Raw genomic sequence first — 47,083 nt, forward strand, 5'->3', positions numbered from 1 at the left:
GGTTCAGACCCTAATACGGTTATGGCAGAGTTGTTCGGAAAAGCTACTGGTATCTCTAAAGGTAAAGGTGGTTCGATGCACATTTTTGATAAATCTGTAGGTTTTGTAGGTGGACACGGAATTGTGGGTGCTCAAATTCCATTAGGAGCAGGTTTAGCTTTTGCTGAGAAATATAACAAAACTGGTAACCTTGCTATTTGTTATTTTGGTGACGGTGCTGTTCGTCAAGGAGCTTTACACGAAGCTTTTAACATGGCAATGACTTGGAAACTTCCCGCAATTTTTGTGGTAGAAAACAACGGTTATGCAATGGGTACTTCGGTTTCTCGTACTTCAAACGTAACTGACCTTTATACAATTGGTGAAGCTTATGATATGCCTTCAGAAGCAGTTGATGCAATGAGCGTTGAAGCTGTTCACGAAGCGGTTTCTCGTGCGGCTGACCGTGCTAGAGCTGGTGAAGGGCCAACTTTCTTAGAATTCAAAACGTATCGTTATAGAGGTCACTCAATGTCTGACCCTCAAAAATATCGTACAAAAGAAGAGGTTGAGCAATACAAAATGCGTGACCCAATCGAACAAGTAAAACAAGCGATTTTAGAGAATGAAATTGCTACAGAAGAAGATTTAGCAGCAATTGATGCAGCGATTAAAGTAAGAGTAGAAGCTTCAGTTAAATTTGCTGAAGAATCTCCTTGGCCAGATCCAGCAGAGATTTTTACAGATGTTTATGTGGAAGAATACCCTTTCCCTGTAGAATAAGCAATTGAAATACACAAAAAAGCCGTTCCAATTCTCTTTGGGACGGCTTTTTTAGTTTATCCAGTCGAACAATACTCTATCGTGTTCAGGATGTGCAACTTCTGGAGTTTTTTTGTTATTTACATTTTTTCGATTGACGTTTCGTCTTGTCTGAAAATCTCTCCAATCGTTACGTTGGAAAATGGCTAAGCTTTGCCTCATGTTATTGTTTGTTTGAAATGTTGAAATATTACTATACAAAAGTATAATCAATGTTTAAAATAAATATTAAACGATTGATTATATGATTGTTAACAAATTTGCTGATTGAATGGGTTCAAAGAATAGTACAAAAAAACGCCATTCTTATAAAGAATGGCGTTTAATGCTAAATTCCAAATAATTTAAAGGTTTGGATTCATATTGGTGAATTTTTTAAAAGTCTCGCTATGACAAACAAAAAAACCATTGCTTATAAACAGCTAAATGTTTACAGGTCAATGGATTGATAGATTGTTTCGCCGCAAATGTAAAAGACTTTACTAAGAAAGTAATATTAAATTTTACCTTTCTATAAAACCTGTAAAAAGAAGAAGAGATTAACTTTGAATAAATTCAATCGTTAATCTCTTCTAAAGAATTATAATGGAATAACCTTAGTTATTTGCCACTATTAAGCAGGAAGAACTTCTACAAAAGAACGTCCTTTAAATCCTTTTTTAAAGTGAACAGTACCATCAATTAAAGCAAATAAAGTATGATCTTTACCAAGACCTACATTTTGACCAGGATTGTGGGCTGTACCTCTTTGACGAACAATAATGTTCCCTGAAATTGCAGGCTGACCTCCAAAAATTTTGATTCCAAGACGCTTACTATGCGACTCACGACCGTTTTTCGAACTACCCGCACCTTTTTTGTGTGCCATTGTTTTGTTAGTTTATCGATTTAACGTTTTAATTTTCGTTTTGAAGAAACTCTTAACGAATAAAATTAATCATTAAATACTAAAATGAAATTCCTTCAATTAAAACTTTAGTTAAATTCTGACGGTGACCGTTCTGTTTTTGGTATCCTTTACGACGTTTCTTTTTGAAAACAATTACTTTTTCTCCACGAACGTGAGCTAAAATTTTACCTGTTACAGTAGCACCTGCTACAGTTGGAAGACCAATTTTGATGTCTCCGTCATTATCGACAAGAAGAACCTTATCGAAAACCAGTGCAGCGCCTTCCTCGCCCGCCAAACGGTGGGTGTAGAGGAAAAGGTCTTTCTCAACTTTAAATTGCTGACCAGCGATTTCTACGATTGCGTACATTTTATTATTAGTTATAATTTTATTGGGTCGCAAAGATACGTATTTTGTTTTGAAAAGAGAAAGGATTTTTCTATATTTATTATAAATTATTTAACAAATGAGCAAGGATAATCTATTTCGTAATAATCTAATAGTAAGATAGTTATGGATAAAGCTAAAATGTGGAAGTATTCGTTTTCAACAATAATGCGCTAGAGGTACATAATTTATAAAATTATACGTTAGTTAATTAGCATCAATCTCATTTGTATAAGATAATAAAATGCGAAGTAGAAATTTAGTAATACGAATTGGAATAGTTTTTGTCTGTTTAATTTATAGCTCATGTTTTAAGGCTTATAGCCAAAACAGAAAAGTGGAGATTGTAAAGTTTGAGCATCTCCAAAAAGTACTGAATCAAGTATCAGATACAACTGTTGTTTTGCATTTTTGGGCAACTTGGTGCAAACCTTGTATGGAAGAATTACCTTTTTTTGAGCAACTTAATACAGTATATAATCCGCAAAAAATAAAGTTTATCTTAGTAAGTATGGATTTTGTGAAAGATGCCGAAACAAGCCTGAAAAATGTATTAGAACGAAATAAAATTAAATCTAAAGTAGTGTTATTGGATGAACCAGACTATAATTCTTGGATAGATTTGGTCGATAAAGAATGGTCTGGAACGATTCCTGCAACGTTGGTTCTCAACTCAAATTTGAGGAAAAGAAAATTTTATGAAGGGAAAGTAAATATTTCAACATTTAGTGATGAACTAAAAAAAATGTGTCCTGTTACCATACAAAACTGAATACTATAATAATTAACAAAAATTATATTTAAATATTAAAACGGAGAAAGCGTTAACTTCTAAATGATTAGATACTTAAAATATATCAGGAAATGAAAACACACATAAAGAATATAAAGACGATTTTTTTACTAGGAATCATCTTAACGAGTTTGTTGGGATTTACACAAAGTGGAGAAGAAAACAGACAGAAAGCAGATAAAGGATATGCAATTGGCGATGTTGTTACTGATTTTAAACTAAAAAATACTTCTGGCAGTTATGTTTCAATGGCAGATAATCGTTCAGTGAAAGGTTATATTATTGTTTTTACTTGTAATCACTGCCCTTTTTCTAAAGCTTATGAAAGTAGAATTATGGCTTTAGATAAAAAATTTGCGTCACAGGGTTATCCAGTAATAGCCATTAATCCGAATGACCCAAGTGCTTATGAGGAAGATTCTTTCGAGAATATGCAAGTAGTTGCTAAAGCCAAAGGATATACTTTTCCTTATTTGCAAGACGAAAGTCAGCTTACTTCAAAGGCTTTTGGTGTATCAAGAACACCTTCTGTTTATGTAGTAAAAAAAGAAGGCGATAAATTTATTTTACAATACATTGGTGGAATTGATGATAATACGCAAGATGCTAATGCAGTTACAAAACGTTATGTTGAGGATGCCGTTAATAATCTTTTAGCAGGAAGACCAGTCGTTGGAAATTTCACCAAAACGGTTGGCTGTGCTGTTAAATGGAAAGGAGTTTAACATAAATTTTTCAGAGACGATTTGAGGTTTGTTTATAGACAAAAAGAGGCTGCCAATTGGTAGCCTCTTTTTTGTTTGTACAGGGATTTACTTAATCCGTAATTACTTATTTGCTGTAATATCAGTTAAAGCAAATAATGGTTTTCCTTTCGCTTCTGGATTTTTGAAGACTAAGTAAAGATTATGCGAACCCAATAATGGAGTTTTTAAGGAAATATTAATAGCAGATGGTGAAGATTTACTTACTTCTCCGCTACCTATTAATTGTCCAGTTGGGCTGTCTAAACGAATTTCAATAATACCACCGACAGTACGTTCGTCGCTTGCAAAAGCTGCTAAACTGAATGCTTTAATTCCTGTAAAATCGATATTATTAAAAGAAATATATGAATTGTCTGTTGTGGCAATAACTGCTTCACCGAGTCCATCAATCGTATATTTCATTGTTTCTTTTTGCGTATCAAAAGAATTCGCTTTGAACTTTGCACTTCTCAAGGTTAGACTAGTCGCACCTGTTAAAGAACCTAAGTTATTGCCACCTTTGTCAGTATAACTTGCCGAGAAGATATAAGTACCCGCTTTACCATTGTCTTTTGTGAGGTATTCACCTTTTACGGGCTTGCTTGCTTTTTTGTCATCAGCCAATGAAAGAATGTATTTTACCATTTCTTTCGTGTCATCTTTCGTCAATTGTGGGTGAGCGGCCATTACTTGTTCTCCCCAAACGCCACCACCACCTTTGATGATTTTTTCAACCAATTCACCTAAAGCTCTGCTATTGCCTTTATACTTTTTAGCAACTTCTTTATAGCTTGGTCCGATAGATTTCTTGTCGATTGAATGGCAAGATTTGCAATCAGATAATTCGATTAAACGTTTGCCCGTTGAAACACTTAAATTAGCTTGATGTCCTTGCGCAATAACTGTTTTATCAAATCCTTCTAAGTAATCTATGTTTACTTGTACTTCGTCTTCTTTGATTTTTTTATTTGCTAAAGAGCCATCTTCTTTGTCAGAAACATTTACTTCATAAGCAATTTTTTCATCGTTCCAGTAGAAAGTTTTATTGCCTTTAACGGCCAATACTACTTTCGGAATATCGTTTCCAACTTTTACTTCAAGAGTCGTACTTGTTACATTTCCTGCTGAGTCTGTTACTTTCAAAGTTGGCTTATAAACGCCTGCTTTTGTGAAAGTGAAGCTAGGGTTTGCTAAGTTACTTTTAGCACCTTTAGCGAAAGTCCATTCGTATTTCAGTGCATCATTTTCATAATCCATTGTTCCTGCTGAAGAAAAACTTACTTTTAATGGCAATGCACCCGCTTTTTTATCAGTATTAGCAATTACTACTGGACTACGATTTCCGGCATTGAAAGTAATGTGTGAAAGACGAGCATCATCGTTTTGAGCAAACCAGTTTTGTCCATATTCCAATAAATACAAAGAACCATCTTTCGCAAATTGCATATCCATTGGATGGCTGAATTTGGTGTTTGGCATAAAACGTTCCATCGAAATAAAATCTCCGTTTGGTTTCATACTTACTAAGTTTATCCAATCACGCATCCAGTCATAAGCAAAGAATTTTCCATCTAAATATTTCGGAAACTTCACTTTAGAATTTGCATCAAAATCGTCGAAGTAATATACTGGTCCACCCATCGCATTACGTCCACCTTTGCCAACAATTGCACCAAATTCAGGAGAATCAGCATAAGGATAATAAATAAATGCTTTTTGGGCTGCTGGTAATTCACGTAAACCAGTATTGTGTGGAGAATCGTTGATTGGATGCGCTGCGTCAAACTTTGTCCAAGTACTGTCTTTATTGAAATCTCTTTGATTATAAGCACGGTTATCGGCTACAAAAAGTGGCCAGCCAAAGTAACCAGCTTTACGAGCTTGGTTTACTTCATCATGTCCACGAGGACCATATTTTGTTGAGTTCTCACCAGCATCTGGTCCTACTTCACCCCAATACAAAAATCCAGTTCTTTGGTCAACAGATATTCTGTATGGATTTCTATTGCCCATTACATATATTTCAGGACGAGTTTTATCGGTACCAACTGGAAATAAATTGCCTTCTGGAATGCTGTAAGAGCCATCAGCAGTAGGTTTAATTCTTAAAATTTTACCTCTTAAATCATTTGTATTAGAGGAAGTATAACGAGCATCCCAACCTGAACGACCAACTTTATTATCAATCGGCGCATAACCTTGTGAAGCAAAAGGATTAGTATCATCACCTGTAGAAAGGAATAAATTTCCTTTGCTGTCCCAAGCAATCGAACCGCCCGTGTGGCAACATTCAGTACGTTTTACAGGAACACGCAAAACTACTTTTTCGGTGCTAAGTAATAGAGAATCTTTTACATCATCATACACAAAACGAGATAAACGATTGGCTGTATCAGCGCCAACCATTCCAACTGATGGAGCGTAGAATAAGTAAATCCATTTATTTTTATTGAAATCTGGGTCAATATTTACACCCATTAAACCATATTCAAATTTTGAATAAACGCTTAAATCTGCCACTACTTTGGTAGCATTTTTCTTTGGGTCATAAACTTTTAACAAACCTTTTCTTTCACCAAAAATTACTTTACCATTATCTAAAACAACTAATTCTGTTGGTTCGTCTAATTTTTCATCTAAAACAGTTTTCACAAAACGGTTTTCATCTGGAGGCAAAGCACTTTTTACTTTAGAATAATCTAAAGCTGGTCCGTCAGCAGACCATTGTAAAGCTCCTAAAACGTGTTTCAAAGGAATTTCCTCCGAGAAAGTCTCATCCGTATGTCCCCAGTTGGTATAAAATGCTCTTCCACCATCAAATTCATGGTACCAAGCCATTGGGTGAAAATCGCCCATTTTTCCTTCTTTGAAAGAATTTTCATCAACAGTATATAAAACATGAACGTCTGTATTGAAATTCTTGAAGCTGTAAAATTCGTCTTTACGCTCTAAACTTTCAGGCATAAAATTGGTAGAAATGTGAGTGCGATCTTTGATGATGAATTTACCATTTTGCACATTTGATACATTTTTACCGGGATGACCATTAAAATATCCGCCCACCAATTTACCATACCAAGGCCAGTCGTATTCAGTATCCGAAGCCGCATGAATACCCAAAAAAGCACCACCCGCTTGAATATATCGCTCAAATGCAATTTGTTGAGGTTCTGTTAATACATTGCCAGTTGTACTGTTAAATACAACAACGCTGTATTTTTTTAGATTGGCTTCGTTGAAATTGTCAGCATTTTGAGTGGTATCTACAGAAAAGCCATTATCAACACCCATTTTTTGAATCGCTTTCGTACAGAAAGGAATAGAGGAATGGCGGAAACCTGCTGTTTTGGAGAAAATAAGTACCTTTTTCCCTTTTAGAGAATTGGTATTTTGGGCAAATAAAGCACTTGTACAGAAGCACAAAAACAGTATAAATGCCTGAAATTTAAGTTTCATAAGTAAAATAAATTAGGACTGGATGAATTAAATAAAATTGAGCTTGAATCAGCGTAGAGAATACGCTTATGTATTGATAATAATTGATAAAGATAAGTTTTTGTTGGAATTTTATTATCACACCCTGTAAGGATAAACATAGACAAGTATAGAACAGTTAAGTGAAATAATAAACGATATAGATTACTCTGTAAGAAAATAATCTATATCGTTCTTGGAATCATTGCTTTTTGGAAAGGCTTATGTTTAATGACTGATATTTACTTTTTCTTTTTTGAAAGTGATTGGTATCTTAAAAGCGCTTCTAAATAATAATAATCAGCATAAACCAAAGGCACATCAATTTCTGATTTTAGAGGCTTCGCTCCTACACTATGCTTCAAAATAAAATGATTGTTTTCTCCTAAATTAGCTTTATACTCAGGGCTTGAAAGACTCGTCAACATCGTTTCAGCAGCTTTGAAGTACTCTTTGCCTTTTTTACCTGTATAAGTCGATAATTCTAACAAAGCAGAAGCCGTAACAGCACCAGCCGAAGCATCACGTTCTTCATTTGGAATATTTGGTGCGTTGAAATCCCAATATGGAATTTTATCAGCAGGCAAGTTCGGATTGTTCAAATAGAAATTGGCAATTTTTTCAGCCATATCTAAGTACTTCTTTTGTTTGGTTTCACGATACATTACGGTATAACCATACATTGCCCAAGCTTGTCCTCTTGCCCATGCCGAAGCATCTGAATAACCTTGGTGTGTTATTTTTGCCAAAGGCTGTCCTTTTTCATCGTAACAAATTACATGGAAACTACTGCCATCTGGTCGGAAATGATTTTTTAAAGTACTGTCTGCATGTGAAAGGCATAAATTGTACATCTCTTTATCTCCGGAAGTTTTAGCTGCCCAAAACAAAAATTCAAGGTTCATCATGTTGTCAATAATAACAGGATAGTTATACTGTTTTAATTTATTCCATGATTTAATTAAACCAACATTAGGGTCGAAACGAGTTGCTAAAGACTTCGCTCCTACTAACATGATGTCTTTGTATTCAGCATTTTTAGTAAGACGATAGCCATTTCCAAATGGACAATACAACATAAAACCCAAATCGTGCGTGCCAGTATTGAACTGTTCCTTTTTTACAGCCATCGACCAATTGTGAGCAGCATCTTTCCAAAAAGGACTTTTCGTTTCTTCAAAAATATACCAAAGTGAACCGCCAAAGAAACCACTACACCACCATTCAGTAGGCATATCTCTTGGACTACCATCTTTATTGGTTGATTGTGGCGTTTTGCTGTAATCTGGATGTGCTTTTAGCATGCCTTCATATTGTTTGGCTGCAAAAGCAAATTCTTTTTTGACATCAATTTTTGATTGAGCCGAAGCACCAAATACACAGCAAGAGAGTAATAACAAAAGAGTTTTTTTCATAGTTGAGAGTATTAGTTGAGATAAAATATTATCGTAATTCAGAAATTTGAACAAAATCCATATCAGTAAAATCTAAATTTTCGCCAGCCATTGCCCAAATAAAAGAGTAATTAGAAGTACCAGCACCAGAGTGAATAGACCAAGGTGGCGATAAAATAGCTTGATGATTTGAAACAACTAAATGACGAGTTTCCTGTGGTTGACCCATTAAATGGAATACTCTGTGTTCAGGGTTCAAATCAAAATACAAGTAAGCTTCCATTCTTCTATCATGAACGTGTGCAGGCATTGTATTCCAAACGCTACCATTTTTCAAAACGGTTAGTCCCATTACTACTTGACAACTCTGAATTCCCCCTAAATGAATATACTTATAGATGGTTCTTTCGTTGGCAGTTTCTACTGTACCTAGGGAAACGGGAGAAGCCTCTTCTTTTCCCATTTTTTGAGTAGGAAATTTTTGATGGGCAGGAGCTGATAACAAGAAAAACTGCGCAGGACTATCAGCATCATTACTTTTGAAAATGACCGATTTCACGCCTTTACCGATATAAAGAGCATCTAGTTTTGATAATTCATAGCTTACACCATCTGCTTCAATCGAACCATTTCCGCCCACGTTGATGATACCAATTTCTCGTCTTTCTAAGAAATAATCCGATTTCAAATTATCATAAGTCTGCAAAGTAAGTTCATCCGTAGTTGGCATTGCTCCGCCTAGTACTACTCTGTCGTAATGAGTATATACAAAATGTATCTCATTCGATTTAAAAATACTTTCAATTAAGAAGTTCTCTCTTAATTGCGCTGTGGTAAAGGTCTGAGCCTCTTTTTCACTAATTGCTTGATAGATTTTCATGAAAAAAATAGAATTGATGTAATGTTGAATATTATGTAAACACAAAGAGTCGAACTTTTTCGATTTATACTGTTTAATTAAGATTATATTTTAAAATATTATAAAAATTAAAAACCCCAAGGATAAGTAGTTGATTACCTTATCCTTGGGGTTTTATCTGGAATATTATTTATCTTGATTACCAATCTCTTCCACGGTGATGTCCATGTCCACGTCCAAAAATCGGAACAGTTACCACAATTACTGGACGAGAAGGTCTTCTTACTCCTCTATAAACCACTCTTTCTTGATAGCGGTTACGGATATCATAAGGATTGCGTGGGTCTAAAGGATAATATCTACTTGCCCAAACTCTTCTGCTGTCACAAAAATCAAAAGGGTCAACATTACTGCGGAAATCAATTTCGTTCCAACGACTATGGCGGTATGGGTCATAGACAGGGCGTGGGTCAAACGGATTGCGAGGGTCATAATTAGGGCTACGAGTATCGAATGGATTACGTCTGTCAAAATCATAATTTCCATAACGATTGTTATCACATCTTGCATAAACATCGTAATTATTGTTGTTACGATTATCGTATCTATCATCGTCTCTATTATCTCTGTTATCACGGTCTCGGTCAGGATAATTTTGTTGTTGATTATAATCCCTGTCACGGTTTTGGAAATCTCTATCTCTGTTAGAATAGTTACGATCTTGAGCCATTGCAGTATTTGCCAATCCAACTGTGAAAATTAGCAAGCTAAATAATTTGATAGTCATGTTCTTTACGGTTTTATGTGATTACACCAGCTTAGTTTTAGAAATACTCTTTTTACCATTTTGATGATATATTGATAAAACGCAATTATTCGAATTGCTATTTTAGGGCAACGTGTTAATGATATGTTAATGTTTTTTCGCTCTTAAATACCAAAAAAGCCGTGATACGATATTTGTTCGCATCACGGCTTGAAAGATAAATTTAAATTTAAGATTTAGATATTAAAGAGATTTAAACAGATTTGAGGTTAAACGAAATTAGTTTAATGAAATAAAACGGTCTTGATTAACAGGTTCAGGATTTTTAGTACCAATGTTTACGTTTTTCACAATTTTGCTTTCGCCATCAGTGATTTCAAAGCTATAAGCACCATCTTCCAACTCGCTCAAATCAAATTTACCATGATATTTCTGGCTGTTTTTACCTACTCTTTCTTTGTGTAACACATCCCCTTTTTCATTTTTCAATGAAATATATAAGTTCTTGCTCGTCGTTTTCTCAATCAATACGTTCATTTTCATGGTATTGATAGTTTGGTACATTCCTACAGCAAATGATTTTTTACTGTTTGCTGGCTCGTTTGTGTTAGTAGCGCTTGCTACAAATGACATCACTGATAATACTGCAATTGCGAAAGATTTAATGAAAGTTTTCATTTTTTTAAGTTGTTTAGATTTTAAATTAATTTTTATAAGAAATAAAAGTTTAGAAATTACACACTTTGATTTTTACTGATACTCATAAGATTTTTATGCCATAATTAATAAGTGTTTGTTTTTCAATTAGTTAAAAAGGTTATTAAGATTTAGAGGTGTTCGTTTTTGTTACAGTTGTTGTTCGGTTTAGTACGTTTTCAATTTTTAGAGCATTTTGTTGTTTCCTTGTTTTTGATGTGTCAAAGTTATGGGTAAAAGCCAGTACCTTGCAATACAAAATACCATAATCGGTCGTTTATCTTTGTGAATGGTAAATGCTCCTGATATTCAACAGATTTTTGATTTAAGCGGATGCTTTAAAATTGATGAGTGTTTTAACTCAGAAAAGAACTGTTTTTCTGAATCTCAGACATAAGATGCAGGCAACAATTATAATGTTGCACGTAAGAAAAAAAATTATCATAAATTTTTATATGATTATCAAGCTCCGCAACCACTCTTACTTCTGCATAGACATTCCCAATAAAAGCGTATTAATATTGTAATAGCCTCAAACAAGAAATTTCAGAAACATTTTAATTCAAAATAAATTATTCAAATGGCAGCAGAAGAAAAAAGTATCGGAAGAAAATTATTGAGTTTCTTTATTACTGAAGAAACTGCTCATCCAACAAATACAAGTAACACCGTTCCAGCTCCTCAAATAGTAAAAGAGGATGCTGTTGTAATACCAAAATCCGTTGAAAATGGCGTAATGGATAAAAAATTTATTGACCATTTTGTGCAATTACTTGAAAATTCCAATTTAAAAGGACCAGATTATTTTGAATACATGCAAGCTTTGAAAGGTTTGTCGGGTTTGGGGCTTTCGGAAGAAAAACAATTTCAAGCCGCTTGGGCAAGTTTTAAAGCAATGGGCGGTATTACTGATGTACAAGTACTGACAAATACTGCAAATCAATACATTGGAATATTGGATGCCGACCGACAAGCTTTTTTGAAAGATGTAGAAGCGGCAATCAGCCAAAAAGTTGGCGGTTTGAAAAGTGAACTGAAAAAGACAGAAGACGAAAACGAAAATATCGCCAAACAAATCGTTGAATTACAACGAAAAATGGAAGAAAATCAATCGAAAGTAAAAAAGTTGACTGGAGATATTGAGGAACAAAGTGGAAAAATTACGATTAATAAAAGTAATTATGAAACAACTCATCGTTCTTTCGTTGAACAAATAAAAGGCGATATTGCAAAGATTGTCGCCTATTTGAAATAACACTATTCTAAATCAAATATTTAAAATTTAAACAACCAAAACAATGACAGATTTATCACAAATCGGAGGAAATCAACCGACAAAATCATTTTGGAGTAAGCCCGAAGGCATTACTTCATTATTCTTCTTGGCTGCAATTGGCGCTTTCGGCTTGTATTACTTTAATATCATTCTTGAATTCTTGATAAAAGTAACTTCAAATACACTTTATCTTGGTGGGCTTTTAGCAATATTGGGCTTGTTTATTTTCCTAATTACCAGTAAAGACGTTCGTACTGCGGTTTTCTTTTTGTTTAAAATGTTGATGCGAAATATTACAGGAATCGTCGTTCAGCTTGACCCAATTGCTATTATGAAAATCTACATTTCTGATTTACGTGAAAAGCGTGAACAAATGTCGAAACAAATAGATATTCTGGCTGGTCAATTGGTGAAATTGAACAAGAAAATTGGCGAAAATAACGAAAACATCAAAGCTAAATTCGGCGAAGCCAACAAAGCCAACAGCATGACCGATAAACCTGGCATGAAAGAAGCCGCTGCGTTGGCAAGTATCGAAGCCGTAGGTTTGCAAGAAATGAATGAGAAACTTTTGCCATTACAACGTAACATGAAAACTATTTTAGGTTTCATGGAAAAAGTACAGTCTTCGGCAGATTATATCATCAAGGAAACTGAAATCAAAGTAAAATTGAAAGAAGCTGAATACGAGATTGTAAAAAGTAGCTCGAATGCCTTGAAAACGGCAATCAGTATTTTCAAAGGTAATCCAGATAAGAAATTCTACTTTGATGAATCGATGGAGTACATTCAAGATGATATGAGTAAGAAATTGGGCGAAATGAAACGTGCGATGGATTACTCAATGGATTTTATTAATTCGGTAGATATTCAAAATGGCATATTGACAGATAAAGGTCAATCAATGTTGGATGCTTACAACAAAGGAGAATTCAGTTTGATTACTTTAGATAGTCCTTCAGATACAGGTAAAAAAGAAATAAATCCTTCAAAAGACTCTTCTTATAAAGGTTTATTAGATTAAAAAATCCTTCTCTAAATTGTAACTCAAAGTAAATCTTTGGGTTACAATTTCACATCTCACAAGTGATAAACTTTATTTTCGTACCTTTGTAAATGTTTTCAGGAAAAGCGATGTACCGCAATCCGATGACAAATAACATTTATAAATTATGACTTTCGAAGATTTTCAACTCAATCGCCAATTATATAATGCCATCGAAGAAGCTGGCTATCAAGCACCTACGCCGATTCAAGAGCAAGCCATTCCATTAGTAATGGGCGGGCATGATGTACTGGGAATTGCCCAAACTGGTACAGGAAAAACCGCCGCTTATTTATTACCAATTTTGATGAAAGTAAAGTACGCACAAGGCAAAATGATGCGTGTACTTATCCTTGCTCCTACTCGTGAATTGGTCATGCAAATTGATGAAACCGTAAAACAATTATCAAAATACACAGACCTTCGTCATATCGCTTTATTTGGTGGTTTAGGTCCTAAAACACAAATAGAAGCCTTGCAAGCGGGTGTTGATATTGTGATTGCCACACCGGGAAGATTTTTAGATTTATATTCTAAAGGTGAAATTGGTGTAAAAGAATTAAAAACTTTAGTACTCGACGAAGCAGATAAAATGATGGATATGGGTTTTATGCCTCAAATCCGTAATATTTTAGAAGTAATCCCTTCGAAGAAAAGACAAAACTTATTGTTTTCGGCAACTTTCCCTCCAAGAGTAGAAAACCTTTCGCACGAATTCCTTGAGTTTCCGCATAAAGTAGAAGTAAGTCCGCAAGCCACAACGGCGGATATGGTAAAACAACGTTTGTTTGAAGTACCCAATTTCATGACCAAAATTAATCTTTTGGGAATGTTAATGCGTGACCACGAAACGTTTAACAGAACCATTATTTTCTGTAGAAGTAAAGAAATCGCCGACAATATTTTTAAATACTTAGGAAGAAAAGTTGTTGGAGAAAACAAGATTCGGGTAATTCATGCGAACAAGGGGCAAAATACCAGAATCAATTCGATGGAAGATTTCAAAGAAGGAAATATTCAAGTATTAGTAGCGACAGATGTGGCTGCTCGTGGAATAGATATTCAAATGGTAAGTCACGTAATTAATTTTGATGTGCCTTTGATTTACGAAGATTATGTTCACAGAATTGGTCGTACTGGTCGTGCTAACAACAAAGGCGAAGCCATTACTTTTATGACCGAAGCGGAGGAATATCACATTGGCAAAATTGAAAAAATTATCAAAATGCCAATTCCACGTGAGGCACTTCCTGTAGAATTAGAAGTATTACAAACACCATTTGTTGAAAAACAAATTATGTTACGTGAAATTGATGAACAGAAAAAACGTGAAGACCCAGATTTTAAAGGTGCTTTCCACGAGAAAAAAGACCGAAAAGTAAAAGCTAAAGAAAAAGAAGTAAAGAATAAAAAACAGCACATTACAGCAGGAAAAGACGCTCGTAAAAAAACATTTGGCAAAACAAAACGTGAAGACCCAAGACGAGGAAGAAGATAATAAGAAAGATTTTGGAGTAAAATTCAATGCAATGCTTACACCACAGTCGCAAAGCTTTATAGCACATACTGAATTTGAGGAGAAAGTAAAAAAGATGTTCAAGATTTTTGAACATGATAAAACCTTGTTCTTTACTGTTAGTTATTTAATTCTTACGGCTATCGGAATGATTTTTAGTGGAGCATATTTCCTTGTGTTTGATATTAATATTCTGGATTACTCTCAAATCAGTGACTTTATTCTGATTGCCTTCAAAGACCCTTTTTACTTATTATTTAGTGTATTGACGGTCATTTTAACCATTTTGATTTACTATTTGAATAAATGGTTAATGACTAAATTTCCCAATTATTTCCTCAAACAAGAGAAAAAAAGGTGGAATAAATGGTTTAAACAAACTGGGAATTATTACTTCTGGGGCTATATGATGGTTCTTTTGGTGTATATTCCAGAGTCTGCATATTTTTATGCACGATATAAAAGCAAAGAAATAAAAACAGGAAAAGGACAAGTAGTACAGGTATATTATAATTCGGATAACAAAAGTGTTAAGCCACCTTTTCCTACTTTAGTTGGTACAACAAGCAACTTTATTTTCTTGTATCATCCCGAAACAAAAACGACGGAAATCGTCCCTTTCAATAGTGTTAGTAAAATAGTCATTGTAGATTCAAGTCATGTTAGCAAACCTCAAACAAGCACTCCTAAACCTCGCTAAACCAGAAAGAGCTATACAAACGGCTCGTTTTTTCAAAACAGGCGAAGGTCAATATGGCGAAGGCGATATTTTTATTGGTATTACAAATCCAGAAGTAAGGGCTTTGGTGAAAGAGTTTTGGAAAGTAATAACTCTTGCTGATATTCAGATTTTATTAGACGATAAAATTCATGAATTTAGATTTACAGGCTTGATGATTTTGGTAGAACAATTTCAAAAGGCGGACGAAGAGAAAAGAACAACAATCGTTGAATTTTATCTGAATAATCTTCACCAAATCAATAATTGGGATTTGGTTGATTGTTCATGTTATAAAATTTTAGGAGAATATTTACTCAATAAAGACCGACAGGTGCTTTATGAATTAGCAGGAAGTAAACATTTGTGGTCTGAGAGAATAGCCGTAGTTTCTACAATGGCTTTTATCAGAAAAGGTCAGTTTTTAGATTGTTTTAAGCTTTCTGTACTTTTCCTCACTCATCCACACGACTTGATGCACAAGGCCTGTGGATGGATGTTACGTGAGATTGGAAAAAGAGATGAATTGGCTTTGGAGGAATTTTTAGAAGAAAACCTCACAAAAATGCCAAGAACGATGCTTCGTTATGCGATAGAAAAAATGGATGAAAAGAAACGGTTATCTTATTTGAAACGATAATTATCCAATCGCCATTTTTACTAAATCTGCTGTATTTTTTGCTTTAGTTTTCTTCATCATGTTCGCACGGTGATTATCAACAGTACGAATACTTAGGAATAGTTTATCCGCAATTTCTCGACTATTGTAGCCTTGTACGATATGTTCTAAGATTTGTTTTTCTTTCGGGGTGATTTTTTGGAAAATCGGTCTGCTTGTATCAGGTTGATTTCCGGTTGTTTTTGAAAGAAGTTCGTCGATAATAACTTCTGAAATTTCAGGTGGAAAATACTTTCTTCCTTCCGAAACTACATTAATCGCACGCATGAGTTCTTCTTTACCAGTATCTTTTAACAAGTAACCACTAGCACCATTTTCAACAGAATTGATGATATATTCACGGTTGTTGTGCATTGAAAAAATAAGAATGCGTACTTCAGGATATTCTTCTGAAATAATTTTGGCAGCCTCAATGCCTGTCATTTTAGGCATGGTCAAATCCAAAATAACAACATTGGGTGACAAAGCTTTTACTTTCTCGATGGCATCTAAGCCATCAGAAGCTTCTCCGATTACTTTCACGCTTTCTTCGTCTTCCAAGAGCATCTTCATCCCTTTTCTGACAACGTCGTGATCATCTGCTAATAATACTGTAATTGGGTTCATAATTTTTGTTGATTATATACAGAGAGTAATTATAAAATACTTATGTACCAGAAATTGCTAATGCTTTTAATGTTGAATTTATTAATTTTTTTTAAGATATTCAACTTAAGTACTAGGATACTCTTTCAGTATTTTTTCTCCGCTTAGTAATTAGTTTGTTGTTTGTGGCAATCGGAATGTTAACTAAGATACTAGTCCCCTTTCCTGTTTTTGATTGAATTTTACAAGTACCATTTAATAATTCGGCTCTTGTTTGCATATTTTTCAGACCGCTACCGCCCAAAGATTTTCGGATGGCTGGCAAGTCGAAACCAATTCCATTATCAGAAATAGTTAATCGAATAGAACCCTCATTCTCTGCTATTTCTACTTTTATTTTTTCCGACTTTGAATATTTTACTGCATTATGAATCGCTTCTTGTGTGATTCTATAAAGACATACTTCTACTCCTTCTGGTAATCGTTGAATTTTCTTTTCTTGAAACTCAATACTGATACCCGACATTTTGCCTACTTGTTCTGTCAAGATTCTGATGGCTGGCGTTACGCCAAAATCACTCAGTACAGAAGGCGCTAAATTAAATGCCACAGTTCTGGTAGCTTCGATGGTTTCTTGTATCAGTTTTTGTAATTCATCAAATGATTTATCTTGTTTAGGATTGATGAATGAAAAGCTTTTTACTTTTTCTCCATGCAATCGTAAACCCGTCAACATTTGTCCGATTCCATCGTGTAATTCTCTGGCTAATCTTTTACGTTCCATTTCTTGCCCTTCCATCAAGGAGGCAGAACGTACTTTTTCTTCAGCTAATTGTAGTTTAAACTTCTCTTCTGTAGCTTGTACCAAAGCTTGCTGAGTTTTGAGAAGTGTTTCATTGGTTTGGCGCAATTCACTTTCCGAATCTGTCAATTTTTTGATGACAAGTCGAATATAATTGGCAATCGGACGGAAAATGACAAAACCTTCTAAAATAAGAATACTGAACAAAATGATGAATAAAATCAATTCAATTCGTTTCGTCGTATCAACTCTTGCTCTTGATTCAACATCGTACTGAAAAACGATTTTGTTCATCATTTTCAGAAAAAGTCTTTCGTTTACTAATACTTGATGTAATGCAGCACGCATGGTTTCGTCCTGATTACTCACAGGTTTATTGATGCGCTCGCTGATTAATTTAGCATTTGATAAAATGGTTTGAAAAATAGGATCTACTTCTCGAAACATGCTATCAATTTTAGGGCTATTTCTTACGGTATAAGTTTTACCGTCGGTTTTTAAATCTTTGTTTTTTAGTCCTTCATGGCTTTGTCCCCACAAAGTGATAATTTCTTTAATATCTTCCGAATAATGCTCGGCATCGGCTTGAAAAATATCTGGACGACACAACAAAATGGCTGTTTTAGAAAGCCTTTGGCTCAACATCCTTTGGCGCCCTGCAATATTGACAACATGTGAATCATCAATCAACGAATTCAGAAATACTTGAATAATAATTTGTCCAGACATAGAAAGCAACGCCACCATCGTGAGGGCTATCACATAGAGGCGAGTAAGTCTGTGGAAAATTTGACTATCAAGTGGCTTCATAACTTGAAATATACCAAACTTTCGGAAAAAATCATTTATAGTTTTCAAGTAATTTGCTGATTGTGAGATTGTTGAAAATTTTTCTTTGAAAAATCATGTAATGGGATTTTACAAACTGATAATTCGCAAGTTTTTGTGAATATCAATTTGTAAAATCTTTCTTGCTAGACACCCACAAATACTTGCCCATCTTCTACTTTGACTGGGTAAGTCTTAATAGTGTATTCATCGCCGCTTAAACATTCTCCAGTTTGTAATGAGAAGGTTTTTTTGTGGAAAGGACAAGCTACTTTTGGTTCATTGTCCGCACCAGTCGAGCCAATCATTCCTCTCGATAACGCCATTTGTTGACGGTGTGGGCATTGGTTTTGCGTAGCATACCATTCGCCACGGCGAGTAAAATTATAAATGGCAATTTGTTCGCCTTCAATCAAAGCGCAAGCGCCTCCGTTTTCTGGAATATCTTCAACACTGCATGCTACATGCCAAGTGATTGTTTGTTCTGCTATCATTGTTGTAATTATGATTGAGTGAATTGAGAATGAACTTTTGAAGATTAATTGCCCAAAAGCTCATTCAATTAAACTATTTTACTTCCATTCTGCTGCCTTGATTTGATCACGCATTGGTTCAAATTTGGCATAAGGGTCTTTCATTTTTGGAGCATTCACAAAGTGTGTGAAACGCTTACGAAGTTCTGGATTGGTTACTACTTCTTTCCATTCGCATTTGTAAGCTTCTACCAAAAACTGCATTTCTTTTTCAAATTGTTCGTTCATTCCTAAAGCATCATCAATAATTACTGATTTCAAATAGTTGATGCCGCCTTCCATTTTATCTAACCAAGGGGCAGTACGAGTAAGTGGCTCTGCCGTTTTGATATAGAACATCAAGAAACGGTCGATGTACTTCAAACAAGTGGCTGAGTCAATATCAGTAGCTAATAATTCTGCGTGACGAGGTTTTACACCACCATTTCCACACACATATAAATTCCAACCTTTTTCTGTAGCGATGATACCGAAATCTTTTGATTGTGCTTCGGCACATTCACGAGTACAGCCTGAAACCGCTGATTTTAACTTGTGCGGAGAACGTAAACCACGATAACGCTCTTCAACTTCAATAGAAAACGATACAGAATCTTGTACACCAAAACGACACCAAGTAGAACCTACGCAAGATTTTACGGTTCTTAAAGATTTTCCGTAAGCGTGACCAGACTCGAAACCTGCATTCACTAATTCTTCCCAGATGTCTGGTAAGTCGCTTACGTGTGCACCGAATAAGTCAATTCTTTGTCCGCCCGTGATTTTAGTATATAAATTATATTTCTGAGCAACCTGTCCGATAACGATTAATTTCTCAGGAGTAATTTCTCCACCCGGAATTCTTGGTACTACCGAATAAGTACCATTTTTTTGGATATTGGCTAAGTAGCGGTCGTTAGAATCTTGAACGGTTGCGTTACCTTTTTCCAAAATCATTTCGTTCCATAAACTTGCAATGATTGAAGCCACCGCAGGCTTACAAATTTCGCAACCATCTCCTTTTCCTAAATTATCTAAAGCTTCGTCATAAGTTTTGTAGCCTTTGATTTTTACTAAATCAAATAATTCCTGACGAGTATAGTCGAAGTGTTCGCAAAGGACGTTTCTTACAAAAACACCTTGCGATTTCATCGTTTCGTTAATCAAATCTTTCACCATTGGCACACAACCACCACAACCAGTACCAGCTTTTGTGCATTTTTTGATGCCATCAAGTGTTGTTACTTTATTTTCGATGATTTCGTGACAAATTCCACCTTTGGTTACTGCTTCACAAGAACAAATCAAAGCTTCGTCTGGTAAAGACAATACGCCAGAACTTGCATGTTCACCTCCACCTCTTGAACCCAACATCAAATCTTCTGGGTCGGCAGGTAAAAGCACTTTGTTTTTAGTGTTTTGCAATAACATATTATATTGTTCTGCATCACCAACCAAAATACCACCTAATAAGTACTTGCCATCGTTTGAAATATTGATTCTTTTGTAAATACCTTTTGCAGTATTTTCAAATACGATAGTTTGTGCATTTGGTTCTTGAATGAAAGCATCACCAAAACTTGCTACGTCGATACCAATTAATTTTAATTTGGTTGACATATCAAAAGGTTTAAACTCTTTTTCGCCACCAATGATTGAAGTTGCTACAACGTCGGCCATTTCGTAACCCGGCGCAACTAAACCATAAATCATGTGATGTGCTAATGCGCATTCGCCGATTGCAAAAATATTGGGATCTGATGTTTGAAGTTTATCATTTACGATAATACCCCCACGAGAACCTACTTCTAATCCAGCAATCTTGGCAACTTCGTCACGTGGTTTAATACCAGCAGAAATTACTAACATATCTACATCAAGCTTAGAGCCATCAGCGAAACTCATTCCTTCGATGATGCCATCTCCAACAATTTCCTGAGTATTTTTATTCAGATGAATCTGTAACCCTAACGCTTCTAACTTTGTCTGAAGTGTTTTTGAACCAGCTTCATCAATTTGTCTTGGCATTAGTCTTGGTGCAAATTCAATTACATGTGTTTCTTCTAATCCTAAATCTAATAAAGCTTTTGCTGCTTCTAATCCTAATAAGCCACCACCAATTACTGCACCTTTTTTAGCAGTTTTAGCATGTGACTGCATCAAATCTAAATCCTCAATAGTTCTATATACAAATACGCCATCTTTTTCAACACCAGGAATCGGTGGCACAAATGCCGCAGAACCTGTTGCTAATACCAAGTAATCGTAATTAAGAACGATTCCATGATGAGAGCGTACCGTTTTAGCATCTTTATCAATATCAACAACTGGGTCTGAAAGATAAAGTGTAATACCATTCTCTTTGTACCAGCTGCTTGGTGCCATTGTCAAATCGTCTGCGGTTTTACCAGCAAAGTATTCTGACAAGTGTACACGGTCGTAAGCGGGGCGAGACTCTTCGCCAAAAACGACCAGATCAAAACTTTTAGACACATCTTTTGAAATAAGTTTTTCACAAAACTTATAACCGACCATGCCGTTCCCCACTACGACAATTTTCTTTTTCATAAATGATACAAGATTATGATTGACACTTTTAATGATTAATACTTATACAAAATGACTTGATGTTTTCTAATGACTAAGTATTTATTTGAAAACCTTAAATCAGTATTTGTATTTGTATGAAAATGAGTATTTATAACTATTTTTAGAAAAAATATAAATTTTAATAATTGTACTTTAAATATAAACCACTTTTTCTTAAAAATGCGTAAAAATGCTTATTTAATGTTCAAATTTAAACCTATTTTTTGTGATTTTGCAAATTTTTTGAGAAAATTAATAATTTTTGAATCTTTTATTTTGATTATTAACAATTATGTGCCATGTTTGTATCGAAATCACAACTGAGTATTTATAATCATCATTGTTCAAGTATAAAATACTAAAATATGAATATTCCAAGATTAACTTTAATTGGTGCCGGCCCGGGAGACATAGATCTCATCACTGTAAAAGGGATTCGTGCAATTAAGTCGGCGGATGTAGTATTGTATGATGCGCTTGCAAATGAAGAGTTATTAGAGTTTGCTCATCCAAAGGCACTTCGTATTTATGTCGGAAAACGCTTAGGGAAATATGTTTATACACAAGACGAGATTAATCAAAAGATTGTTAGTTTGGCTTTAGAGTATGGGCACGTTGTGAGATTGAAAGGTGGCGATCCATTTGTATTTGGAAGAGGTTTTGAAGAGATAGAATACGCAAGAAATTTTAATATAGAATGCGAAGTAGTGTCAGGAGTTACTTCGGCGATTGCCGCACCAGCATCTATCGGTATTCCAGTAACAACGAGAGGTTTTTCAGAAAGCTTTTGGGTAATTACAGGAACAACAAAAGCTGGGGAGTTATCAAAAGATATAACATTGGCAGCGCAATCTACAGCAACGGTGGTTATTTTGATGGGAATGAGTAAGTTGACTCAAATCTGTGAATTGTTCGCAATGAATGGAAAAAGTGAAACACCCATCGCAATTATACAAAACGGTACTCGTAATAATGTGAATTTCGCAATCGGTACGGTATCTACTATTATTCCAATTGTTAAAGAACAGCAAATTTCAAATCCTGCTGTGATTGTTATCGGTGAAGTGGTGAGTTTGCATCCTTCATTTATTGAAAAATTTAGTGATGAATTGGCTTTGAGCAACAAGCTATAATTAAGTAAACGAATTTTATTATTAATAATTAAAATTTACACAATCAGTTTTTTTCTTCCCTTCAGCATCCGTTGAAAAAAGTCTATCGTGGGGGCGATAGATTTTAACAAATCGGAGAAATTCACAGAAGATGATTTCTCTGTTTTACAAAAAGGTTATGAAAAATATTAGTACAAACAAGCCGCTTGATTCATTGAATGTATTTTCATTCAAAGGAATTCAAATGCAAACTTTTCACATTACTTGGATTACATTCTTTTTCTGTTTCTTTGGTTGGTTTGGTATTGCGCCATTGATGAAAATCGTAAAAGACGATTTAGGCTTAACAAAAGGACAAATTGGTAACATCATCATCGCATCAGTTTCTGCAACGATTTTTGCCCGTTTAATCATCGGTCGTTTATGCGATACTTTAGGTCCAAGACTTACTTATACTTGGTTGTTGGCAATTGGTTCAATTCCAGTAATGACAATCGGTTTAGCAAATAGTTACGAATCATTTTTACTTTTCAGACTAGCAATTAGTGTAATTGGCGCATCGTTCGTTATCACGCAATATCATACTTCTGCAATGTTTGCTCCAAATATTAAAGGTACAGCCAACGCAGTAGCTGGAGGTTGGGGGAATCTTGGCGGAGGAATCACAAACATGGTAATGCCTTTGGTTTTTGCAGCTTTCGTGGGTGCTGGTTATGTAAATCATGATGCTTGGAGATATGCAATGGTAATTCCAGGTGCTATTTTATTAGTCATGTCATTTGTTTATTACAGATTTACACAAGATACTCCTGCTGGAAATTATGCTAATATTAAAAGAGAAGCCGTACAAAAAGGTTCTTTCTTTTCAGCAGCATCTGATTATCGTACTTGGATATTGTTTTTAGCTTATGGCGCTTGTTTCGGAATTGAAATTACATTTGATAACGTAGCCGCACTATATTTTACAGAAAACTTCTCTTGCGATTTGAAAACAGCAGGACTTTTAGCTGGAGCATTCGGATTCATGAATCTTTTCGCTAGAGCAATCGGAGGAATTGTTGCAGATAAAGTAGGTAAAACCTATGGCATGAAAGGAAAAGGCTGGTTATTAGCTGGTTTATTAGCGATGGAAGGCTTAGGTATCATGTTATTTGCACAAACAGGTTCAATTGGTTTTGCAGTAATGGCGATGTTAGGTTTTGCAATGTTCTTGAAAATGGCAAACGGTGCTACTTATGCTATCGTACCTTTTATAGACTCAAAAAATGTAGGTTCAGTAGCAGGAATTGTAGGTGCAGGCGGAAATTTAGGTGGAGTACTTGCTGGATTTTTATTCAAATCAGAAACGATTACTTATGCTGAGGCATTCATGTATATTGGAATAAGTGTAGCTGTGATTGGGGGATTAACAGCACTCATTAAATTCGACAGAAAAGCATTACCAGTAACAGAACAAACGTTAGAAGTAGCTTAACACCTCTTTAGACCAAACTTTGCAAGCAGAAGTGCTTGCAAAGCCATCTCAAATTTTTGAGGAAACGTTATTTGAAATATTGTGCTATTAACCATTCTAAAATGATTAGAATTTTGAATCGATAGTGGGGGCTATCGACTAAAAAATAAAGAAAAACCCGAACGAGATGGGGGTCTCGGTTCGGGCGAAATTGCGTAAACTCTGTTAAAATTTTTCACAATCAATCACAAAAGTATGAAAAAATCTTACATTTTTAAACTTGCTTTGGTCTTATTTTTGGGTACTTCTACCCAATTCATCGCAAAAGCTCAGTTCACTTTGCAAGGGCAAATGAGAACTCGTACAGAAGTACGAAATGGTTTGGGAAATTTAGTGGCAAACGATGCTAAATCAGCTGCTTTTACTTCTCAAAGAACAAGATTAAACTTTGGTTATAAATGGGACAGAGTAACTTTTGGTGCTGCTGTTCAAGATGTACGTGTTTGGGGACAAGATGCTTCTTCTATTTCAAATGCAGATGGAGCAAAATTGATGCTTCATGAAGGTTGGGCAGAAGTAACTTTAGCTAACAAAGCTGATACTACGATTAAATTCAAATTAGTTGATTTATTGAGTATCAAAATTGGTCGTCAAGAATTGATTTATGATGACGTTCGTTTAATTGGTAACCTTGATTGGTTACAACAAGGTCGCCGTCATGACATGGTTTTACTAAAAGGAGTACATCATGGATGGCAATTTGATGTTGGTTTGGCTTTCAACCAAAATGCTGACGCTTTTGGTATTACTGGCACAGGTTATGTACCAGCTAATTTAAGCCCAACAACAAGAACTTCAACTGGCGTTTTAGTACCAACACCTGCAGGCATTATTCCATTGACTGTAGGCGGAGGAATCGGAGCTAATTCAGTAAAAACAGGTGGTGCTTTGGCATGGATTAACCCTCCATCAACCAATGGCGCTTCTCAAGATTATAAGTCTTTCAAAAGTGTTTATATCAGTAGAAAATTTAACCAAACTAAATTCTCTGGTCTATTTTTCCAAGATGATTTCAGTGCTTATCGTTTAGATTCAGTTGGAAGTGCTTCTACAGGTTACGTTTATGGTAGAAGGTTCGTTGCTTCTGGTGCTACTGATGCTTTCGATTACGGACAGTCACGTAGTCGTACAACGTATGGTTTGATGATTAATCACACGATTGGTAATGCTTCAGGTTTTGGAAAAATCGCTTTACAAGGAGCTTATTACGGACAAACGGGTAAAGACCGTGAAGGAAATGACATGGATGCGTATCACTACACATTGGCTGCTACTTATCAAAAAAGTAGATGGGCATTTACTTTAGGATACGATGTGCTTTCTGGAAACGATGGTACAAGTGCGACGAACAATTACAAAGCTTCGACTGGAAAAAATAATCGCTTCGACCCACTTTACGGAACGCCACACAAACACTGGGGATATATGGATTACTTCTATGTAGGCACAAACTCGCCTGCTGGAGGTTTGAATAACGGATATTTCAAAGCAAAATATACAACAAACACCGTAACGGTTGGTGTTGATTATCATTCATTTGCATTGAACAAAGCAACAACAAAAGGTGATGGAACATTGGTAGGAACAGATTTAGGGAATGAAATTGATTTCACATTGAATTACAATATGAATAAATTCACAAACCTTGAATTGGGCTATTCTGTTATGATGGCAACCGCCAATATGCCATTTGCAAAAGGACAAGCCACTACCGATGTTGCAGCTAATAACTTTAACAAAACTGGAACATGGTTTTATGCCATGATTAACATTCGTCCAGATTTCTTTTACACTAAACCAGTAGCGATAAAATAATTAGTGAGTTAGTGATTGAGTGAATTAGTGATTATTAAAAATAGATACTTATGTTGCTATTAAGCATTTTATATCTAAATGATGTCATTTTTGATTAAAAGACTAGATGACAATATTTTAATCACAACTCATCACTCACAATTCACAACTCATAATCACTCAATCGCTAAATCACTCAATAATATAGCTTCTCAATTCGATGGGGGTCGAAACGAGAAGTATTCTTAAATAAAAAAACAAAAAAATATGAAAACTCTGTTAAAAAACTCAATTGCTGTAATCTGTTTGATGGTACTTTCCATTGCAGTTTCAGCATCACGAATGAATCCACCAGCTAGAAAAATTAAATTAGGATTTATTCCACTTACCGACTGTGCGCCACTTGTAGCTGCAAAAGAATTAGGTCTTTTCGCAAAATATGGCGTTGATGTAGAACTTTCAAAAGAAGCCTCTTGGGCAAATATCCGTGACAAAGTATTGAATGGTGAATTAGACGGTGCACACTGTTTATTTTCGATGCCACTTTCAGTTTATACTGGAATTGGTGGAAAAGCAGGCTCAGAAATGAAAATCGCTATGGTGTTGAACAACAATGGTCAAGCCATTACACTTTCAAAAGATTTCTGTGGTTTGGTTGGTTATAAAGAAATGAACAAAGTAGCGGCAGCCATCAAAGATGTTAAAACTAAAAAAGAAGTAACATTTGCGATGACTTTCCCGGGTGGAACACATGATATTTGGTTAAGAAACTGGTTAGCAGCAGCAGGCGTAAATCAAAAGTCGGTTGGTATTATCACTATTCCACCGCCACAAATGGTTGCCAATATGCGTGTTGATAACATGGAAGGTTTTAGTGTTGGCGAACCTTGGAATGGTGTTGCGGCAGCACAAAATGTTGGTTTTACACACATTGCTTCACAAGATATTTGGCAACATCATCCTGAGAAAGCTTTGGTAGTAAATTCGAAATTTGCAGCTGAAGAAAGAGAAGATTTGAAAAAAGTAATGAAAGCGATTGTAGAAGCCTGCAAATGGTTAGATAATATGGGAAATCGTAAAAAAGCAGCAAGCTGGTTAACGAAACCATATTATGTAAATGCTCCATTACAAGTAATTGAGGCTCGTTTATTAGGCTCAAGTGATTTAGGTTGTGATTTAGGCGTTCAGAAATACAAAGGAGATTACATGACTTTCTATAACAATGGTGTTGTAAATACTCCTCGTAAATCTCACGCTATGTGGTTTTTGGCACAATATGTTCGCTTTGGATATTTAAAAGCAGAACCAAGTTATAAAGCCATTGCCGAAAAATTGATTCTTGATGATTTGTTTGCAGAAGTAGCTAAAGAAATGAGTGTTCCAGTTCAAGTGGATATGAAGCCTTTCAAAACTACTTATGATGTTGTTTTCGACCCAGCTAATATTGACGATTACTTAAAAGCAACAAAAAAATAAAGTTTGTCAGCGATTATCGGTTAATATTTTTAGTGTTAACCGATAATTGATAACAAGCACCAAGATTATGAAATCAGTTTCAATTAAAGATATAGCCATCAACTTTATATATTTTGTGGCAAGCATGATAATTCTGCTAGGTATCTGGCATCTAATTTCAGTCATCACAAAAGCCGAAATTCCTAATCCAGCTTCAACTTGGATTGTCTTTAAAGAACTTATTGCAGATCCATTTTATGATTATGGACCAAACGATAAAGGAATCGGAATTCAATTATTAAGTTCATTAGGAAGAGTATCAACAGGTTTTGCTTTGGGAAGCTTAATTGCCATTCCGATGGGATTGTTAATGGGTTCAACAAAGATTGGGATGAAATTATTAAACCCAATTGTACAAATCCTTCGTCCAGTATCGCCTTTGGCTTGGTTTCCTTTAGGATTATTAGCATTCAAAGCTTCTGATGGGGCAACGATTTTTATCATCGCTATTACGTCTTTATGGCCAACAGTGATTAATACAGCTTTTGGAGTATCAAGTATTCCAGATGATCATAAAAATGTAGGAAAAGCATTCGGCTTTTCGAAATGGAAATATTTAACGAGAATTATGTTGCCTTTTGCCATTCCACACATCATTACTGGTTTACGTTTATCAATCGGTATTGCTTGGGTAGTAATTGTTGCGGGCGAAATGCTTTCAGGTGGTGTAGGTATTGGTTTTTTTGTTTGGGATAGTTGGAATGGTCTTTCTTTGGAAAGAATTTTGGTCGCAATTCTTATTATCGGAACAGTTGGTTTATTGTTCGATAAAGCATTCAACGGATTACAAAATGCTTTTTCTTGGGATAAAAAATAAGCCGAAGAAATTATATTTTGAATATTCATTCAAACATCAAAATCATTATTTCCTATGACTAACATCGTAAATCCAAGTCAATTAGCTGATTCAGCGAATGACTTCCATAAAATAAATAACCGTGAAACTGCTATCAATATTAAAGACGTTACGGTAGCATTCAAAGGTTCAAAAGGTACTTTTACTGCGGTAAAAGACATTAGTTTAGAAGTAAAAAAAGGTGAAATCGTAGCCTTGATTGGGCATTCTGGTTGTGGAAAATCAACGTTGATGAATACTATTTCAGGGATGGTAACACCATCGTCTGGTGAAGTAATTGCCAACGGAAATATCGTAAAAGGACCAGGTCCAGACAGAGGAATCGTTTTTCAAAACTACTCTTTATTACCTTGGATGTCGGTTTACAAAAACATCTATGAAGCAGTTGATTCTGTTTTCAAAGATAAGAATTCTAAAGAGAAGCATGAGATTGTAGATCACTACATCCAAATGGTGAATTTAACACCGCACAAGGATAAGTTGCCAGGTCAATTATCGGGAGGAATGAAACAGCGTGTAGCCATTGCTCGTGCTTTTGCCATCAACCCAAGTATTCTTTTGTTAGACGAACCATTCGGAGCCTTAGATGCCCTTACGAAAGGTTCAATGCACATTGAATTATTGAAACTTTGGAATTTGGATAATCGTAATAAAACGATTGTAATGGTTACGCACGATATTGAAGAAGCTATTTTCTTAGCAGATAAAGTTGTTGTAATGAACAATGGTCCTGCTGCAACTATCAAGAAAATTGTTGACATCAATTTACCAAGACCAAGAAACAAAAAAGATATTACTCATGACCCAGAGTACATCAGAGTTCATGACGAATTATTGAGCTTGTTGTTTGATAAGTTCTCTATTGAAGACTAAATAAAAAATCCCGAAGTGTTGAACTTCGGGATTTGTCCCTAAACCTTGGCGGAGGCATCTAGGTAATGAGATTTTGGAATGGTTAAGTATTTTATAAATAGCTAAATCAAATTCCAAAACAGCTTTTTCAAAGCTATATTGTATAGCGTTTTGAGATAAACGTTAAACAAATCTAAGTAACATCGACCAGTTTTACAAAGAAAAAATTTAAAAAAACGCTGATTTTTTCATAAAACTGATTTTTTAAACCGATGAGAGCTTTTTATTGATGATTGATTAAGAAAAAATGTTTGTTGTGTGGAAGAATTTGTTTTCCGAATGTTTTTACAAGGAATAAAATATAATTATAAAAATTAAAAATTTAACTATGTCGATGCCTTTAAAGGTAAAATGCTTATAAATAGCGTGTTAAGCAGTCTTTTCTTAGGCTTATACTGATAATAGTAAAATTGGAAATTGAAATAAATATTATAAATCGTCAAAAGAAATGAGCAGTAAATCAAATCTTAAAAAGTATAAATCTACCTGCTCGTATTGTGGGGTTGGTTGTGGTGTGGAAGTAACAGATTTAGGCAATGGTAGGCTGCATCTTGAAGGAGACAAAGATCATCCTTCAAGTAAAGGAATGTTATGTTCAAAGGGAATGAACCTGCATTATACAGTAATGGATCAATCAGATAGATTACTGTATCCAGAAATGAGATTCAACCGAAATATGCCATTACAACGAGTATCGTGGGATACTGCCCTCGACCGTACTGCTGCCATTTTCAAAACATTTATTCAAAAATATGGTCCCGACTCTGTCGGTTTTTATGTTTCTGGGCAATGTCTTACAGAAGAATACTACGTAATCAATAAGCTCATCAAAGGCTTTATTGGTTCTAATAATATTGATACCAACTCTCGTCTTTGTATGTCATCGGCGGTGGTTGGTTATAAGCTTACTTTGGGAGAAGATTCTGTTCCTGTTTGTTATGATGATATTGAATTAGCGGATTGTTTTTTTGTAACAGGTGCTAATCCAGCGTGGTGTCATCCTATTATCTGGCGAAGAGTAGAAGCACACAAACAAGCGAATCCAAATGTAAAAATCATTGTGGTTGACCCAAGACGTACTCAAACGGCTAGTCAAGCAGATTTACATTTACAAATTCATCCCGGAACAGACATTACTTTGACCAATGCCATTGGTAGAGTATTGATTGAAAAAAACTGGATTGACCAAGATTTTATAGCTAACAATACTGACGGTTTTGAAGCTTATCAAACACAAGTAATGCAGAAATCGCTTGAAGAATCTGCTTTAATTTGTGGGGTTACGCTTGAAGAAATAACATTAGCGGCACAATATATTCACGAATCAAAAGGCTTTTTATCGATGTGGACAATGGGCTTGAATCAGTCTGTTATCGGTGTGAATAAAAACCTTTCTTTGATTGATTTACATTTAATTACGGGTAAAATTGGTCGTGAAGGAAACGGGCCTTTTTCATTGACTGGTCAGCCTAATGCAATGGGCGGTCGTGAGGTAGGTGGTTTAGCTAATATGCTGCCAGCGCACAGAGATTTATTGAATCCAGCGCACAGAGATGAAGTACAAGCTTTTTGGGGAGGCACAAAAATTTCGGATAAACCAGGTTTTTCCGCAACAGAAATGTTTGAAGCTTTGGCAGATGGACGTATGAAAGCGATTTGGGTAGTTTGCACCAATCCTTTAGTAAGTCTGCCAGATGTTACTTTGGTTGAAAAAGCCTTAGAAAAAGCCAAATTCGTAGTTGTTCAAGATATTTCAAATCGTTCAGATACTATCAAATATGCTGATGTTGTACTTCCTGCGGCTGCATGGCTAGAAAAAGAAGGAACAATGACTAATTCTGAAAGAAGAATTACACACTTACCTAAAGTGCTAGACGCTCCTGGCGAAGCAAAATCAGACACTGAAATTATTAACCTTTTCGCTAATAAAATGGGCTTTGGCGAAGCCTTTAATTACACTTCTCTTTCTGAGGTTTACGACGAACATTGTCGTTCGACTAAAGGAACAAATATTGATATTTCAGGGCTTAATTATGAGATTTTAAAAGAGAATAGAAGCATTCAATGGCCATATCCTGCTAATGCTGAATCTGTTGGAAAATCTTTTAAGGAGTCCGGAACAAGACGCTTGTTTACAGACGGCAAGTTCTACACCTTAAATCAAAAAGCAAAAATTCATGCAGTACCAGATGAAAACCACTCTGAAAGCCTGAATGAAGATTTTCCTTTGGTAATGACTACTGGTCGTATTCGTGACCAATGGCATACCATGACTAAAACTGGGAAAGTAAATAAGCTCAATCAACACATTGCTCAACCTTATCTGGAAATTCATCCAGAAGATGCACAAGAAAGACAAATTTCTGATAATCAAATTGTTGAAATTGTTGGTCGTCGTGGAAAAGCACAAGTAAAAGCCAAAGTTACTACGGATGTTAAAAAAGGCGTTTGTTTTATGCCGATGCACTTCGGTAGAATTTTAGGAAGCGATTTTGGTAGAACAAACAATTTAACCAATAGTTTATACGACCCACGTTCAAAAGAACCAGATTTTAAATTCACGGCGGTAGAAGTAAGAGCTTATGTAAAACCACACGAAAAAATTATCATTATCGGTGCGGGTTCTGCGGGTTTAGGCTTCATTAAATCTTATCGTGAGCTTAATCAAACGGATGAAATTCACGTTTTTTCAAAAGAAATCTATCCTTTTTACAACAGAGTAATGTTGCCAGATTATATTTCTGGCGCTCAGGATTGGTCGCAATTGGTAAAATTGCGTGAAGATCAATTTACAGAATCGAACATTCATGTTCATAAAGGCATTGAAGTCGTAAATATCGACCGTAAAAATAAAACCATTGTTGACTCAGAAGGAAACGAGCATACTTATGATAGATTGATTCTAGGAATGGGTTCAAGAGCATTTATGCCACCTTCTATTCCAAAAATTCCGGGAATTTTCAATATGCGTTCACGTATTGATGCCGATAGTTTAATGCCATTTTTAAAACAAGATAATCCACATGCTTTAATTGTTGGTGGAGGTTTATTGGGGCTTGAATTGGCAGCTTCTTTGCGTGAAATCAATGTAAAAGTAACGATTGTTCAACGCATTAGCCGTTTTATGGATAGACAATTAGACCCACTAGGCTCTGAATTGTTGACTGAAGAAATATTAAACTTAGGCATTGATGTTTATTTCAATGATGAAGTATCTGCTTTTTATGGTACAGATAAATTTGAAGGCGTTCGTTTAAAATCAGGTAGAAAAATTGATGCACAAGTAGCTGTTTTTGCCATTGGTACTTCTCCAAATGTTGAAATTGCTCGTGCCGCTGGCATTGAAGTAAATCGTGGAGTTGTGGTGAATGATTATCTACAAACATCCGACGAAAGTATTTTTGCCGCAGGGGAAATCGCTCAATGGCGTGGACAAATGTGGGGAATTACAGCCGCCGCCGAACAACAAGCAGATATCATTGCAAAATATATTGCAGGCGATTTTGCTAGTTATTACAAAGGCTCGCTTTCGATGAACATCATGAAAATACAAGGAGTACAATTATGTTCTTTAGGAATGATTGATACGCCTAAATCACCTGATTACGAGGAGATTATTTTCATTGATAAAGCAAAACGCTATTATAAAAAATGTATCATTCATAATGATAAATTGGTTGGAGCGATTTTGATTGGCGATAAATCTGAATTCTTAGAGTTTAAAGATTTAATTGCCAATGGCATAGAATTATCCGACAAACGTTTAGAATTATTAAGAAGTGGCAAAAAAGCTGACCCAGTAATGGGAAAATTGGTTTGTTCTTGTAATAATGTAGGCGAAGGAAATTTGAAAAGTACCATTGCAAGCGGTTGTAAAGATTTCACAGCTTTGTGTTCACAGACGGGAGCTGGAATGGGTTGCGGAAGTTGCCGACCAGAAGTAAGAGCTATTTTAGAGAATGCTTTAAAAGAGGCTTTGGTAGAAGCTTAATTTTAAATTTGACATAAAAATAGGGAAGTTATCGTTAGACAGACTTCCCTAAATTCATTGTACAGAGGTTAAAAAACTGTTTTGCCATAGTCGTTAATGTTTTAAGATTAACGGATAGCTACAACTACGTCACGGTTTGTGATAAGATTTGTTTTGATCTCAAAAGATTTTGATTCAACAACATTTACATTTTGGCTGATAACTTCGATAGTATATTTTCCATCTGCTAAGCTAGAGAAATCGAAAGTTTTAGCGAATTTACCACCTTTAGTATCAACATATTCACGGTGAATTTCGTTTTTGTCAGCATCTGTAACTACAACTACAACTTTTTTGCTTGCTACGTTGTCAACCCAAACATTGAAGCTTAATGAGTTATTTACTTGAGCAATTTTGCTTTTTACAAGGCTAGCTGATTCGTCGAAGTTTGAAGCGAAAGTATTTACGTTTGATAAGCAAACCATAGTAACTGCTACGATAAATGCTTTAACTGTGTTCTTTTTCATGACTTTATTATTTAATTGTTATTAATGATGAAATTTATTAAAAGGATAATTTGTATTTTTCTAAGAATTTATTTTTCTGTATTAAAAGTATTTTCTATTTGGACGTCACTTAATAAAAGATGCTTTCGTTTGAAAAAGGAAATTGATTTTAATTTTCAACTCAGCGCTTAGAATTTTATCCGTGTCATTCGTTTGACGATGTAAACTTAGAAAAGGATTTTGATATGTCAATCATGAAGAAGCAATTATTTTCACTTTTTCAAGAAAGTTCCTCTAAAAAAAATCATATTTATAGGAATAATACAATTTGACAAATCACATTTATATAAAATATTAAAATAGTTATACGAAGATTTTACTTATAATACGCATTTGATTTTCAGTATATTAAGTATAAATCACTATGATGTTACGCTAATTATTTATATATTTGATAAATTATTTAAATGATATTCAACATGAAAGATTACTCACTACTTAAAATAAATCTAACTGGTGGAATTGTTTCGCCAGGCACTTTACAAAGTATTCTTTTAGCAGCAAAATCAGCAGGAGTTAGAGAAGTAAGGTTCGGAGCAAGGCAACAATTGTTGATGTATGTTAAATCAGAAATTGTTCGAGGAAGTAGTATATTAGAATTTAAGAAAAAATTGTACGAAACTAATATTTCTTTCGAAGAAGATACAGATAAAAAACCTAATATTATTTCTTCGTATTGTGCAGAAGAAGTTTTTCCGACAGGGCAGTGGATTTCAGAAGGAATTTATAGAGATATTTTTGATGGTTTTGATTACGAACCCCAGCTAAAAGTCAATATTTCAGACTCTCAGCAATCTTTCACACCATTTTTTACGGGTAATTTGAATTTCATCGCCTCAACCATTCAGAATTTCTGGTATTTGTATGTGCGTTTTAAGCAATCGAACAAAGTTTTTCGCTTTCCGATTTTGATTTATACTTTAGAAATCCCCAAAGTATGTAAGCGCATAGAAGAAGTAATTTTGAATGCTGGCGAGATGGACGAAAATGAAGTTTATGAAAAAGTAATTGCTAAAGGAGAAATTATTTCACAAGTAATCCTTGAAGAGCTAGTATTGCCTAAATTTTCATTACCTTATTACGAAGGCTTTAACCGTTACGGAGAAAAAACTTGGTTAGGAATTTATAGAAGAAATGAAACCTTCCCGATAGAGTTTTTATCTGAAATTTGCGAATTATGTCTTGAAACCAAAGTTGGTCAAATTTGTACAACGCCTTGGAAGTCATTGATTATCAAAGGAATTGAAAATAAGCATAGAAACCTTTGGGACAAACTATTAGGTAAGTACGGCATCAACGTTCGTCATGCTGCTAATGAATTGAACTGGCAAGTAGAAGATTTATCACCAGAAGGCTTATCATTGAAAAAAGCCATTATTCGTGAATTTGATGATGAAGATGTGCGTACTTTTGGTTTAAGTTTTGCTATTCAGACACGTTCAAAGTCGGAAGTATTTGGTTCGGTAGTTATTAAGAAAAGAAAGATTTTTGCGGGGATTTCACACGTATTTGATATTTATCATACGGTTGATTTTAACCCGAACAATCGTACTTTAACTTTATTTGAGAAAGGTGTAAACAGAGCGCACGTTCCTGAAATTTTGCAACGTTTATCAAAACGCTTCTATGCAGTTAAGAAAGTAGATACAACAGTAGTGAAAAAGGCGACTTTAAATAAAGAAGAAACAGAAGTAGAATTACATCAATGTAAAACTTGCTTTACCATTTATGATAGTCGTTTTGGTGATGCTGTCAATGGTATTGCGGCAGGAGTAAAATTCTCGGAATTACCAGCTGATTATTGTTGCCCAATGTGCGAAAGCGAAAAAAGCGAATTTGAAGCAGTGAAAGCAGATAAGTTATTGGTATAAAGTATTTAAGCTTAAAATAAAAAGGAGTCTTTGTCCCGCACAAAGACTCCTTTTTTATGGAGAATACGAAGCTTTAACTTAAAAACTTCCAACATGAAAGCGTTTCTCAAAATAAGGTTTCAAGAATTTTTTGTCGATAAACTTTAGTAAAACCAATGTGTTAATCGTCAATAATCCATTGATAAAAAATTTATTTTGAAGAATATTCAAAACAGGATTCAAATTAACTTTCATCGTAGAAGGACTACTCAAAGAAAACACCATCATTAATGAAAGGATAAGGACAATGCCAGCACCAATTAAAAAGTAAAAAGGCAATTTACTCGTCTTTCTTTCAAGTACTTCTGCTTGTGCCAACTCCCATTTATCCATTAATTTATCGGTAAAATTAACGGCAGTTTTTTCAACAGGTATTGCTTCGAGCAAAGCGTGCGTTTCTGCATACTCTTGAAAAAGAGAACGATAGGCTTCGTCGCTTAACAATAGATTTTGATGGCGGATAATTGTTTCCTCAGAAGCAATTCCATCAAGAATGTCAAAAATCTCTTCGTCTTTCATATTATTGTTCGTTTGAAAAATCAAACTTATATTAATGTTCTTACTTCATTTCCTAAAATCCTTTTCATTTCTTCAGCTAATCGTTTTCTGGCTCTGCAAAGTTTTACTTTGGCTGTTTCGGCAGAAATTCCAACGATTTGAGCGATTTCTTCTAATGATTGTTCTTTCAAATAAAAGAGGGTTATCATCGTAACATCGTCGGTAGAAAGCTGGTTCAAGGCTTTTTGAATATACTTTTTTTGTTCATTTACTTTTAAATTATCGCTTGTATCAGCTGGTGCTTGTTGGGCAGCTTCCGAAATACTGATGTCTTCTGCCACAAGACTTTTTTTCCGTTTAAACATCAAAGCAGCATTAAATACAATTCTGTAGAACCAAGTAGTGAATTTTGCTTCTTGATTAAAACTCGGCAAAGCATGAAAAGCTTGCATAAAAGCATCTTGAGAAACCTCTTCGGCATCTTCACGTGTGCCTACAATTTTGTATGCAACCGTAAAGGCATAATCTTTATGGCGATTGGCAAGCTCTCTATAGCCCGACTGGTCGCCTGTTAATATGCGTTGGATGATTTGATTATCTGTTTCTTTGGTTTTCACATGGATAGGATGCAACAATAGTTGAAAAGGTTACAACAAGATAAACATTTTTTATTTTTAAAAATACCTGTAACCTCAAACAAGTTTATCACATCATATCGGCAAGATTTTAAAAATTCACGAAAACAAAAACTTTTTTATAACATGGAAAATTTAGATAGCTTAGTTCCAATTGTAGGAATTATGGTGCCAATTGTTGCAATTATCAGCACCTTCACAATGATTGTATTTTTACGTAAATACGATAATGACGAAAAAATGGCAATGATTGCCAAAGGAATCGCTCCACCTGAAAAAAGCACTAAAAACTATAATGTAAACCCAAGCCATTCATTACGTTGGGGCTTTGTTTTAATTGGTTTTGGTATTGGTTTATTGATGGGAAGCCTGTTGGAAAGCGTATTGAATGTTGATGATGATGTAGCACACTTTTCAATGATTTTCATTTTTGGAGGTTTGGGATTGTTGGTTTCTTACTTCTATCAAATGAAACTCAATCAAAAAAACTTACCTGATAATAAAGAGTAAAATCTAATAATTTTCTTTCCCAAGGTCCTCAAAATTCAATTTTGGGGACTTTTATTTTTGTCAAAAACATTTTAACATTTCGTTAACAAGTTTTAACATTTTATTGAGAAATACCATCAAGTTTTTGTCGTTATTTTGACACAACAAATCAGCAATAATACTTTGATTATCAATAAAAGTACATTTTAAGCGTGTCACTCAGATTCGAACTTTTAGCCTCTAGCAATATGGAGCCTCCAACCTACGGGAACGGAGGCTTTTTTATTGTTCATTCAAAAGCCGTAAATTGTGGGCATCATGTTCAACTCAAATATTCACAATGGTAATTTTTAAAGACCTTCAAGCGCTAAAAAATAGCATCGGTACAGAAATAGGAACAACCGAATTTACAACGATTACTCAGGAAATGATTAATGATTTTGCGAAAGCAACACATGATTTTCAGTGGATTCACGTGGATGAAGCTATGGCAAAGAAGTACTCTCCTTTTCAGCAAACTGTAGCGCATGGTTTTCTGACTTTGGCATTAGCACCTAAATTTATAGCAGAGCTTTTCAAAGTAGAATCTGTAAAAATGGGTTTGAATTATGGAGCCAATAAAATACGTTTTACTGCTGCTGTTCCTGCGGGAAGTAAAGTAAGTATGAAAGCTAATATTTTAGAAGCTGAAGAAGTACAACCCAAGGGTTTGAAAGTAACGATGAATTGTATTTTTGAAATTGAAGGAGAAACAAAACCTGTCTGCATTGCCGAGTTGATTTCTGTATTTTATGAGTAAGTAATACAGAGAAAGCAAATGTAGTAGTTTAGAAGAAAAGAAAAACCTTCTTGATAAACACTGAGTTTCGGTATTATAATTCAAGTTTATGCGAAAAAATAGATGAATGTTCTGTGATTCTCTCAATTTTTGAGTAATAAAAATCCCTGATTTTCACTAACTTTGTTATTAATCAAGCATAAATAGAATAATAATTAATTGACCACTTCAAAGATATGAGACTAAAAGTTTGTGGAATGCGTAACTCTGATAATATCAAAGAGTTATTAGAACTAGGACCCGACTATATGGGTTTTATTTTTTATGAAAAATCAAGCCGTTTTGTAGGAGAAGAATTAGACGAAGAATTGCTAAAATCATTTCCACATACGGTAAAAAAAGTAGGTGTTTTTGTGAATGCAACGCAAGCATATATTTTGGATAAAGTGAAAAAGTATGCTTTAGATTATGTGCAGTTACATGGTGAAGAAATGCCCGATTTTTGTAGAAACCTCAAATTTAAAGGAGTAAATATCATCAAAGCTTTCTCGGTCGATAATCAATTCAATTTTGGTAAACTACTCAATTTTAAACCCTATTGCGATTACTTTTTATTTGATACCAAAGGGGATTTGAAAGGAGGCAACGGTATTACGTTCGATTGGTCGGTTTTACGCCGATATGATAACGATAAACCATTTTTTTTGGCCGGGGGCATAGATTTAGATAATGCCGCCCAAGCTAGGGAGTTAGCAGGCTTAAAGATTCATTCGCTGGATGTAAACAGTAAATTTGAAATAGCACCAGCGTTGAAAGACATAGAGAAATTAAGTGAATTAATGAAAATAGTAAAACCAACAGAAGCAATCTTAACATCAATATGATAGCACCAGAAATATATAACGTAAACGAAAAAGGATATTACGGACAATTTGGTGGAGCATTTATTCCTGAAATGTTGTATCCCAACGTGGAAGAATTAAGAGTCTCTTATCTCAGTATCATGGAAGAGCCTTCTTTCAAAGAAGAATTTAATGCTCTTTTGAAAGATTATGTAGGTCGTCCTACTCCTTTATTTTTGGCAAAACGTCTTTCTGAAAAATATAATACAACGGTTTATTTAAAAAGAGAAGACCTTTGCCATACGGGTGCTCACAAAGTAAACAATACCATCGGGCAAATATTAATGGCAAAGCGTTTGGGCAAACATAAAATTGTTGCTGAAACAGGTGCTGGTCAACACGGAGTGGCTACTGCTACCGTTTGTGCTTTAATGGGCTTAGAATGTATCGTTTATATGGGCGAAATAGATATTCAGCGTCAGGCACCAAACGTTGCACGTATGAAAATGCTAGGAGCAAAAGTAGTACCAGCAACTAGCGGTTCAAAAACATTAAAAGATGCTACCAACGAAGCCATGCGTCACTGGATTAATAATCCTGTTGATACGCATTATATCATTGGTTCGGTAGTGGGTCCTCACCCCTATCCAGATATGGTTGCTCGTTTTCAGTCGGTGATTTCCGAAGAAATTAAATGGCAGTTAGAAGGGAAAACAGGTAAAACAAATCCAGATTATGTAATTGCTTGCGTAGGTGGAGGTTCTAATGCGGCGGGTGCGTTTTATCATTTCTTACACGATGAAGAAACAAAATTAATTGCAGCAGAAGCAGCAGGTCATGGTATTAATTCTGGCATGTCAGCAGCAACTACTTTCTTAGGGAAACCAGGAGTTTTGCATGGAAGCAGAAGTATTTTAATGCAAACAGAAGATGGACAAGTAGTTGAACCACATTCTATTTCAGCAGGTTTGGATTATCCGGGAATTGGACCAATGCACGCTCATTTGTTTGAAAGTAAAAGAGCTACCTTCTTTGACGTTACAGACCAAGAAGCAATTGATGCAGCAATGGAGCTTTCTTTATTAGAAGGAATTATTCCAGCGTTAGAATCAGCACATGCTTTGGCAGTTTTACCAAAATTAGGCGCAAAACCTGATGAAGTAGTAGTAATCAATCTTTCTGGACGTGGCGATAAAGATTTAGAAACATATCAAAAGCATGTCAAATAATTGATTAGTAGTTTTTTAGTAATAAAAAGGCTTTCTCTGTTTTCAGGGAAAGCCTTTTTAATTATTAATTCATATAATTCATATCGCTCAAATCTAATCACTCATAGCTACAAGCTAATCCTAAAACATCAACCACTCTCCTTTTGCACGCATTACTTGCTCAATAACATCTCTTACAGCACCCTTTCCTCCTTTTTGTGGAGAAACATAATTGGCGATGGATAGAATCTCTTCACAGGCATCAGCAGGACAAGTAGCAAAAATATCAGGACGAAGCATTACTTCATAATCGGGCAAATCGTCGCCCATGTATAAAATATTCTCTTCTGGAATTTCTACATTAGCAAGCCAATCTTGATAAATCTGTAATTTACTTTTTCCACCAGAACCCATAAAGACATAATGAATTTTCAGGTTCTGTAATCTTTTGCGTACACCTTCGTGTTTTCCGCCAGTAATCACACAAATACGATAACCAGCCTGTACCGCTCGTTCGATGGCATAACCATCTCTGATATGGAAAGTACGATAATGTTCGCCAGTTTCAAGTACATGCACCGAACCGTCGGTCATAACACCATCAATATCAAAGACGAAAGTGGTAATTTTTTTAAAAGCTTCTAAATTCATTTGTCTCTTTGATGAGCAATCCCTTCGGATAAAGCTCGATAAATATGTTGATAGTCGGGCTGTTGTTTCAAGAAAAGTAAATGTTGATTAAGGATTTTTTGATCGCCCCGAACGGCAGGCCCTGTTTGTACTTTAAAAATGCTCTTAGCATCTATGGCTTTTTTGAAAGTTTCTTTAATTAGCGGTTTTAATAATTCAAACTCTAAATCGTTTTCTTCTAGTAGTTCTTGAGCAATTCCTAAGAGGTGATTGGTGAAGTTACAAGCAAATACTGCTGAGACATGAAGTATCCTTCTTTCTTCTGAATTAACAGCATAAGTAATGTCTGAAAGTTCTTGACCAAGAGTTATCAACATGTTTTCCACAGTCTCATTTTCGGATTCAATACAGATAGGAATTGTATTAAAATCCACGTGAAACGTTTTAGAGAAGGTCTGAACAGGGTAAAATACTCCAGTTTTGATAGGAATATCGCTATAAACACGGAGCAATTCATCCATATCGTGGAGCGACTTACTCCCAGAAGTGTGGATAAGTATTGCATCTAGTGGAAGCATCAAATGTTTAATAACTTCGGCAATAGCATCATCAGAAACGCAAAGAAAAAATAATTGAGCATTGGAATTTCTAAAGTCCAATGAATCATGGGCGTTTGCATTGTAAAGCACTTTTGTAAGTGCCTCAGTATGTTTAGGGTTACGGCTATATACTTCCTCTACACTATGACCTATGTTTTCTAGTGCTTGAGATAGATGCCAAGCTACGTTTCCAGAACCAATAAATGAAATTTTCAAGATATGTTATTGTGATTAGTGTAGTAGTTGGCGGTTATACTACAGTCAATTAGATAGACAACTCATAATTTAACACAATATTAATCAAGGAAATCCTAAAAAAACTCAATTTTCAAGGTTTATCTTTGTAATACCATGAAAAAAATAGTTGTCATTATTCCTGCTTTTAACGAAGAAAATGCGGTTGGGATTGTAATTCGTGAAATTCCTAAGCACTTGGTCGCTGAAATCATTGTTGTAAATAATAATTCTAATGACCAAACTGCCCAAATTGCCAAAGAAGCCGGAGCAACAGTGTTAAACGAAAACCGACAAGGTTACGGCTGGGCTTGTTTGAAGGGAATTGACTATTGTAAACAGCAAAACATCTTGCCAGATATTGTGGTTTTTATGGATGCTGACCATTCTGATTATCCAGAAGAAATGTCGGCAGTAATTAAACCTATTATCGAACAAAATTTTGACATGGTAATTGGTTCGAGAGCTTTAGGAAAACGAGAAAGAGGCTCAATGACTCCACAACAAATTTTTGGTAATTGGCTTGCTACCAATCTTATAAAAATATTTTACGGGGTTATTTATACAGATTTAGGACCTTTCAGAGCGATTACTTTTGAAAAGCTCATTGCCATGAAAATGCAAGACACTACTTATGGCTGGACGGTAGAAATGCAATTGAAAGCCGCCAAAATGAAGCTAAAAGTGGTTGAAGTACCCGTTAATTATCGCTCAAGAATTGGAGTTTCTAAAGTTTCTGGAACGCTGAAAGGGACAATCATGGCGGGATATAAAATTTTAAGTTGGATTTTTAAGTATCTATAATTTTGGACAAACTCATCATTATTCTCTATACAATTCCCCTCTTATTTGTTTTCTGTTATAGTCTCATACAGCTTGATTTAGTACGTTTATATCTTTTGGCGCATAGGAAAATACAAAGTATTTCAGCAAACAATCAGTCTTCCCAACCATTTATAACGATTCAATTACCCATTTTTAATGAGCTTTATGTCGTAGAATGTTTGATTGATGCCGTTTGTACAATCAACTATCCTAAAGAATGCCTAGAAATTCAAATTTTAGACGATTCTACCGACGAAACCACTGAAATAATCTCGGAAAGGATAAAATACTACCAAAATTTGGGTTTTGACCTTGTTCATATCAGGCGAAATAATCGTGTTGGATTTAAAGCGGGTGCTTTGGCAGAAGGATTATTGATTGCCAAAGGTGAATTCATTGCCATTTTTGATGCCGATTTTCTGCCTGATAAAACCTTTTTAGAAAAGACAATCCCATACTTTCAAGATACAAAGATTGGAATGGTACAAACACATTGGACGCACCTCAATCGAAACTTTTCGATGATTACCGATTTGCAAGCTTTTGGTTTAGATGCACATTTCAGTGTAGAGCAAGTGGGGAGGAATTTTGGCGGGCATTTTATCAACTTTAACGGAACTGCGGGTATTTGGAGAAAAAATACCATCAATGATGCAGGCGGATGGTCGGCAGATACCCTTACAGAAGACCTAGATTTAAGTTATCGGGCGCAATTGAAAGGTTGGAAATTTCATTATTTAGAAGCATTAGCCTCTCCCGCAGAATTACCCATTGAAATGAATGCCCTGAAAACCCAACAAAGACGTTGGTCGAAGGGTGCGGCAGAATGTGCTCGCAAACATTTATGGAATGTCTTGAAGGCTACAAATATTTCATTCACTACTAAAATTCACGCCTTTTTTCACCTCTTGAACTCAGCCGCTTTTATTTGTATGTTGACCTTATCGGTGCTGAGTGTAGCCATTCAAAGTAATGTTAAAAGTTCAAATCAATACCATTTTTACTTTCAGTTGATTGGCTTTTTCCAGATAAGCTTAGTGTTTTTAGCCATTTTTTATTGGTTTGGAAACCGAAAGTTTGTCCATTTTGCTGTCTTTTTGATAAAATTTCCTTTGTTTCTATCTTTTATGATGGGGCTTTCGCTACATAATTCTTTAGCAGTACTAGAAGGCTATTTTGGTAGAAAAACACCATTTGTGCGTACTCCTAAGTTTAATATTGTCAACCAAAGTACATCGTGGACAAGTAACAAATACCTATCAGGCACCATCAGCAGTTTAACCATCATAGAATTGTTTTTGATGCTATTTTTCGGCTGGGCATCTTGGCGAGACTGGCAATTTCAGGACTATCAATTAATGTTTTTCCACACGATGTTTACCTTCGGTTTTGCTTCCGTAAGTCTGCTTTCTATTTTCCATCAACTCATCCGAAAGTAAAAAAGCTTAAAACACAAACCTACTATTCCTACAAATCTTAGCCAAAGTTATCGCTTTTTGCAAGGATGTGAATAGCTCCAATCTCCTCTTATTTCAATTTGCGGGTTTTATATTGAAATTGCGTTAAAAAGATAGCTTGTTGGTTCTTTTTGATGGATTTGGCTATGAAAAAGAGGGGTTGGCGGGTTGCTTAGAGGGTTGGCTAGCCTTTGTTGATAGCAATATTGCCTCCACTAATACCTTGAAAACTATAATTTCCATCACCTGTTACAGTCATTGTGTTGGTATTAGTGTTGCCAGTTTTTGTTGCAATAATTTGTGCCATTTCTTGTAGCCATTTTTTAGCTTCTGGATTATCTTCTATTTCCGAAGCGATGGCAGCTTTTACAGCTTCTTGCTTGGCTTGGCTATCGGGGTTTTCTTTTAGTTTCTGAATAATTTTCTCCTCAGAACCATCTTCTTTTAAAAAGATAGGACGTATCCAATTGACAGTAGCTTCTGTAAAATCATCAAAAAAGGTTTTTACAGATTGATTATCTTTCAATTTTGTTGCAAGGTAAGTAACTATACTGGCGATGGCAGTTGTAGTAATGGGTTCCATAACACATCTTTTTTAAAATTGAATAGTTTATTTTTAAAATTTATTTGTCTTTTATTTTATCTTTTTGCCGAACAGATTCTAAATTTATCCTGACAATCCTAGTTTTAGGATGCAGTTCACCTAAATGATTTTGAACTATCCTATAAGCTTTTTCTAATAAGACGATAGCTCTTTTATATTCTCCTAAATCTGTAAGGACAAACCCTAAATTAGAGTATGCTCCTGCTGTACTAAGATGCTCTAGTCCGAAGTTTTTCCCATTTGAACTCAAAACTTTCTCTAATAATGCTTTAGCACCAGAATAATCCCCTAAGTCTTTGAGTACTAATCCTAAATTTGAGTAAATAATTACCGTATTAGGGTGTTCTGCTCCAAAGGTTTTGCCGTTGGACACCAGAGCTTTTTCCAATAATGCTTTAGCACCAACATAATCTCCTAAATCTTGAAGGACTAATGCTAAATTTGAGTAATCCCTTGCCGTACTTGGATGACCAGCACCAAAGTTTTTTTCATCTGAACTCAAAGCCTTTTCCAATAATGCTTTAGCACCAATATAATCCCTTAAATCTTGAAGGACTGTTGCCAAATTTGAATAAATAACTGCCGTATATGGATGAGCTTCTCCAAAATTATTCTCTGATGAACTCAAAGCCTTTTTCAATAAATGTTTAGCTCCTTTATAATCCCCTAAATTTTGAAGGATTATTGCCAAATTAGAGTAAGTTCTTGCTGTATTGGGATGGGCTTCTCCAAAGTTCTTTTCATCCAAACTCAAAGCCTTTTCCAATAAATGTTTAGCTCCTTTATAATCCCCTAAATTTTGAAGGACTGTTGCCAAATTAGAGTAAGTTTTTGCTGTATTGGGATGAGCTTCTCCAAAATTCTGTTCAATAGAACTTAAAGCTTTTTTAAATATTTTTTTAGCTCCTTCATAATCTCCTAAATCCTGAAGAACTAATGCCAAATTTGAGTAACATATTGCTGTAAAAAGATGCTCTGCTCCAAAGTTTTTTTCATTAGAAATTAGAGCTTTTTCTAATAATGCTTTAGCTTCAACATAATCACCTAAAGCTTGATGTGCTGTTGCCAAATTTGAGTAAATCTTTGCAGTACTTGGGTGATCTGCTCCAAAGTTTTTCTCATCTGAAATTAGTGCTTTTTCTAATAAATGTTTAGCCTCTTTATAATCTCCTAAATCTTGCAGGACTAATGACAAATTATTTTGCAATTTTGAAACCTCTGGAGTTGTTTCTTTTTGAAAAATAGACTCTAATGTTTTGCCAAAATCAATCCATTGAAATTTATCCACAGGATTGTCTTTGGTTTCGTCTATTGATAGCTTTTGGTTGATATTATCCAATAAAATTTTAACATCATTTATACCAAGTTCTAATTTCATGCGAGCCACTTCTGTTACAATAATGTGCATTTTATAGCTATCTGCTTCTTGGTTTTTTAGTATCCAACCTTTATCTACTAAGTTTTCTAAAGTTTCTGATAAAAACGCTTCTTTCTCACTTTCTTGTTGATAAATCAATCCTTTTATTAAATCATAAGTATGAAAATCAGTGGGTAAGCAGACGAACTGTTTCATTAACCATTCTTCCGTACTTGATAAATCACTTAAATTGAAAATAGAAGAGAGATAAGAAAATATTTTATCTATTTTTCCTTGATTGTGCTGGATATATACACCTGCTCTAATGTCATTATCAATGGCATTTTGTAATGTTTCAATATTGACACGTTGTAATTGAGCCGTTTTGGCTAAAATCTCAATGGTTAAAGTATGGTAGTCAATGGTTTGTAAAAGCTTTTCAATGGCTTTAACATCTGTAATCCTTGTACAATGCTTTTGAAATAGCAAAAGGGCTTTATCTGGTTTGAGAAAACCAATTGCTTTGCTTTCAAAACCTTCAATTTGTTCACGAGAAGTAACTAATACATGCCAATTGGGTTGCTGAGGAAGTTTATTATAAAAATCAGATAAAATAGCATCGGCATTGTCGAGGATAAGTAAATTGGGTTGAGTATTAAGGGCTTTTAAGTCGTACAATAATTCATGGAAAATATCCGTCAACTCTTTCCCTTCGGTTTTAATACCAAAGGTTTTGTCTAATAGCACCGCATTGATAAAATCGCTTTCTAAAGAAGAACCGCTCACACTTATCCATGCAAGATGTTGATACTGTTCAGCATATTTTGTTAAATAAGCTTGGCTTAAAGTAGTTTTCCCAATACCACCCAAACCATTTACCAATACCACTTGCTTGTGTTCAAAAAGGGATTGATGTAGGTCTGCTATTTCTTCTTCACGCCCAATCACATCCTTTAAATTAAGCTTAGGCATCCGTATTGTTAATTGTTTGGGAAGTTTTGGTTTGGAGTGCTGATGTATGTTGACAGTTGAGTCTTTTATATCTTGGAGGATGATATTATTATTGCCATGATTGTTAATAGAATTTCCCATGAATCTAAATAGAAAAGTGTGAGCTTGTGTAAGACAGTTGGTATATCAAATGTAGCCTTTTTGATAAGTAAATCAAAGCTTGTGTAACGTTCACAATAGTTGATTCCTGAACTTATTATTACTCATTCTAAAAATGAATATTAATTAATCAAGAGAGTCTAAAATTTATATTAGTAATGATGAATAATTATGTTTTCTCCCTCTAAATTTTAGGCGTTTAGAAACTCGCCCTACGGTTGAGTCTGTTCACCGAACTGTGTCAGTTTAAATTTAAGTTTATTTTTTTACTTTTACTCAGACACACTTTATTATGGAGACTCCTGACAATTTT

At 35.0% G+C, this 47,083-nt stretch carries 41 protein-coding genes (1 of these 41 running past the window's edge); 22 read left to right on the forward strand and 19 right to left on the reverse strand.

Translation table 11 applies throughout. The features are described from left to right. A protein-coding gene (pdhA, locus tag ABID42_RS22050) for a pyruvate dehydrogenase (acetyl-transferring) E1 component subunit alpha (protein ID WP_367285506.1) crosses the window boundary here: on the forward strand, positions 1-762 show its 3' portion. 246 nt of this gene lie to the left of the window's left edge; only the last 762 of its 1,008 coding nucleotides appear in the window; its start codon lies beyond the left edge, outside the window; its stop codon occupies positions 760-762. Positions 763-813: 51 nt separating this feature from the next. Here pdhA and ABID42_RS22055 read toward each other — a convergent pair whose 3' ends face one another. From ABID42_RS22055 to rplU, 3 genes are all read right to left on the reverse strand, one after another. After that, the gene (locus ABID42_RS22055; protein WP_367285507.1) at positions 814-963 is read right to left on the reverse strand and encodes a hypothetical protein; all 150 of its coding nucleotides are present in this window, start codon (positions 961-963) and stop codon (positions 814-816) included. A gap of 451 nt (positions 964-1,414) precedes the next feature. Further along, positions 1,415-1,669: a 50S ribosomal protein L27 gene (gene rpmA, locus ABID42_RS22060; RefSeq protein WP_184136168.1), complete on the reverse strand. Its 255-nt coding sequence runs from the start codon at positions 1,667-1,669 to the stop codon at positions 1,415-1,417. Positions 1,670-1,748: 79 nt separating this feature from the next. After that, positions 1,749-2,060, reverse strand: coding sequence for a 50S ribosomal protein L21 (gene rplU, locus ABID42_RS22065; protein ID WP_184136166.1), 312 nt, complete (start codon positions 2,058-2,060; stop codon positions 1,749-1,751). Positions 2,061-2,415: 355 nt separating this feature from the next. Between rplU and ABID42_RS22070 the strand changes: the two genes are divergently transcribed. Together ABID42_RS22070 and ABID42_RS22075 are read left to right on the forward strand one after the other, a co-directional pair. Continuing rightward, the gene (locus tag ABID42_RS22070) at positions 2,416-2,850 is read left to right on the forward strand and encodes a TlpA disulfide reductase family protein (RefSeq protein WP_367285508.1); all 435 of its coding nucleotides are present in this window, start codon (positions 2,416-2,418) and stop codon (positions 2,848-2,850) included. 92 nt (positions 2,851-2,942) lie between these two features. Then, the gene (locus tag ABID42_RS22075) at positions 2,943-3,596 is read left to right on the forward strand and encodes a thioredoxin family protein (RefSeq protein ID WP_367285509.1); all 654 of its coding nucleotides are present in this window, start codon (positions 2,943-2,945) and stop codon (positions 3,594-3,596) included. A gap of 102 nt (positions 3,597-3,698) precedes the next feature. Here the strand turns inward: ABID42_RS22075 and ABID42_RS22080 are convergent, their stop codons facing one another. The 5 genes from ABID42_RS22080 to ABID42_RS22100 all read right to left on the reverse strand — a co-directional run bounded on the left by ABID42_RS22080 (position 3,699) and on the right by ABID42_RS22100 (position 10,788). Further along, positions 3,699-7,073 (reverse strand): ThuA domain-containing protein, encoded by a 3,375-nt coding sequence (locus ABID42_RS22080; protein WP_367285510.1) that lies wholly within the window; start codon positions 7,071-7,073, stop codon positions 3,699-3,701. A 260-nt stretch (positions 7,074-7,333) separates the two neighbouring features. Next, the gene (locus ABID42_RS22085; RefSeq protein ID WP_367285511.1) at positions 7,334-8,506 is read right to left on the reverse strand and encodes a glycoside hydrolase family 88 protein; all 1,173 of its coding nucleotides are present in this window, start codon (positions 8,504-8,506) and stop codon (positions 7,334-7,336) included. Positions 8,507-8,534: 28 nt separating this feature from the next. Further along, positions 8,535-9,365 carry a 5-dehydro-4-deoxy-D-glucuronate isomerase gene (gene kduI, locus ABID42_RS22090; protein ID WP_367285512.1) on the reverse strand — a complete coding sequence of 277 codons (831 nt, stop codon included), beginning with the start codon at positions 9,363-9,365 and terminating at the stop codon, positions 8,535-8,537. Positions 9,366-9,543: 178 nt separating this feature from the next. Continuing rightward, the gene (locus ABID42_RS22095; protein WP_367285513.1) at positions 9,544-10,131 is read right to left on the reverse strand and encodes a hypothetical protein; all 588 of its coding nucleotides are present in this window, start codon (positions 10,129-10,131) and stop codon (positions 9,544-9,546) included. A gap of 258 nt (positions 10,132-10,389) precedes the next feature. Beyond that, on the reverse strand, positions 10,390-10,788 hold the full coding sequence (locus tag ABID42_RS22100; RefSeq protein WP_323258448.1) for a T9SS type A sorting domain-containing protein: 399 nt from the start codon (positions 10,786-10,788) through the stop codon (positions 10,390-10,392). 598 nt (positions 10,789-11,386) lie between these two features. Here ABID42_RS22100 and ABID42_RS22105 point away from each other — a divergent pair. From ABID42_RS22105 to ABID42_RS22125, 5 genes are all read left to right on the forward strand, one after another. After that, positions 11,387-12,061 (forward strand): hypothetical protein, encoded by a 675-nt coding sequence (locus tag ABID42_RS22105; protein ID WP_367285514.1) that lies wholly within the window; start codon positions 11,387-11,389, stop codon positions 12,059-12,061. 43 nt (positions 12,062-12,104) lie between these two features. Then, on the forward strand, positions 12,105-13,106 hold the full coding sequence (locus ABID42_RS22110; protein WP_367285515.1) for a hypothetical protein: 1,002 nt from the start codon (positions 12,105-12,107) through the stop codon (positions 13,104-13,106). 148 nt (positions 13,107-13,254) lie between these two features. Beyond that, complete coding sequence (locus ABID42_RS22115; protein ID WP_367285516.1) at positions 13,255-14,625, forward strand: DEAD/DEAH box helicase; 1,371 nt, start codon at positions 13,255-13,257, stop codon at positions 14,623-14,625. Next, on the forward strand, positions 14,597-15,343 hold the full coding sequence (locus ABID42_RS22120; protein WP_367285517.1) for a hypothetical protein: 747 nt from the start codon (positions 14,597-14,599) through the stop codon (positions 15,341-15,343). The genes ABID42_RS22115 and ABID42_RS22120 overlap by 29 nt, the downstream gene beginning before the upstream one ends. Next, complete coding sequence (locus tag ABID42_RS22125; RefSeq protein ID WP_367285518.1) at positions 15,303-16,001, forward strand: DNA alkylation repair protein; 699 nt, start codon at positions 15,303-15,305, stop codon at positions 15,999-16,001. Before ABID42_RS22120 ends, ABID42_RS22125 begins: the two co-directional genes overlap by 41 nt. On the opposite strand, the gene ABID42_RS22130 is transcribed toward ABID42_RS22125, so the two are convergent. From ABID42_RS22130 to nirB, 4 genes are all read right to left on the reverse strand, one after another. Beyond that, the gene (locus ABID42_RS22130; protein WP_323258442.1) at positions 16,002-16,646 is read right to left on the reverse strand and encodes a response regulator transcription factor; all 645 of its coding nucleotides are present in this window, start codon (positions 16,644-16,646) and stop codon (positions 16,002-16,004) included. A 112-nt stretch (positions 16,647-16,758) separates the two neighbouring features. Further along, a complete protein-coding gene (locus ABID42_RS22135; RefSeq protein ID WP_323258441.1) occupies positions 16,759-18,237 on the reverse strand; it encodes an ATP-binding protein in 1,479 nt (492 codons plus the stop codon). A 164-nt stretch (positions 18,238-18,401) separates the two neighbouring features. Continuing rightward, complete coding sequence (gene nirD, locus ABID42_RS22140) at positions 18,402-18,749, reverse strand: nitrite reductase small subunit NirD (protein ID WP_323258440.1); 348 nt, start codon at positions 18,747-18,749, stop codon at positions 18,402-18,404. A gap of 78 nt (positions 18,750-18,827) precedes the next feature. Beyond that, positions 18,828-21,335 carry a nitrite reductase large subunit NirB gene (gene nirB, locus ABID42_RS22145; protein ID WP_367285519.1) on the reverse strand — a complete coding sequence of 836 codons (2,508 nt, stop codon included), beginning with the start codon at positions 21,333-21,335 and terminating at the stop codon, positions 18,828-18,830. A 386-nt stretch (positions 21,336-21,721) separates the two neighbouring features. Here nirB and cobA point away from each other — a divergent pair, with 386 nt between their 5' ends. The 7 genes from cobA to ABID42_RS22180 all read left to right on the forward strand — a co-directional run bounded on the left by cobA (position 21,722) and on the right by ABID42_RS22180 (position 33,049). Continuing rightward, the gene (cobA, locus tag ABID42_RS22150) at positions 21,722-22,489 is read left to right on the forward strand and encodes a uroporphyrinogen-III C-methyltransferase (RefSeq protein WP_367285520.1); all 768 of its coding nucleotides are present in this window, start codon (positions 21,722-21,724) and stop codon (positions 22,487-22,489) included. A gap of 223 nt (positions 22,490-22,712) precedes the next feature. Then, positions 22,713-23,942 (forward strand): MFS transporter, encoded by a 1,230-nt coding sequence (locus ABID42_RS22155; RefSeq protein WP_323258437.1) that lies wholly within the window; start codon positions 22,713-22,715, stop codon positions 23,940-23,942. A gap of 234 nt (positions 23,943-24,176) precedes the next feature. After that, positions 24,177-25,796, forward strand: a complete 1,620-nt coding sequence (locus ABID42_RS22160) for an alginate export family protein (protein ID WP_367285521.1) — start codon at positions 24,177-24,179, stop codon at positions 25,794-25,796. A 246-nt stretch (positions 25,797-26,042) separates the two neighbouring features. Then, complete coding sequence (locus ABID42_RS22165; RefSeq protein WP_367285522.1) at positions 26,043-27,251, forward strand: CmpA/NrtA family ABC transporter substrate-binding protein; 1,209 nt, start codon at positions 26,043-26,045, stop codon at positions 27,249-27,251. Positions 27,252-27,318: 67 nt separating this feature from the next. Further along, a complete protein-coding gene (gene ntrB, locus ABID42_RS22170) occupies positions 27,319-28,107 on the forward strand; it encodes a nitrate ABC transporter permease (RefSeq protein ID WP_323258434.1) in 789 nt (262 codons plus the stop codon). A gap of 54 nt (positions 28,108-28,161) precedes the next feature. Beyond that, positions 28,162-29,019 (forward strand): ABC transporter ATP-binding protein, encoded by an 858-nt coding sequence (locus ABID42_RS22175; protein WP_367285523.1) that lies wholly within the window; start codon positions 28,162-28,164, stop codon positions 29,017-29,019. A 487-nt stretch (positions 29,020-29,506) separates the two neighbouring features. After that, on the forward strand, positions 29,507-33,049 hold the full coding sequence (locus ABID42_RS22180; protein ID WP_367285524.1) for a molybdopterin-dependent oxidoreductase: 3,543 nt from the start codon (positions 29,507-29,509) through the stop codon (positions 33,047-33,049). Between the two features lie 107 nt (positions 33,050-33,156). On the opposite strand, the gene ABID42_RS22185 is transcribed toward ABID42_RS22180, so the two are convergent. After that, on the reverse strand, positions 33,157-33,555 hold the full coding sequence (locus ABID42_RS22185; RefSeq protein WP_323258431.1) for a hypothetical protein: 399 nt from the start codon (positions 33,553-33,555) through the stop codon (positions 33,157-33,159). Positions 33,556-34,013: 458 nt separating this feature from the next. On the opposite strand from ABID42_RS22185, the gene ABID42_RS22190 reads away from it, so the two are divergent. Next, positions 34,014-35,465, forward strand: coding sequence for a rubredoxin (locus ABID42_RS22190; protein ID WP_323258430.1), 1,452 nt, complete (start codon positions 34,014-34,016; stop codon positions 35,463-35,465). Positions 35,466-35,543: 78 nt separating this feature from the next. Here ABID42_RS22190 and ABID42_RS22195 read toward each other — a convergent pair whose 3' ends face one another. Next, positions 35,544-36,023 (reverse strand): hypothetical protein, encoded by a 480-nt coding sequence (locus ABID42_RS22195; RefSeq protein WP_367285525.1) that lies wholly within the window; start codon positions 36,021-36,023, stop codon positions 35,544-35,546. Positions 36,024-36,049: 26 nt separating this feature from the next. Then, positions 36,050-36,637, reverse strand: a complete 588-nt coding sequence (locus ABID42_RS22200) for an RNA polymerase sigma factor (protein ID WP_367285526.1) — start codon at positions 36,635-36,637, stop codon at positions 36,050-36,052. A 126-nt stretch (positions 36,638-36,763) separates the two neighbouring features. Between ABID42_RS22200 and ABID42_RS22205 the strand changes: the two genes are divergently transcribed. From ABID42_RS22205 to trpB, 4 genes are all read left to right on the forward strand, one after another. After that, positions 36,764-37,147 carry a DUF6249 domain-containing protein gene (locus tag ABID42_RS22205; RefSeq protein ID WP_323698499.1) on the forward strand — a complete coding sequence of 128 codons (384 nt, stop codon included), beginning with the start codon at positions 36,764-36,766 and terminating at the stop codon, positions 37,145-37,147. A 319-nt stretch (positions 37,148-37,466) separates the two neighbouring features. Next, positions 37,467-37,925, forward strand: coding sequence for a MaoC family dehydratase (locus ABID42_RS22210; protein ID WP_367285527.1), 459 nt, complete (start codon positions 37,467-37,469; stop codon positions 37,923-37,925). A 215-nt stretch (positions 37,926-38,140) separates the two neighbouring features. Further along, positions 38,141-38,788, forward strand: a complete 648-nt coding sequence (locus tag ABID42_RS22215) for a phosphoribosylanthranilate isomerase (protein WP_367285528.1) — start codon at positions 38,141-38,143, stop codon at positions 38,786-38,788. Further along, on the forward strand, positions 38,785-39,975 hold the full coding sequence (gene trpB / locus ABID42_RS22220; RefSeq protein ID WP_367285529.1) for a tryptophan synthase subunit beta: 1,191 nt from the start codon (positions 38,785-38,787) through the stop codon (positions 39,973-39,975). Before ABID42_RS22215 ends, trpB begins: the two co-directional genes overlap by 4 nt. Positions 39,976-40,095: 120 nt before the next feature. Here trpB and ABID42_RS22225 read toward each other — a convergent pair whose 3' ends face one another. Together ABID42_RS22225 and ABID42_RS22230 are read right to left on the reverse strand one after the other, a co-directional pair. Beyond that, entirely contained in the window at positions 40,096-40,605 is a 510-nt protein-coding gene (locus ABID42_RS22225) for a KdsC family phosphatase (RefSeq protein ID WP_367285530.1), read from the reverse strand. Next, the gene (locus ABID42_RS22230) at positions 40,602-41,399 is read right to left on the reverse strand and encodes a Rossmann-like and DUF2520 domain-containing protein (protein WP_367285531.1); all 798 of its coding nucleotides are present in this window, start codon (positions 41,397-41,399) and stop codon (positions 40,602-40,604) included. Before ABID42_RS22230 ends, ABID42_RS22225 begins: the two co-directional genes overlap by 4 nt. Before the next feature lie 135 nt (positions 41,400-41,534). Between ABID42_RS22230 and ABID42_RS22235 the strand changes: the two genes are divergently transcribed. Both ABID42_RS22235 and ABID42_RS22240 read left to right on the forward strand, forming a co-directional pair. After that, positions 41,535-42,221 (forward strand): glycosyltransferase family 2 protein, encoded by a 687-nt coding sequence (locus tag ABID42_RS22235; protein ID WP_367285532.1) that lies wholly within the window; start codon positions 41,535-41,537, stop codon positions 42,219-42,221. A gap of 2 nt (positions 42,222-42,223) precedes the next feature. Beyond that, positions 42,224-43,681 (forward strand): cellulose synthase family protein, encoded by a 1,458-nt coding sequence (locus ABID42_RS22240; RefSeq protein ID WP_367285533.1) that lies wholly within the window; start codon positions 42,224-42,226, stop codon positions 43,679-43,681. 202 nt (positions 43,682-43,883) lie between these two features. Here the strand turns inward: ABID42_RS22240 and ABID42_RS22245 are convergent, their stop codons facing one another. Both ABID42_RS22245 and ABID42_RS22250 read right to left on the reverse strand, forming a co-directional pair. Then, on the reverse strand, positions 43,884-44,282 hold the full coding sequence (locus tag ABID42_RS22245; protein WP_367285534.1) for a hypothetical protein: 399 nt from the start codon (positions 44,280-44,282) through the stop codon (positions 43,884-43,886). A gap of 40 nt (positions 44,283-44,322) precedes the next feature. Further along, entirely contained in the window at positions 44,323-46,632 is a 2,310-nt protein-coding gene (locus ABID42_RS22250) for a tetratricopeptide repeat protein (protein ID WP_367285535.1), read from the reverse strand. Positions 46,633-47,083: the final 451 nt, after the last annotated feature.

Source organism: Arcicella rosea (genome assembly GCF_040543805.1).
GTDB lineage: Bacteria > Bacteroidota > Bacteroidia > Cytophagales > Spirosomataceae > Arcicella > Arcicella rosea.

Coding starts and splice junctions, on each gene's coding strand:
- ABID42_RS22055 (WP_367285507.1), bottom strand. CDS start 963: ATGAGGCAAAGCTTAGCCATTTTCCAACGTAACGATTGGAGAGATTTT.
- rpmA (WP_184136168.1), bottom strand. CDS start 1,669: ATGGCACACAAAAAAGGTGCGGGTAGTTCGAAAAACGGTCGTGAGTCG.
- rplU (WP_184136166.1), bottom strand. CDS start 2,060: ATGTACGCAATCGTAGAAATCGCTGGTCAGCAATTTAAAGTTGAGAAA.
- ABID42_RS22075 (WP_367285509.1), top strand. CDS start 2,943: ATGAAAACACACATAAAGAATATAAAGACGATTTTTTTACTAGGAATC.
- ABID42_RS22080 (WP_367285510.1), bottom strand. CDS start 7,073: ATGAAACTTAAATTTCAGGCATTTATACTGTTTTTGTGCTTCTGTACA.
- ABID42_RS22085 (WP_367285511.1), bottom strand. CDS start 8,506: ATGAAAAAAACTCTTTTGTTATTACTCTCTTGCTGTGTATTTGGTGCT.
- kduI (WP_367285512.1), bottom strand. CDS start 9,365: ATGAAAATCTATCAAGCAATTAGTGAAAAAGAGGCTCAGACCTTTACC.
- ABID42_RS22095 (WP_367285513.1), bottom strand. CDS start 10,131: ATGACTATCAAATTATTTAGCTTGCTAATTTTCACAGTTGGATTGGCA.
- ABID42_RS22100 (WP_323258448.1), bottom strand. CDS start 10,788: ATGAAAACTTTCATTAAATCTTTCGCAATTGCAGTATTATCAGTGATG.
- ABID42_RS22105 (WP_367285514.1), top strand. CDS start 11,387: ATGGCAGCAGAAGAAAAAAGTATCGGAAGAAAATTATTGAGTTTCTTT.
- ABID42_RS22110 (WP_367285515.1), top strand. CDS start 12,105: ATGACAGATTTATCACAAATCGGAGGAAATCAACCGACAAAATCATTT.
- ABID42_RS22115 (WP_367285516.1), top strand. CDS start 13,255: ATGACTTTCGAAGATTTTCAACTCAATCGCCAATTATATAATGCCATC.
- ABID42_RS22125 (WP_367285518.1), top strand. CDS start 15,303: ATGTTAGCAAACCTCAAACAAGCACTCCTAAACCTCGCTAAACCAGAA.
- ABID42_RS22130 (WP_323258442.1), bottom strand. CDS start 16,646: ATGAACCCAATTACAGTATTATTAGCAGATGATCACGACGTTGTCAGA.
- ABID42_RS22135 (WP_323258441.1), bottom strand. CDS start 18,237: ATGAAGCCACTTGATAGTCAAATTTTCCACAGACTTACTCGCCTCTAT.
- nirD (WP_323258440.1), bottom strand. CDS start 18,749: ATGATAGCAGAACAAACAATCACTTGGCATGTAGCATGCAGTGTTGAA.
- nirB (WP_367285519.1), bottom strand. CDS start 21,335: ATGAAAAAGAAAATTGTCGTAGTGGGGAACGGCATGGTCGGTTATAAG.
- cobA (WP_367285520.1), top strand. CDS start 21,722: ATGAATATTCCAAGATTAACTTTAATTGGTGCCGGCCCGGGAGACATA.
- ABID42_RS22155 (WP_323258437.1), top strand. CDS start 22,713: ATGCAAACTTTTCACATTACTTGGATTACATTCTTTTTCTGTTTCTTT.
- ABID42_RS22160 (WP_367285521.1), top strand. CDS start 24,177: ATGAAAAAATCTTACATTTTTAAACTTGCTTTGGTCTTATTTTTGGGT.
- ABID42_RS22165 (WP_367285522.1), top strand. CDS start 26,043: ATGAAAACTCTGTTAAAAAACTCAATTGCTGTAATCTGTTTGATGGTA.
- ntrB (WP_323258434.1), top strand. CDS start 27,319: ATGAAATCAGTTTCAATTAAAGATATAGCCATCAACTTTATATATTTT.
- ABID42_RS22175 (WP_367285523.1), top strand. CDS start 28,162: ATGACTAACATCGTAAATCCAAGTCAATTAGCTGATTCAGCGAATGAC.
- ABID42_RS22180 (WP_367285524.1), top strand. CDS start 29,507: ATGAGCAGTAAATCAAATCTTAAAAAGTATAAATCTACCTGCTCGTAT.
- ABID42_RS22185 (WP_323258431.1), bottom strand. CDS start 33,555: ATGAAAAAGAACACAGTTAAAGCATTTATCGTAGCAGTTACTATGGTT.
- ABID42_RS22190 (WP_323258430.1), top strand. CDS start 34,014: ATGAAAGATTACTCACTACTTAAAATAAATCTAACTGGTGGAATTGTT.
- ABID42_RS22195 (WP_367285525.1), bottom strand. CDS start 36,023: ATGAAAGACGAAGAGATTTTTGACATTCTTGATGGAATTGCTTCTGAG.
- ABID42_RS22205 (WP_323698499.1), top strand. CDS start 36,764: ATGGAAAATTTAGATAGCTTAGTTCCAATTGTAGGAATTATGGTGCCA.
- ABID42_RS22210 (WP_367285527.1), top strand. CDS start 37,467: ATGGTAATTTTTAAAGACCTTCAAGCGCTAAAAAATAGCATCGGTACA.
- ABID42_RS22215 (WP_367285528.1), top strand. CDS start 38,141: ATGAGACTAAAAGTTTGTGGAATGCGTAACTCTGATAATATCAAAGAG.
- trpB (WP_367285529.1), top strand. CDS start 38,785: ATGATAGCACCAGAAATATATAACGTAAACGAAAAAGGATATTACGGA.
- ABID42_RS22225 (WP_367285530.1), bottom strand. CDS start 40,605: ATGAATTTAGAAGCTTTTAAAAAAATTACCACTTTCGTCTTTGATATT.
- ABID42_RS22235 (WP_367285532.1), top strand. CDS start 41,535: ATGAAAAAAATAGTTGTCATTATTCCTGCTTTTAACGAAGAAAATGCG.
- ABID42_RS22245 (WP_367285534.1), bottom strand. CDS start 44,282: ATGGAACCCATTACTACAACTGCCATCGCCAGTATAGTTACTTACCTT.
- ABID42_RS22250 (WP_367285535.1), bottom strand. CDS start 46,632: ATGCCTAAGCTTAATTTAAAGGATGTGATTGGGCGTGAAGAAGAAATA.